The sequence below is a fragment of the Tardiphaga robiniae genome (assembly GCF_001618955.1).
Classification (GTDB): domain Bacteria; phylum Pseudomonadota; class Alphaproteobacteria; order Rhizobiales; family Xanthobacteraceae; genus Tardiphaga; species Tardiphaga robiniae_A.
Window position 1 is genome coordinate 1 of the sequence record NZ_LVYV01000015.1, and the last position, 56654, is coordinate 56654.

Genomic DNA, 56654 nt, shown 5'->3' on the forward strand with positions numbered 1-56654 from the left:
GGACGACCAGGTCAAAACGCGTTCGGCTTACTCGCTTGAGGCACCCTGTCCCTTCGCCTTGGGACTGTAATTTTGGTGATCGGATCGTTCGCCATGGCGAAGCGCAAGCAACCGAAAAAACACCGCAGGCGGAACGCTGGGCAATCGCTCGGCGCCTCCGAAAGCCCTGATGCACTCAATTGCGGAAGACCGCATCAGCATCAGGCCCAAGGGTGCAACGGGCACCCGGCGTTCCGCACGCCCTCTCACAAGGGGGCGGGAATGCAAGCGACGACGGCGCCCCCGCGCCGCAAACAATGGGGGCGATGACGCATGTCTGATGGGCAGTGGCTGTTTGAAATTTACATAGGTGATGGCGCCCAAGCGCCAAAGGAATCCCTCCCCCTAGCGTAGCGCAGTGGGGAGGGTCGGCCAAACGAGACGATGCGTAGCATCGACGAAGTGGAGGCCGGGGTGGGGTGTCTCCGCGAACTCGACGCGTGCGGCACCACCCCCACCCGACCGGCCTATCGGCCGGCCACCCTCCCCACGCAAACGCGGGGGAGGGATAAGGACCGCCCCTACTGCACGCTCAATGCAACGAAGCGCAGCTCGCCTTCGGCATTCGACACCAGCAGCAGGACCGACTTCTTGCCGTCCTTCTTCAAGGCATCGACGCGCTTCTTGACGTCGGCGGCATTGGTGACCGCTTCCTGCGCGACCTCGACGATGACGTCGCCGGCAGTCAGGCGCTTCTCGGCGGCGTCAGAGCCGGCATCGACGCCGGTTACGATGACACCCTTCACGCTGTCCTTGATCTTGTACTTGGTGCGCAGGTCCTTGCTGAGGCCGGTGAGGTCGAGGCCCAGCGCCTTCTGCGTCGCCGGCTTCTCGGCTTCCGGCGTGGCCTTGATCGAGGCCTGCACCGGCTTGTCATCCTCGAGACGTCCGAGGGTGACCTGCTTGGTCTCTTCCTTGCCCTTGCGAATGATCAGCACATTGACCGCCTTTCCGACGGCGGTGCCGGCAACGATGCGCGACAGGTCCTTCGGCTCCTTGACGTCGCGGCCATCGAACTTGATCACCACGTCGCCGGGCTCGAGACCGGCAGGCTTGGCCGGTCCCTTGTCGTCGACGCCAGCGATCAGCGCACCGCGGGCGGGCTTGATGTTCAGGCTCTCGGCGATCTCGTCGGTGACCGGCTGGATCCGCACGCCGAGCCAGCCGCGGCGGACTTCCTTGTATTCGCGGAGCTGCTCGATGACGCCGACCACAGTCTTCGACGGCACGGCGAAGCCGAGTCCGATGGAGCCGCCGGTGGGCGAGATGATCAGCGTGTTCACGCCAACCACTTCGCCCTCGAGGTTGAACAGCGGACCGCCCGAATTACCGCGATTGATCGAGGCGTCGGTCTGGATGTAGCTGTCATAGGGGCTGTTGTTGCTGATCTCGCGGTTACGCGCCGAGACAATGCCCGCAGTAACGCTGCCGCCGAGCGAGAACGGATTGCCGATGGCGATTACCCATTCGCCGAGGCGCAGCTTTTCACTGTCGCCGAACTTCACGGCAACCACCGGCTTCACCGGGGTGAACTTCAGCACGGCCAGATCGGTCTTCTTGTCGACGCCGACCAGCTCCGCCTTGATCTTGGTACCGTCATTCATGATGACGGTGATCTCGTCGGCACCATCGATGACATGGTTGTTCGTGACCACGACACCCGAGGTGTCGATGATGAAACCGGAGCCCAGCGAATTGGTCTTGCGCGGCTGCAGGCCGCCATTCTTGTCGCCGCCAGGGCGCCCGCCCCGGTTCTTGAAGAAGTCGTCGAAGAACTCCTCGAACGGCGAGCCTGGCGGCAGTTGCGGCATTGCCCCGCGGCCACCGCCCTCCCCCTTGTCGCTGTTCTTCGCCTCGACAGTCGAGGTGGTCGAGATATTGACCACGGAATCGATCACCTTCTCGGCAACGTCGGCGATGCCATCCGGTCCGCGGGCCGAGGCCGGCGCGGAAAATGTGGCGACCGCGGCGCCAAAACAAAGCGCCGTCAGCAGCGGACGCAGGCCGCTATACGATGCGCGGCGCGAAACGGAGCTCAGAGAGGGATGAGCGATGGACATGTCGGAAACGTCTCCAAAAGAGAGTCGGCAAATTTGACTGAGAGTGCGCCCGAACGGCGACATCGCGCAAGCCTTCGCGCGGGCCATCCGGCTGGCCCATCTGGGACGTGGATTGCGGCGGAATGCGGACGCAGGGGTGCACGATCGCGTTGATCGGGAAGAGCTTTTTCGGACGCCCGGAGAGATTACGAGCCGCCGCTAGCGCCGGATCGCCCAGATCAGGATCAGGCCGCCGACGGCCGAGACCAGACCGGCAATGCGCAGGATGTTGTCAGGGCTTTGCAGCGCGCTCTTCATCGCGCGGCGCATCCATCCGGGAAATGCCAGGAACAGGATGCCTTCGAATACGAACAGGATTCCGATGCCGATGAGGAAGTCGGCAAACGCTATGGACCTCATCCGACTTCAACTCCCGAACCTTCGCACCCTGGCCGCAGTTTCTTGGCAGTTTTCTTGGCGCTTTTCTGAAAACAAATGAGGCGCACCACGATGGCGCGCCTCATCCTTAGATCAGAGTGGCAGCGAACGCAAAACAGGTATCCGCGTAAGCTTAATTGACGACGCCGTTACTGCGGCTTTGCCGCGGGGGGCTTTCCCGACGGATTGGCGAAGAAGCGGAAGAACTCCGAATCCGGCCGCAGCAGGAAGCGGGTATCGTTGCTCTTCAATCCGTTCTCGTAAGCCGTCATCGAGCGATAGAACGCGAAGAACTCCGGATCCTGGCCGTAAGATTCGGCGAACAGACGGTTGCGCTCGCCGTCACCGGCACCGCGCGTCTGTTCAGCCGTCGAGTTCGCATCGGCGATAATGACTGTTGCTTCACGATCGGCCTTGGAGCGAATCTCCTGCGCCTTCTGGCCACCGCCCGCGCGGAATTCAGCAGCTTCCCGCTGACGCTCGGTCTGCATCCGCTGATACACCGCCTGGCTGTTCGCCTCCGGCAGATCGGCGCGGCGGATACGAACATCGACGACGGAGATGCCGTAACCATCGGCTTCCTTGTCGAGCTGATCGCGGATCTTGTTCATCAGGCCTTCACGGTCGTCGCGAACGATCTGGATGAAGGTGACCTCGCCGAGCACACGGCGCATGGCCGCGTTGAGCAGCGTGGTCAACTGGATGTTCGCCGCCTGGATCGACCCGATGCTCTGGTAGAAGCGCAACGCGTTCTTGATCTTGTAGCGGGCGAAGGCATCGACCACCAGACGACGCTGGTCGTTGGCGATGATTTCCTGAGCCGGGTTTTCCAGATCGAGGATACGCTTGTCGATCGAGATAACACTGTCGATGAACGGAATCTTGAAGTTCAGACCCGGTTCGGTGACCACGCGGACGGGCTCGCCGAGTCGCACCACGAGGGCCTGTTCAGTCTGGCGCACCGTATAGATCGAGCCAAAGCCCACGATGACCAGCACCAGCACTACAATCAGTGCAACGATACCTGAGATGCCGGTTTTCATCGGGTGCTCCCGCTCTGCTGAGGCTGACCAGATGGCGCCGGAGGCTGACGCCGCGGCGTCAGTTCATTCAAGGGAAGATAAGGCACGACGCCTTGCGAAGCACCCGCGCCCTGGCCGCTGTCATAGACCAGCTTCTCGGCACCGCCGAGGATCCGCTCCATGGTTTCGAGATAGATACGCTGACGGGTTACGTCAGGCGCCTTCTTGTACTCGTCATAGACTTTCAGGAAGCGCGCGCTCTGGCCCTTGGCTTCGGCGATCGCCTGTTCGCGATAGCCTTCGGCGACCTGCAGGATCTGCGCAGCGCGACCGCGCGCATCGGGCACGACACGGTTGGTGTAGGTCTGGGCTTCGTTCTGCAGACGCTGGGCGTCGGCCTGTGCCGCCTGCACGTCACGGAACGCATCGATCACCTGGGCAGGCGGATCGACCTTCTGCAACTGGACCTGCTGGATCAGGACGCCGGCGCTATAGCCGTCGAGCGTCTTCTGCATCAGTTCCTGCACCTGGGTTTCGGTGGTGGTGCGTGCGCCGGTGAGGATCGGCTGAATGTTGGCGCGGCCAACGACTTCACGCATCACGCTCTCGGCCACCGCTTTCACGGTGCCTTCGGGGTTCTGGATGTTGAACAGGAAGTTGCCGACACCGTCGGGCTTGATGCGCCACAACACGGTGAAGTCGACATCGACGATGTTTTCGTCGCCGGTGAGCATCAGGCTTTCTTCCGGCACATCGCGGATGCTGCGGCCGCGGCGACCGGTGTCTTCCATGATCGACATGCCGACCGACAGCGTCGATACGCGCAGCGCCTTCGGCAACAGCACGGTCTCGATCGGATATGGCAGATGATAGTTCAGGCCGGGCTGCACGGTACGCACATGCTTGCCAAACCGAAGGACGACACCGAGCTCTTCGGACTGCACGCGGAAGAAACCGGACAGACCCCAGATCACGAGCGCCACGACGAGCACCAGCGCGATGCCCATGCCGCTGACGAAGCCGCCGGGCAACATCGACTGCAAGCGGTCCTGCCCCTTGCGCAGCAAATCCTCAAGATCAGGCGGCTTCGGTCCGGACGATTGCGGACCAGAACCCCAAGGTCCCTTCGGACCAGAGCCCCATGGGCCTCCGCCTTGATTCTTCCACGGCATTCAACACTCTCCTCTGCGCGGCCGGACATACCGGTCTCGCCACGTCTGCGTGGCTTTATAGGGGACGACCCCAGCTCTTACAACGCGGGGTTCTTGATCGCTGGAGCTATGCCCGAGGCCGCGAAAGTCAATGTTAACGGGCGGAAAACGCAGTTAACGAGGCGCTCTCCGGCAATATGTCACATAGGAGAAATCGACGCTGTCCTCGCCCGCCGCGGCATTCCTGACGCGTGCCACTTCTTCCCACACAGTGAGATCGACTGGCGGCATAAAGGTATCGCCGGTTGGCTGCGCGTGAACTTCGGTGACTTCGAGGCGGTCGGCGATCCCCATCCATTGGGCATAGATCTCGGCGCCGCCGATCACGGCAATCTCAGTGACCAAACGCCGCAGCGCATCGCCAGTCGCCACCGCGCGTGCATCGGCCAGCGACGTGGTGACTACGGCTCCCGCGGCCTGATAGCCCGCATTGCGTGTGATGACGATATTGGTGCGTCCCGGCAGCGGTTTGAGCAATGACTCGAACGTCTTCCGGCCCATCACAATCGGCTTGCCCATCGTCAGCGCCTTGAGGCGCTGCATGTCCGACTTCAGCCGCCATGGAATAGCACTGCCCTGCCCGATCACGCCGTTCTCGGCGACGGCATAGACGAGCACGATCTGAGGGACAGCCGTCGTTGAGCTCACACCGCAACCTCGGCCTTGATATGCGGATGCGGATCGTAGCCTTCGAGGGTGAAGTCCTCGTAGCGGAACGCGAAAATGTCCTTCACGTTCGGATTGATCTTCATCACCGGCAGCGCGCGTGTCGGCCGCGTCAGTTGCAGCCGCGCCTGTTCCAGATGGTTGGAATAGAGATGCGCGTCGCCGAGCGTATGGATGAAATCGCCGGCCTTCAGGCCCGTCACCTGCGCGATCATCATCGTCAGCAGCGCGTAAGACGCAATATTGAAAGGCACGCCCAGAAAGACATCCGCAGAGCGCTGATAGAGCTGGCAGGACAGCTTGCCGTTGGCGACGTAGAACTGGAACAGGCAATGGCACGGCGGCAGCGCCATCTTGTCGATCTCGGCGGGATTCCACGCCGTCACGATCAGCCGGCGCGAGTTCGGATTGCGCTTGATCATGTCAATCACATTGGCGATCTGGTCGATGCTGCGTCCGTCGGGCGCCGGCCATGAGCGCCACTGCGATCCATAGACCGGACCGAGATCGCCATTGGCGTCCGCCCATTCATCCCAGATCGAGACGCCGTGGTCCTTGAGATATTTGATATTGGTATCGCCTGCCAAAAACCACAACAGCTCGTGGATGATCGCCTTGAGCGACAACTTCTTGGTGGTCAGGACGGGGAAGCCATCGCCGAGCTTGAAGCGCATCTGATGGCCGAACACCGACAGCGTGCCTGTGCCGGTGCGGTCGTGCTTCTCGGCACCGTCGCTCAGGATTCGCTCTAGCAGGTCGTGATACTGGTTCATGGTCGGTCTTGCGGGCTCGTGAGCGGGCGAACTTATCGCCTCGGCCGATGGTCGGACACGCCGATTCCCGGATTATACCCGGAAAAGTGTGTCCCTGCCCGGCAAACGACAAGGGCCGGATCCCCTGGGGATCCAGCCCTTGAAATCAACCGGTTAGCCGGTTCCCGATCACATCGCCGGCTTCAATACCGCCGACCACTTGGCAACCTCGCTCTTCACCAGCTCACCGAGCGCAGCCTGGGTCCGGGCTTCCGGCTTCGGAATGTCCGAGCCGAGATCGAGCAGACGCTTCTTGACGTTCTCGTCGTCCAGCGCCTTGGCGGCGGCGGCGTTCAGCTTGGCAGTGATCGCCGCAGGCGTGCCCTTGGGCGCGAAGATCGCGTTCCAGGCAGAGGCCTGATACTTCGGCAGACCGGCTTCGGTGGTGGTCGGGACGTCTGGCAGCGACGGGTTACGATCGGGCGTCGCGATCGCATACGCCTTGATGGTGCCGCCCTTGATCTGCGGAACGGCATTGACGATCTGGTCGCACATATAGTCGACCTGACCACCGACCAGCGCGTTCATCGCCGGACCAGTGCCATTGAACGGCACACCGGTCGGCTTGATATCCAGAACCGAGCTCAGCAATTCGCAGGACGAATACGACACAGAACCGACGCCGGCATGGGCCATGTTCAACTTGTCGCTGTTGGCCTTCACATAGGTGACGAATTCCTTGAGATCCTTCGGCGCGAAATCCTTCCTCGCCAGGATCAGAATTGGCGTGCCGGCCAGCAGCGCGACGGGCTCGAAATCCTTCTCAGGGTGATAAGCGAGCTTCGGATAGAGCGGCACGGCCGCAGCATGGGTGCCCATGTGGCCGGTGATGATGGTGTAACCATCATTGGCCGCACGCGCCGCACGCGTCGCGCCGGTCGTGCCACCAGCGCCGACGACGTTCTCGATGATGATCTGCTGGCCGAGCGTCTTCGACATATCGGCAGCGACGATGCGCGCGATGACGTCGGTGGGGCCACCGGCCGCGAACGGCACGATCATGGTGATGTTGCGCGTCGGGTATTCCTGCGCCTGAACAGTGGTTGCCAGTGCGCCGAAGCCGGCGACGGCCGCCAGGCCACTGATCGCAACTCTGCGATTGAACAGCTTCATTTGGTTTCCTCCGAAAATGTTTTTGCCGCGAAAATAACGACAGTCGCGGGACTGAATACAAGCCACGGCCCGAAGTCTATTCGACTTCGGGCCGTGGCGTAACGACGCAGACGCGTGGAGAGATTCGTCAGCTCTCAGATTCGACGAAGACTTCGTCGCGTTTCTTTCGCAGTGCGGGAAGCAGAGCGAGGACCAGCAGGAACGCCGAGATTGCCATCAGGCTGGCCGACAACGGACGGGTGAAAAATACCGTCGCGTCGCCACGCGAGATCAACAGCGCACGACGCAGGTTCTCTTCCATCAGCGGCCCGAGCACCATGCCGAGCAGCAATGGAGCCGGTTCGAAGTCGTGCTTAATCAGCCAGTAGCCGAGCAAACCGAACACGCCTGCGAGCACCACGTCCATCGGCGCGTTGTTCACCGAATAGATACCGATGCTGCAGAACACCACGATCGACGGGAACATGAGCCGATACGGCACGCGCAGCAGTCGGACCCAGATGCCGACCAGCGGCAGGTTGATCACGAGCAGCATCAGGTTGCCGATCCACATCGAGGCGATCATACCCCAGACCAGTTCGGGCTGCTTCTGCATGACCTGCGGACCGGGCACGATGCCATGAATGGTCATCGCGCCGACCATCAGCGCCATCACCGCATTGGGCGGAATGCCGAGCGTCAGCAGCGGAATGAACGATGTCTGCGCTGCAGCATTGTTCGCGCTTTCCGGTGCGGCAACGCCTTCGATGGCACCACGGCCAAACCGCTGCGGATGCTTGGACAGCTTTTTCTCAAGCGTATAAGCGGCGAAGGACGCGATAACCGCGCCGCCACCCGGCAGAATGCCGAGAATGGAGCCGAGCACCGTGCCGCGCAGAATTGCCGGCGCGGAGTCCTTCAAGTCCTTCTTGGTCGGCATCAGGCCCGTGACCTTCTGCTGCACCAGGTCGCGATCTTCTTCGCCACCGGCATCCAGATTGCGGATGATTTCAGCAAAGCCGAACAGGCCCATAGCGACCGTGGCAAAGCCCAGACCGTCGGCGAGTTCGGGAATGTTGAACGACATACGCGATGCGCCGGTCTCGATGTCGGAGCCGACCATGGACAGCAGCAGACCGAACACGATCATCGCGATCGCCTTCAGCACCGAGCCCTTCGCGAGCACGACAGCGAAGATCAGGCCGAGCACCATCAGCGAGAAGTATTCGGCCGGGCCGAAGGCCAGAGCGAGCTTGGTGAGCGGCGCGCCGAGCACGGCGATCAGCACTGTTGCAACGCAACCTGCGAAGAACGAACCGATCGCAGCAATGGCAAGCGCCGGACCTGCGCGGCCCTGCTTGGCCATCTGGAAACCGTCGAGCGCAGTGACAACGGAACCGGCTTCACCGGGAATATTAACGAGGATCGACGTAGTCGAACCACCGTACTGCGCGCCGTAATAGATGCCGGCGAGCATAATCAGCGCGCCGACCGGCGGCAGACCGAAAGTGATCGGCAGCAGCATGGCCACCGTGGCAATAGTGCCGATGCCCGGCAATACGCCAACCAGCGTACCAACCAGTGCGCCGATCAGACACAGCAGGATGTTGATCGGAATCGGAATCGACAATCCGCCCAAGAAAGGCGGCGCCCATTGCACGAACTGGAAAACGGTCGAGAAGCCAAGACCGAGATTTGAAAACAGATCACCCATAGCGCCCTCGCCCTCAGCGGATCAGAAACGTCGGCCACATCTGCAGCGGCAGACCAAGCGCGTACGGAAATAGCAAAGCGCAGAACGCCGTGAGGCAAGCGCCGACGATGATCGTTTCCTTCCACTGCGTCTCGGCCGTGCCGAGCGCAGCGATCAGGAACGATGCCATTGCAGAGAAGACCATGCCCATCGGACGAATGCAGAGCGCGAAGCACAGAATCGCCAGCGATACGAACAGCGGTCCGCGCCAAGCATAGACGGCGAGCCTTGGACCTTCCGTGAGCACACCGACGACCGTTACCGCTGCGCCGAGGGCCAGCAACAGAATACCGAACATCCGTGGCGCAGTGCCTGCGCCGAAGGAGAAGCCATGCATGCCCTGAAGATCACTGGAAGCCCACAGCGCGAAGGCTGCGATGGCCATCAATGCGATGCCGCCGATAAAGTCCTGAGGGCCTTTGACCCAGCTCGGTAAGATGGATTTCTCCGGCGCATGGCTCGGCGCATCACTCATTGGTACGTTCCCCTGTCACGAGCTTGTAGCCCAAACATCATCGTTCGGAGACCGCCCAACGGCTCCGTGGTCAAGCTTGCTAGCGATTTTCGTCAGAGAACGCCAGCGAAACCAATAAGGCCTCCGGCAACTAACAACCATAGCGGGTTAAGCCGCGTGGCAAACGCCAAAACGGCGGCACTCCCCGTTACCAGAAACGCCGCCCAGGTGGTGTCGGAAGCGAACAGCAGAACCAGCCCGCTGGCGCTCATGAGACCTATTGATAGGGGCACCAGCGCTGCCTGCACGATTCCCGGCCATTGGGCGTGGCTCGACCGCGCAAGCAATTGGCTGACAAAATAAGCAAACACGGCCGTCGGCCCACACATGGCCAGCGTTGCAACCATCGCGCCGAGGATGCCGGCGACCTGATAGCCGATCAACGTTACAATGAGAACGTTCGGCCCCGGCGACAGCTGCGAGATCGCAAACACATCCGCGAACTGCTTGTCGGACATCCAATGGTTGACATCGACCGCGAGCCGATGAATTTCGGGAATGGCCGAATTGGCGCCGCCCACGGCAAAAAGCGACATCAGCCCGAACGACCAGGCCAGCGTGACAAGCGATCCGGAGTTCGTGTCGCTCATGCGGCCGCCCGCCGTCGCATCAACATGGTCAGGCCGATGCTGACGGGAATCGACACCAGAAGAACGGCCGGCAATGGCCATCGCATCACGCCAACTGCGACGAAAACGGCGACCAGCAGCGCCAGGCTGACCGGCTCACGCTTCTTCAGAAGCGGCAGCATCATTCGGAAAATCACAGCGAACAACAGTCCGACCGCAGCGCAAGATACGCCGGCTAGTGTGCGCCGCAGCGCGTCGATATCCCCAAAGCGTGCATACAGGATCGCCAGAATGGTCACGATGACCACGGGCGGCCCCAGCAATCCCGCAAAGGCTGCAATGGCGCCAGGCACACCGCGAAACCGCGATCCGAATACAACCGACAGATTGACGATATTCGGCCCCGGCAAGAAATGGCAAAGTGCGAAAGTCTCATTGAATTCCTCGGGCGTCATCCAGCCGTGCTGCTCGACGATCGCCCGGCGCGCCCAGACCAGAACGCCTCCGAAACCGGCCAGGGACATCTTTGCAAAGGCAAGGAATAGCGTCAGCAGTCCCGGCGGCGAGGCCGACGCGAGTTCCGCAACTGGGGCGTCAGCCTGTGGTGAACTTGGACGCATGGTCCAGACCTAGGGCCATCCGCCCATCGGGCCAATCGATTTTTGCCTGTTTTCACGCCAATCGGCGGTTGAAATGACCGCCCGGCTGTATCGCGTCCAATTTGCGTCATATATAGAGGGCGCCAGCTTTTCCGGCTGCTGACCTCGGGTCAAGACCGGGATAGAATAGATAGAACAGTATGTGACGCGAGTCGGCCTCCGGCCTCGCCTTCACTCCATATATGGCCATGACCAAGACAAGCGACGGGACCGACCGATGGCAACCGATCATATTCGATACGATGTGCTGGCGCGCGACGCCCTCCGTGGCGTTCTGCGCCGCGTGCTGATCGACGCTGCCGAACATGGCCTGCCGGGCGAGCATCACTTCTTCATCACCTTCGTTTCAACGGCCGACGGCGTCAAACTGTCGCCGCGCCTGCTGGCCCAGTATCCAGAGGAAATGACGGTGATCCTGCAGCATCAGTTCTGGGATCTCGTGGTCACCGAAGATCGCTTCGAGGTCGGCCTGTCCTTTAACGGCATCCCCGAGCGCCTCGTCGTGCCGTTCAACGCCATCAAGAGCTTCTACGACCCCTCGGTGCAGTTCGGCCTTCAGTTCGAAACCGAAACCGCTGTAGAGACCCCGGCTGCCGGTGCGACATCCGCAGCCACTGCGGCATCTGCTCTCGCCGCCCCTCCAGCTCCGCCCGCGCCTGCTTTAGAGGAAGAACCGCCAAAATCGGGCGAAGGTGCAGAAGTCGTTCGTTTAGACCGCTTCCGGAAAAAATAATCGCAAGACGTTGTAAGGTGTCGGGGCCGCGTTCACGCGGCCCCATTCTTATGCGCCGCACCCGCCAGAAGTCTCTGCAGGGAGCGCGGCATCGCAAGGACCGTACCCATGGCCAAATCCTCGAAGACCTCCGCCACCACCCGCACCGAAACCGACAGCTTCGGTCCGATCGAGGTCGCAGCGGATCGTTATTGGGGAGCGCAAACGGAACGGTCGCGACAGAATTTCAAGATCGGTCACGATCGCATGCCGATGCCGATCATTCGCGCGCTCGGCATCGTCAAGCTGGCAGCGGCCGAAACCAATCGCGAACTCAAACTTCTCGAGCCCAAGCTTGCAAAAGCCATTGTGAGCGCAGCACGCGAAGTCATCGACGGGAAGCTGGATGATCACTTCCCACTGGTCGTCTGGCAAACCGGCTCCGGCACGCAGACCAACATGAATCTCAACGAGGTCATTGCCAATCGTGCGAATGAGCTTCTTGGCGGTGAACGCGGCGCCAAGAAGCCCGTGCATCCCAATGACCATGTCAACATGAGTCAATCGTCCAACGATTCGTTTCCGACTGCGATGCACATTGCGGCAACGCAGGGTATTGTTGAGTACCTCATCCCCGCACTAAGCGAACTACATGCTGCGTTGCGCAAGAAGGAAAAAGCCTTCGCAAAGATCGTGAAGATCGGACGCACGCATACACAAGACGCGACGCCGCTCACGCTCGGGCAGGAGTTTTCAGGCTACGCCGCACAGATCGACAGCGGCATCAAACGCTTGCGAAGCGTAGTGAAGGATCTCTACCCGCTCGCCCAAGGTGGAACTGCAGTCGGGACCGGCCTCAACTCCAAGCCTCGTTTTGCGAAGTTGTTCGCGAAGCACGCAGCAACAATTACCAAGCTCCCTTTCATCACTGCACCGAACAAATTCGAAGCACTCGCATCAAACGACGCCTATGTGTTTGCACACGGAGCGATCAACTCGGTTGCAACTAGTCTATTTAAGATTGCAAATGATATCCGGCTGCTCGGATCTGGCCCGCGTTCCGGGCTTGGCGAATTGATCCTTCCGGAGAACGAGCCTGGCTCATCGATCATGCCCGGGAAGGTAAATCCGACACAATGTGAAGCAATGACAATGGTATGCTGTCAGGTATTCGGTAACCACACGGCAATTACGGTGGCCGGCAGTCAGGGGCACTTCGAGCTCAATGTCTACAAGCCGGTGATGGCCCATTGCATGATGCAGTCCATCCAATTGATGGCGGACGTTGCGCGATCCTTCACAGAGCACTGCATCGACGGAATTCGCGCCGATGAAAAACGAATTCATGAGTTGATGGAACGATCACTGATGCTCGTGACTGCACTCGCACCGAAAATCGGTTACGATAACGCGGCGAAAGTAGCTAAGGTTGCTCATGCAAACGGAACGACATTGAAGGAGGAAGCGCTGCGGCTCGGTTTTGTTAGTGCAGCAGAGTTCGATCTTCTTGTTCAGCCGGCCAAAATGATACATCCTGGGTAAGCAAGAATATTTGCTCACAGCTTGTTGAGAATAACTCCAGAAGGAAATAGTTATAATTCATATCTGCTAAATGGTTAGAATGGTCGCATATCAGACGCGTTTTTCCTTGTGATGCAACAGAAGGTGATCTGGTTACGCTTCGTAGATGACTTCATTTTTCTGCGGAGCTTGTTTGGAACTACGGAGAATATTTTAGGATGGATACCGAAACCGAATTCACCCTCGTCTCGTACAACTACCGGATGGTGAAGACGTTTCCCACCCCATCATTTTTTAAAGACAGGAGCGATCATGGGTGACCTGATCAATCTCAATCGCTTCAAGAAGCGCACTGCACGAGAGGAATCGGCAAAACAGGCCGATATAAATCGTGCGCGCTTCGGACGAACTAAGTCAGAACGAACATTGCAGGAGCAGCGCACAGTCCGTGCGAACAACGTGCTGGATCAGCATCACATCGATGGCGAGGACGCATCATGAAATCGCCCGTAGTTAAGAGATCGATCGTTGTTGCGGGTCACAAGACCAGCGTGAGTCTCGAAGAGGCGTTCTGGAACGGCATGAAGGAGATTTCGAATCTTCGCGACATGACGCTTTCTGAGCTGGTTGGTGAGATCGACACAAACCGTCAACAGGGCAATTTGTCGTCCGCGATTCGGCTGTTCGTGCTCGATTACTTCCGTACACGTGCCGTTCCGCAACAGCGGATGCCGGAGCACAATCTCTCGGCGTAAACACAGCCGACCTTCAGCGAATCGCTTCGCCGTCGGTCGTGTTTGCTGAGTCATCGTCAGAACGTCGGCCGCGCTGAACTCGCGGTCGGCGGTGTCAGCACAAGTGGAGGTGCGGGCCTCGGCCTTGGTGCGCGCGCAGCACCGGGTGCCGGACGAATTTCAATGGGTGCAGGCAGCGGCGCAACCTGCTGACTTGCAACAGGCGGCGTCGCAGGACGAGGCGTAGCAGCCTTCGGTGCCGGACGGCGCGGATCGCGACCGGGAAGAAGCACATCGGAGGGCGCAGAGGCCGTCGGTGGATCACTCGCGGGCGCCTGCGTGTCGACGGGCAGCGAGGCGGACGGCGGAGGAACGGCAACGGGCACAGCCGTCGGTGGCAACTCACCGCGTTCAAGCGAATCAAGCCGGCGCGTCTCGCGATCGATTGCGCGCACTGCGAGCCAGGATGATAACGCCGCCACATCAAGCGTGCGATCGAGCTTATCAGGCGTTCCCGCCGCGAAGATCTGAACTTCCGGTCGAACGCTCGACGTCCCCGCGCTCGTGCCGGTCAATGTCGCGCGCGTATCCACCTGGTCGGCAACGATATCGTAACCTCCGGACACAATCGCACGCCCTCCTTCGCCATCGAGCGTCGTCGCACCAACGCGCAGGCGGCTATCCTTGATACTGAACGGAACCTGCACCGAAGTTAGGGACAATGCACCGCCGGTGATCGCGGTATCGACGATCTGACGCAACTTGGCGTCATTCGTGGCCTGCCCGGAATCGCTGGCGCGAATGGCAATGTCGAACGCACGTGGGTCGAGGCCATTGATGCGCGCCCCGTCGATCGTCAGCAATCCACTGCCGGACAATGCGCCTTCCAGAGCCGAAGCACTGCGCCCCTGACTGGCCAGCGTCATCCGCAGCGATGTCTTGCCCGCGGGCATTGCCAGTGAGCGATAGCGCAAGGCGGCTCCGTCTACGCCAGAGAATTGCACGCGAGCCCCAAGTGCATATCCGGTGATCGATGGCTTGAGATCGACATTAGCCGTGATCTCGCCGCCACCGACAGACCCTTTGATCGTATCGATCGTCAGGGCCTGGCCATCACTCTTCACAGTGCCACTGACGGGGCGCAATTCAATGCCGCCGGGCAATGTCCCGCGCAGCGCCTGAAAGGCCAACTGCCCGCGCCATCCCTGCAGCACACCATGCCCGAGCGGATCCGTGGCGTCGCGACCTCTCATGCCTATAGCAAAGCCGAAGGCCGGCCCGAGTTCGATCGCATCCATGCCGATCTGACCATCGATGGCTTTCTCGGCACCAAGCGTCAGCGCAATACGGCCGCGCACGCGTGAACCAGCCAACGTGCTGTCGATATCTTCCAACGTAACTTTGTCGCCGTTCAATGTGAGCCGCGATGACAGGCTGACATTCTGCGCGACCGCATCAGACGGCTTGAGAGCGACCAGCGGCGCCAGATTGGCGCGACGTATCGCAAGCGTGAGCGATGCTTTCGGTGATCCCGCCCAAGGCTCCGCACTGCCCTGAACATCGGCATCGACATCCGTGCCAGACAGTTTTGCCGTGACGCGCAGCGGCGCGCGCCATTGCCCTTTTGCCGATCCTTCGAAATTCACAATGGCGTCACTTGCGGCGATCGCATTACTCAAACCCAACAATGCGAGAAGTTGCCCGCCCTGCCCGGCCAATTTGGACTCGAGTGCCACATCGCTGCGCGACAGCTCATTGAGGTCGACGCCGCGCATCGCCGCTATGGGAGGAGATGCGGTCAACGTCGTCGTCCCCTTCACTTGCGGTGCATCGATATCGAACACGGCGCGCGCATTTGTCCGATCGGCGCGTTGTTGATCCTTTGCCAGATCGAGCGACAGTTTGACGCGAACCGCGCCGGGCGTCGCGGTCATGGCGCTGAGCCGCGACGCAACAGACGGCGCCAGCGGCGCGAGCATGTTGCTGATCAGACTCATCGATACGGATGTGGCGTTGAGTGTCAGTCCGCCCGTGGCCTCCATGCGATCGAACGAAGCGCGGCCGTCGAGCATCAGGCCGGTGGCTTCACCGACTTTGAAGCGATCGACCGAGATCATCTTTGGAGTGTAGGCCAGTTGCACCACGAACGGGCGCATCTCCTGCCCGGCTGATACAGCACGGCCGATATCGAGTGACACTTGCCCTCCATCGGGCCACTCGGCCTGCGGCTCGCCAAGCGATCGGATCAAAGCTACCGCTGCGTCGAGATCGAGCCGGTCGGCCTTCAGGTCGGCATCGAAGCGGGAGCCGCCAGCGGCCGAGGGATACGAATATGCAGCACGACCTTCGACCGTTCCACCGTCGATCTCCGCCTTGAGTGCCTCGATGGCCAGGCGATTGGACATCGAAGTAATATTGCCGCGAATGCGTAGCGGCTTCTGATTGCGCAAGCCAATGTCTGTTCGGCCCTTGAGCCACGCAGCAAGCGTATCCGGATCGGACGACTCGACCGCGATGGCCCCCTTGAAGCCATCCGATGCACCTGGCTGTGCTGCGCCGCCGCTCAACGTGACGCGGGTCGCGCCTGGCGCACGAAACTCGAGACGATCGACCGTCCATGTTGCTGCATCGCTACGCAGGTCAGCGCCGATATTCTGCACAGGCTTTCCGCCGAGCATGATCTGCTCCACGCCAATCTCGATCTGCGTCGCCAAGGGCGCCATCGGCATGTTCAACAACAGTCTGCGCAACGCCGGGAATGGCGTCACCGCATCGTTGGTCGCATTATCTCTGGAAAGCAGGCGGTCGGCATCGAGCTGCTTGGCCGACAGCACCGCATGCAGCAGTGGCGATGTGCCAAAGCGCATGTCAGCAAGACCAGCGAACCTGAAAGCGGTCTCTTCCGCGCCATAGCTGGCTTCAAGCGCTTCCATATGCGCAGCGGCCGGATCGGCCTTGACCTTGGCGAAGACGCGCCACGGCGTTGGCAGTTGATCGCCCACGCCATTCGCCTTCAGGCCGGCCGGGCTTGCGAGAGTCAGTGCGCCGTCGAAGCGTGGCGTGCGATTGTCGAAGTTGAGCACGCCATCGAGATCGACGGACAAGGGCTTCTCGCCGGGGTCGACAGTGAAACGAACGCGCGTGCCGTTGCCGTCACCGGTCGGCCCGGAGGACAAACGGAACGGATAACGAGCGCCCGACAACAGGAAATTGCCATCACCGCGCATGGCGCCGGCCGCCAATGAGCGAACATCGCCGCTGAAGGCGACGTCGTAGAGTTCGAGCGTGCTCTTGCTCGCAGCATCATGGAGTGCGGCACGACCGGTGACGTTCAACCGGTCTATCGCCAGCGCGCCAAGATTGAATGACCCTGTGGAAGCCGGAAGTTCGATACGCCCCTGCGCATTGAGGCCGAGATCGACCGCAGCGCCGCCGATGGTGAGTTCTGTCGCGCGCCATTCGCCGCGCATCAACGAACTCAGGCTGAATTCCACATCGAGATTGTCTGCACGGATCCTGCCGAGATCGTTGGGACTGCCCACCGTGATCGACTGCAGCCGCAGCGACGGCGCCGGCAGCAGCCGCGCCTCCAGCCCGCCGCTGACGCGAACGGGCGCACCGACCACGCGCGTGGCTTCAGTCTCGAATTGCGGGCGGAACTGATTCCAGTCGACGAAATAGGGCCCGACCAGAGCAGCAACCAGCGCCAGGATAAATGCAATTGCCAGGCCGAGCAGTGTCGTCTGCACTGAATCTCCCCTCAAGCGTTCCGGCAGAATGTCCGCCTGCCTGCCAAGCAAAGTGCTTTGCAGCACGTCACCCGGCAATACGCCTTACAGACGTTGCACGGCCACGCAGAAATACGCGGGAACGCATCTATTTATAGAACCAACTGTGGCGAAGTCACAGCACGCAATACATGGCCAGATCAGCCATCCCTCGCCATCCGCTTGCGGCAAATCGCCCGGCTTCGATCAAGTCGAAGCACCCTGCTCCAGCGGTTTCGCGGCGCCATGGGCGCGGTGCAAACGTCCGGCCACCGCCCTCACCTTGCCCGGCGACGCCATCCAGACCGCGAAGGTCGCGAGGAAGCTGACTGCGATTCCAAGCGCAAATGCAGGCGTATAGGTACCAAAGTGGTCGTGCAGGACACCCGTCACCAAGGGACCGGCGGCGCCGCCGGCCAGCGCCGCCAGCATGAGCGTGCCGAAAATGCTGCCGAAATGCTCGCCTTGAAAAATCTCGGAAACCACGGCGCCCATAATGGACGTCACGCCATAGCCCAGCAGGCCCTGCGAGATCACCATGACATAGACGAGCGCCAGGCTCGGTACGGACTCCAGCGCAATCAGGGACGCAAAGCAGATTGCGAAACCGACACCGCTGACGGTCCAGATCCATTCGCGGCCGATGCGATCGGACAGATGACCCAGAAATATCTGGCCGGGCACACCGAACAGACTGACCATACCAAGCGCCCAGGCGGCGACACCCGGCGTGAAGCCGATGTCGAGCAGATACTTGGTTTGATGGACCTGGACGGCATACCAAGCATACAGCCCACCGAACAGGCCGAGCGCGAGCCACCAGAACCGCGCCGTTCGTATGGCGCGTGCCAGCGTCCAGTCGATACTGGCCCAAACCGGGTCAACCACATTGGATACATGTTTCGCCGACGAGGTCGGCGCCTGATCGCCGTCTGGCAGCAGTCCCATATCCTGCGGGCGTTTGCGCAGCAGCAAATTGATCGGCACGAGCACGACCAGCACCACGAGCCCGACGGCTGTGCAGGCGGTGCGCCAACCGGTCTGCTCGATCATCACCTGCACCCAGGGAAGCACCGTCACCGATCCGATGCCGACGCCTGCGAATGCGAGGCCGACCGCGAGGCCGCGCTTGCGGCTGAACCAGTTCGGCAGAAACAGCGATTGTCCGGAATAGCCGAGGCAGACGCTGCCTGCGCCGACCAGAACGCCGATGGTCATGTACAAATGCCACGGTTGCGTCGTCAGCGGCGCCAGCAACAGGCCAGCAGCCATCAGCACGGTGCCAAGTTCCATGACGACTCGCGGGCCGCCGCGGTCCATCAGCCTGCCCATCAGCGGGCTCATGATCGCGGAAATCAGGAAGCCGAATGAAAAGGCACCGGCGGTGACGCCACGGTCCCAGCCGAACTCCTGGAGAATTGGCGGGAAGAACAGCGAGAACGATGTCCGCGCATTGACCCCGATGGCCATGGAAACGAACGTGACGGCGACGATGACCCAACCATAGAAAAACGGTAGCCGCATCGGATGATGCCTTTTTTATTGGACGCATTCTGCGTCAAAGCTTTTTGATCGCACCTTCCGTAACCGAAAAGCGCAATCCATGCTGGTATATAATTATATCTACAACTTTAAACTTTTTAAGAATAGTTAAGCATTATCGCTGCTGCCGAGTTTTCCCGCCCGCATTCGGCCTGACCGGATGCGGCAACCTGGCGTCACGCCTGCGGCAGGATCTTCCCCGGATTGAAGATATTGTCGGGATCGAGCGCCTTCTTGAGCGCCCGCATGGCGTCGAGCGCCTCACTGCCCAGTTCGGCCTGCATATACTTTTGCTTGCCTTGCCCGATGCCATGTTCACCCGTGCAGGTGCCCCCCATCGCCTGCGCCCGTTGAGCGAGGCGGTGCATGAAGTCCTCCGCGCGGGCGACCTCATTGGCATCGTTGCGATCGCAGACCATCGAGCAATGAAAGTTGCCATCGCCGACGTGGCCGACGATGGGCGCCAACAGGCCGAGCCGCGCGAGATCCTCTTCCGTCGCAGCGACACATTCCGCGAGTTTGGAAATCGGCACGCAGACGTCGGTGGCCGCGACATCGGAGCCCGGCCGCATGCTCTTCACCGACCAGTAGGCATCGTGACGGGCCTGCCAGAGCTTGGTGCGATCCTCCGGCTTCGTCGTCCAGGAGAAATCACCGCCGCCACATTCCAGTGCGATCTCGTGAAAATTTCGCGACTGCTCGGCCACTTCGGCCTCGCTGCCATGAAATTCCAACAGCAGCAGCGGCGTTTCCGGCAGCGTCAGCTTGGAATAGGCATTACAGGCACGCACCTGCGCCTCATTCAGCAGCTCGATCCGAGCAACGGGAATGCCGGTCTGAATCGCAAGAATCGTCGCCTGACAAGCGCCCGCAACCGTGGCGAACGAACATGATGCGGCAGCCATGTTTTCGGGAATGCCACGCAGCTTGATGGTCAGCTCGCTAATGATACCCAGTGTGCCCTCGGCGCCGACAAACAGATGCGTCAGGTCGTAGCCAGCCGAAGACTTCTTCGCGCGGGTGCCGGTCTTGATGATCTCACCATCGGCGCGCACGACCTTGAGCGCGAGCACGTTGTCGCGCATCGTCCCGTAACGCACTGCGTTGGTGCCGGAGGCACGGGTCGAGGCCATGCCGCCAAGCGACGCATCGGCACCGGGATCGATCGGGAAAAACAGGCCTTGATCGCGCAGGTTTTCATTGAGCGCCTTGCGGGTGACGCCGGGCTGGATCACGCAGTCGAGGTCTTCGCTGTGTACTTCCAGAATCTGGTTCATGTCGCGCATGTCGATGCAAATGCCGCCTGCCGGCGCATTGACCTGACCTTCCAGCGACGTGCCGGTGCCGAATGCGATCACCGGAACTTTGTTCGCTGCACAAATCCGGACCACGTCCTGGATATCCGCGGTTTCCTGCGCGAACACGACGCCATCCGGCGGCTGGTTGGCAAGCCATGTCGTGGTATGGCCATGCTGCTCGCGAACCGCCTGCGACGTCACCAGCCGATTGCCAAAACGCGCCGTCAGCGCTTCAAGCGCCGTGGCCAGGGCCTTCGGCTCCGGTCGTTTCAAATTGTTCGCAATGCTAGCCACAGCAGTCCCTCCGACGCGGCGGGACCGTGGCAAAGGTTGTATAACGGGTCAAGAGACGTGAGAGCGGAACAGGAATTACCGATGATTGAGCCAACCGACGATCTGCTGCAACCCGTCCCTTTCCGGGCGCATGTCATGCAGATCGAACCGCAATGGATCGACTATAATGGCCATCTCAACATGGCCTATTACAACGTGCTGTTCGACCGGGCGATCGACGACCTTTGGCTCAAGATCGGGATCGGTCCCGAATATATGAGGGCGCGCAACAACTCGACCTTCACGGCCGAATGCCATGTTCGCTATGTCAGGGAAATCCATCTCGGTGATCCCGCGCAGGTGTCGATCCTGGTTGTCGCTGCGGACGACAAGCGCATTCACACCTTCAAGGAGTTGCGCCACGCCACCGAGGGATGGCTGTCGGCGACGTCGGAAAACATGACGCTCCACATGGACATGACGGCCCGGAAGGTTGCGCCGTTTCCGCCTGATATCAGCGCCCGCGTGCAGGCGCTGGCCAATGCGCACCGATCCGTAGATCGCCCCGAGGGCATCGGCCGATCGATCGGGATGCCCTCAAAGAAGTAACCGTCAGACCCGGGTTCGGCCGCGGACGAGGCCCACAACAGCAGAGATCAGGAACAGGATGATGGCGATGAAGAAGATCGCCTTGGCGATTTCGATGGAGGCGCCGGCGATACCACCGAAGCCGAGAACGCCAGCAATGAGAGCAATGACGAGGAAGGTAACGACCCAGCTGAACATGGCACAAACCTCAGTTTTTGGTTTTTGACGCGGCATTCGCCGTCGCGCTTGATGCTGAAACAAGCCGGAGCGAAAACGAAAGTTCCCGACCCACGTACCAGCCAACATCACTGAAACGAGAGCGCTCCTGCGTGCCAACGGGCGTCAGAGGAGCCCCATGCGGGGATAAGTCTGTCGCCAGAAGCCTCTAGCTCCTATATGCCCTCCTATCCTGCTAAGAAGGCTCCCCTTTAAGGCCCCGCGGTGCCAACGTGGGCGAAATACGATTCGCATGAGTGACGCACGCAAAATGCCCGCCAACGATCTCCCTGCCTACCAACCGGCGGCGGGCGGCATTGGCGCGCGTGCGCGCGCTGCTGCGGCGCCAGCGGCACAGTATCTGAGCGGGCTCAATCCGGAGCAGCGCGACGCCGTCGAGACGCTCGACGGCCCTGTCCTCGTGCTCGCGGGTGCCGGCACCGGCAAGACCAAGGTTTTGACCTCGCGGATTGCCCACATCCTGAGTATGGGCCGTGCGCGACCCGGCGAAATCCTGTCGGTGACCTTCACCAACAAGGCCGCGCGCGAGATGAAGCACCGGCTCGGCATCATGCTCGGCCAAGCGGTTGAAGGCATGCCGTGGCTCGGCACCTTCCACTCGATCGGTGGCCGCATCCTGCGCACCCATGCCGAACTGGTGCAGTTGAAATCCAACTTCACGGTGCTCGACACCGATGACCAGATCCGGCTTCTCAAGCAGCTCCTGCAGGCCGACAATATCGACGACAAGCGCTGGCCGGCGCGAATGTTGGCCAATCTGATCGACGGCTGGAAGAACCGCGGCTTGACGCCATCGCAGGTACCGTCAGGCGAAGCCGCCGTGTTCGGCAATGGCAAAGGCGGCAAGCTCTATGCCGCCTATCAGGATCGGTTGAAGACACTCAACGCCGCGGATTTCGGCGACCTCCTGCTGGAATGTATCCGGCTGTTCCGTGAGCATCCGGATGTGCTGAAGCAGTATCAGCAACGCTTCAAATATATTCTGGTCGACGAATATCAGGACACCAATGTCGCACAGTACCTGTGGCTGCGGCTGCTGTCGCAGGCGCCGGGGCAGCGTGTGCTGCCGGAAGCGGACGCGCCATCGGCAGACAGCAAACCGACCGCACCGCTCAAGAACATCTGCTGCGTCGGCGATGACGATCAGTCGATTTACGGCTGGCGCGGCGCCGAAGTCGACAACATCCTTCGCTTCGAACATGATTTTCCCGGCGCCAAGGTCGTTCGGCTGGAGCGCAACTATCGCTCGACCGGCCACATCCTCGCCGCCGCATCGCATCTGATTGCGCATAACGAAGGCCGCCTCGGCAAGACGCTGCGCACGGAGGACGTCGACGGCGAGAAGGTCACCGTCACCGGCTCATGGGATTCCGAGGAAGAAGCGCGCGCTATCGGCGAAGAGATCGAACAGTTGCAGCGCGAGGGCAACAAGCTCAACGACATCGCCATTTTGGTGCGCGCGTCGTTCCAGATGCGCGAGTTTGAAGACCGCTTCGTTACGCTCGGCCTGCCCTATCGGGTCATCGGCGGCCCGCGCTTCTACGAGCGCGCCGAAATCCGTGACGCACTGGCCTATCTTCGGGTGATCAACTCACCCGCCGACGATCTCGCTTTCGAGCGTATCGTCAATGTGCCCAAGCGCGGCCTCGGCGATGCCACCGTGCAGATGCTGCACGATCATGCCCGCCGGCGTCGCATTCCGCTCTCTGAGGCTGCCCGTCAGGTCGTCGAGACCGACGAGATGAAGCCGAAAGCGCGCGGCAGTCTCCGCGACCTGATGATGAGCTTTGAGCGCTGGCGCACGCAAAGCGAAGTGATGCCGCATACCGAGCTTGCCGAAGTCGTGCTCGACGAAAGCGGCTACACCGATATGTGGCAGAAGGATCGCTCCGCCGACGCTGCAGGCCGCCTTGAGAACCTCAAGGAACTCGTGCGCTCGATGGAAGAATTCGAGAACCTGCAGGGCTTCCTCGAACACATCTCGCTGGTGATGGACCGCGAAGGCGGCGCCGATGAGGATGCCGTGTCTGTGATGACACTGCATTCCGCCAAGGGCCTTGAGTTCGACAACGTCTTTCTCCCGGGCTGGGAAGAAGGCCTGTTCCCGCATCAGCGCGCGCTCGACGATCAGGGACGCGCCGGGCTCGAGGAAGAACGCCGTCTCGCCCATGTCGGCATCACCCGCGCACGCCGCCGCGCGAAACTCTATTTTGCCACTAACCGGCGCATTCACGGCACCTGGAACACGACGATGCCGTCGCGCTTCCTCGATGAATTGCCGGCGGCCAATGTCGAGATCACGGAATCAAAGGGCGGTTCAGGCTGGGGCGGCGCAGGCGGCTACGGCGCATCGCGCTTCGACAATGTGGAGTCCTTCGGCTCGAGCTACTCAACACCAGGCTGGCAGCGTGCGCAGGCCAATCGTTCGCGCGGCGGGGGACAGGGCGGCAGCGGCTTCAGCGAAGGCCAGTCGCCCTTCGGCGGCTCCTCTTCATCGCGGAACAAGCGCCCGATGACCATCGAAGGCGAGTTGATCGCGAAGTCCACCGGCACAGAGTCCGACTTCACGCTGCAGGACCGCGTCTTCCATCAGAAATTCGGCTACGGCAATGTGACCAAGATCGACGGCAATAAGCTCACCATCGTGTTCGAGAAGGCCGGTGAGAAGAAGGTCGTTGATAGTTTCGTGGAACGCGTCTGACAATGCCGACCTATATCGCGCTCATCCAGAAAGATGCCAGCGGCACCTTCAACGTCTCGTTTCCCGATCTTCCCGGCGTCGTCACCGCCGGTGACACGCTCGATGAAGCCATCGCGGAAGCCGAGGAGACGCTCGAATATGCTGCCGAGGACTGGCGCAATCCGGACGGCTCGACAGGCCTTCCGACGCCGCGCACTATCGAGCAATTGACCAGCGACCCCACATTTTCCGATGCAGCCGACGGTGGCACCATTGTCGAGATCGACTACGAAGCCGCAGAACAGCCTTAAAATCGCCTATTCCGCGATTGCGCTTGCGCATCTTCATTCCTATGTACGCACCCCGCGCCCGACAAAGCCGTTTCGGCTGCGCGGTTCGTGCATCCCGGTATGACCGTCCGGTCCTCTACCTTCCCCTTTTCGAACGATCATATCGCCGATGTCTCCCATCATTTCCGTTTCCAATCTGACCAAGAGCTATGCCTCGGGCTTTACGGCCTTGAAGGGTATCGACCTCGACATCAACCGCGGCGAGATCTTCGCGCTGCTGGGGCCGAACGGCGCCGGCAAGACGACGATGATCAGCATCATCTGCGGCATCGCCAATGCTACCTCCGGCAAGGTCACGGTCGATGGCCACGACATCGCCCGGGACTATCGCGCCGCGCGGTCGCTGATCGGGCTGGTGCCGCAGGAACTGCACACCGACGCCTTCGAATCGGTTTGGGCCACGGTCAGTTTCAGCCGCGGCCTGTTCGGCAAGCCGAAGAACCCGGCGCTGATCGAGAAAATCCTGAAAGACCTCTCGCTGTGGGACAAGAAGGATAACAAAATCATCACGCTATCCGGCGGCATGAAGCGCCGCGTGATGATCGCCAAGGCGCTGTCGCACGAACCGCAGATCCTGTTTCTCGATGAGCCTACCGCCGGCGTCGACGTCGAACTGCGCAAGGGCATGTGGGAAGTCGTCCGCACGCTGCGCGCTGCCGGCGTCACAGTCATCCTCACCACGCATTACATTGAAGAAGCCGAGGAGATGGCCGACCGCATCGGCGTCATCAACAAGGGCGAGATCATCCTGATCGAGGAAAAGACCAAGCTGATGGAGCAGCTCGGCAAGAAGCAGCTCAAGCTGTATCTGCAAGGCAAGGTCACGGAGATTCCAGCCAGCCTGGCTCACTACAACCTCGAACTGGCAGCGGACGGCCATCAGTTGATCTACAGCTACGACACCAAGAGCGAGCGCACCGGGATCACCAGCCTGCTCGGCGATCTCCGCGAATCCGGCATCCGCTTCTCCGATCTCGACACCACGCAGAGCTCGCTCGAAGACATCTTCGTCAGCCTGGTGAGGAAGTAACATGAACTTCAGAGCTGTCCGCGCCATCTATCTGTTCGAAATGGCGCGCACCTGGCGCACTGTGCTGCAGAGCATCGTTTCGCCGGTGATTTCCACCTCGCTGTATTTCGTGGTGTTTGGCGCAGCCATTGGCTCGCGCATCACCTCCATCGAGGGCGTCAGCTACGGCACCTTTATCGTGCCCGGTCTAGTGATGTTGTCGGTACTCACGCAGAGCATTTCCAACGCCTCGTTCGGCATCTACTTCCCCAAGTTCACCGGTACGATCTATGAGCTGCTCTCGGCGCCGGTGTCCTATGTGGAAGTCGTGCTCGGCTATGTCGGTGCTGCTGCGACCAAGTCGATCCTGCTGGGCCTGATCATTCTGGCCACCGCCGGACTGTTCGTGCCGCTGCACATCCTGCATCCGTGGTGGATGCTGACCTTCCTGGTGCTGACAGCGGTGACATTCAGCCTGTTCGGCTTCATCATCGGCATCTGGGCTGACGGTTTCGAGAAACTGCAGGCGATCCCGCTGCTGGTGGTGACGCCGCTAACCTTCCTGGGCGGTAGCTTCTACTCCGTCAGCATGCTGCCGTCGGGTTGGCGGACTGTCACGCTGCTCAATCCGGTCGTGTATCTGATCAGCGGCTTCCGCTGGAGCTTCTACGAAATCTCCGACGTCAGCGTCGGCTGGAGCATCGGCGTCACCTGCATGTTCCTGGTGATCTGCATGTTCGTCGTCTGGTGGATTTTCAAGACCGGCTACAAACTGAAAAACTGAAATCGCTGATAACAAAAACGGCCCGGTGCGAACCGGGCCGTTTTCATTTCAAATCGATGTCTGCTTAGCGATAGCAGCGGAATTTGCCATTGCGGTTGTAATAGCCGCGGCACTGGGTCCTTCGGCCTTCGGGAATCCCCAGCACGCCCTTGACGCCGCCCACGGCCGCGCCGACGCCAAGGCCAACTGCGCCACCGACCACACCGCCGACCGGTCCGGCGGCGCGATTGCCGTCACGGTAACCTTGGTTGGCACCCTGCTCACCACCCCGGAATACGCCCTGCGCCTGCGCAAAATGCGGCATGGCGACCAGAGCAAGCACGCCCGCGGCGAATGCCAGGCGGGTCTTCATCGACGAACTGATCGGCAACACAGCGGTCTTAACGGTCATCTGGAGCTTCCCTCTGAGCGACGAGAATTCGCCGCTTGCGATTGTGGGAGGGCAACGCGCGACCTAGGAACCGGTTCCATCTGCCTCCATGAGAAGCTTCCTATCGCGCATCCTCGGGTCGGGCCGAGCCCTCTTTCGGCCCGGTCGCCGCCTTGGTGCCGCCTAGCCCAACATTAAGGATGCACGAAACTGTCACTGGCACCCGGGCCGCCCCATATGCATATTGGAGGCGGGACGGTAGGCGGTACAACAGGTTACGGCCCGGAGGCCAAGGTAAGATGCGTTCGTTTTATATGACCCTTGCAGGTCTCGCTGTTTTCGCCGCCACCAGCACTGCGCAGGCCAAGATTGCCATTACCGTCGACAAGGACGCCCAGCAGCTGACCGTCGTTCAGGACGGCGTCGAGAAATATCGCTGGCCGGTCTCGTCAGGTATTCCGTCCTACGAAACCCCGAATGGTAGCTTCCAGACATTCCGCATGGAGGAGGATCACTTCTCCAAGGAATTCGACGACGCGCCAATGCCCCATGCCATCTTCTTCACCAAAAAGGGCCATGCCATCCACGGCACCGATTCCGTGAGCCGCCTGGGCTCGCCGGCGTCCCATGGCTGCGTGCGACTGTCGCGCGAGAACGCCGCGACATTGTTTGCCATGGTCAAGGCCGACGGGGTACTCAACACCACCGTCACGCTGACGGGCTCCTCACAGGTCGCCCTCGCCCGCAATCCGCGCCCGGCGAAGCCATCTGCCGTCGCCCGCCGCGACATCGCACCCGCCACACCGTCCTATGACGCCGCCGGCAATCCCATGGATCTCACGCCGCAGGCCGTGGCACCGAACCGCCGCGTCGCACGTCAGGTCCAGCCGGCGGATGACGATCGTTACATCTATCCGGCCGATGGCAATGACGGTCAGCGTTATCCGGCCCCTCCCGGCTATCGCCGCATGACCGAAGCCGAGACCCAGCAGTATTACGCCAATCGCGGCTATTACAGCCGGCAATACCCGCCGCAGGCCTACGCGCCGCGGCCGTATCAGCCGCGCGGCTTCTTCGGGGACAACTGAGCGAAGATGTGTGACGCGTTTTCCTGACGCGAACCGGCGTCCACTTCGCTTGAAAACGCTTCAGTTATCCCCGTCCCGTAGCCGGCGCCACACGGCGCCGAGCACGTTGGAATAATCGTCGGTCCAAACCCGCTGATCGTCGTTCGCCTCGGTCAGGGCCCATTGCGATGACGTCGCGATGGAGCCGACATCGGCGGCGTCATGGGCCGAGATGACCACGTTGGTCGAGAAGATATATTCGTTGTCGCGGCCGGAATCCTCCGAATACACCCAGCTCTTCATGTCATTGGCATCGGCGATGCCGACCACGACGCTGGCGAGTTCAAGATGCCGATTCGACACATGCATGACGACGGCGCCCTGCGGGGCGAGCTTTTCTTTGTAGATCTCCATCGCCTCCTCGGTCGCCAGATGGATCGGGATCGCGTCCGACGAATAGGCATCGACGATGATGAGATCGTAGACGCCGTCAGGCTCTTTCGCGAAAGTGAGCCGCGCATCGCCGATCACCGGCTTGACGTCGGGTTCGCACTTCTGGATGTAGCTGAAATATTTCGGATCCTTGGCGGTATCGACCATCGACTGGTCGATCTCGAAAAACTTCCAATCCTCGCCGGGCGCCGACGCACAGGTCAGCGACCCCGAACCGAGGCCGATCACCGCCACACGAAGCGGTGCCCCCTTGCGGGCGCGCACCGCCGTGATCGCCTGCCCGATTCCACCGTCCTTGTAATAATAGGAGATCGGCTCCGGACGTCCGGTCACCGGCGTACCATCGTCGTTGAGATACTTTTCGGCGCCGTGAATGGTCGTGCCGTGCATCAGCACGTGATACTGACCGTTCGGCGTCACCACGATCTTGTGCACGCCGAAGAAACTACGCACGGTTTCTACCCGGCCATCGTCCGCCGGGTAGAAACGGATCAGCGCCAGCGCGAGGACAGTGATGGCCACGAGCTTGAGCCGATCGGCGCGCAGCAGGATCGCTGCGACTATGCCGACAACGGCAACGGTGCTGACCACATAGACGCGCTGGGCTTCGATCCATGTAAACAGCTTGCCAGTCGTATAGCTCGGTGCAATCAGCGCCACCGCGGCGATGACCAGTGCGATCCAGTACCAGCGCGCCCAGCCGGAATAGCGCTCCGGCAATGACGGCCTGCACAGCACGGCAAATGCGATCAGGATCGGGTATTCCGCGATCCATGAAAATGTGAATGGCGCGATCAGGCCAGCAAACAGACCACCGACCATGCCGCCGAATGAGAGTGCGACGTAGTAGCCCGTGAGATACCGGGCAGCCGGACGCTGCCGGGCCAATTCACCATGGCACGCCATGGCAATAATGAAGAAGCACAACAGATGACCACCGAGGGTCAGCAGCAGATTCTGTTCGCCGCCAACTGCGAGCAGGACAACCACGCCGGCAATCGCGAGAGGCTGCAACATCAAGACCCATGAGTGCGGCAGCAGCGGGCGCGACTGGAACACCAGCACCCAGGTCAGCAGATAAAGCGACAGCGGCAGCACCCAGAGCAGCGGCGCCGCAGCGACGTCTGTCGAGATATGCGCGGTAACCGCGATCAGCAGGCCGGATGGGACAGCCGCGAGGAAGATCCAGCGTGCACGCAGCGCCCAGCTCGGCGCCGGCGCGTCAATGGCATCAGCCCCCGGTTCAATGACCGCAATCGGCGGCGACTTCAGTAGCAAGACGCCGCAGCCAGCGATCAGCAGGATCAGTAGCCCATAGCCGGACGTCCAGATCAGATTCTGCGTACGCAGCGAAAACATCGGCTCCAGCAGCACCGGATAGGTCAGCAGCGCAAGAAAGCTTCCGATATTCGACGACGCATAGAGGAAATACGGATCGTGACCATTGGGATGGCCGGTGCGCACGAACCATGCCTGCAGCAGCGGATTGTTCGCAGCGAGCGCAAAGAACGGCAGACCGATCGACACCGCGAACAGGCCGAGCAGCCAGAACGCATAGCCACTCTCCGGCGGCGTGCCCCAGCCCGATGCGATGGACAGCGGCAGCGTCAGCAGCGCAACGATCAGCAGCAGGAGATGAACGACGATCGGCACCAGTCGGCTGCGCAATTGCATCAGGTAGTGGGCATAGGCGTAGCCGCCGAGCAGCAGCGACTGGAAGAACACCATCGCCACCGACCACACCGCCGGTGACCCGCCGAGCCGCGGCAGCACCATCTTGGTGAACAGGGGCTGCACCGAGAATAACAGGAGCGCGCTGGTGAAGATCGCCGCGGTGTAAACCACCAGAAGGAGCCGATTGCGGGAAGCCGAATTTGGGGCGGCGACGGGCTGCGACGAACTCATGAAGGCTCCAGCATATTGCACGGCAGAAAGGCGAGAATCCGGCCGGTAACCGGCGGGCGGGAATGGAGCATATGGCACCGTTTCGGGCAATGTGCGCTAACTATGGAACCACAATCGTGATGGGCGGCCTTGTGCCGCGCGCGCACCTCTTCGATAAAGAGGGCCCTATTTTCTTATGACGCGTTTTCTTCATGCAACCCGGTCGCCACTTCGCGGGAAAACGCTCTAGCAGGCCTTGTTGAAGCAGACATGTCAGACACCGACGTTTTGATCATCGGCGCCGGCCATAACGGCCTCACTTGCGCGGCCTATCTCGCCATGAGCGGATTGCGCGTGAAGGTGGTCGAACGACGTTCCGTGGTCGGCGGTGCCGCGGTGACGCAGGAGTTTCATCCCGGCTTCCGCAATTCGGTCGCGGCCTACACTGTCAGCCTGCTCAACCCGCAGATCGCCTCTGATCTGAAGCTCGCCGAAAACGGCCTGCGGATCGTCGAGCGTAAGGCGCAGAATTTCATTCCCGCACCGGACGGCAGCTATCTCCTCACCGGCGAAGGTCGCACGCAACAGTCGGTTGCCAAGCTCAACGCGCGCGATGCCGAGCGGATCGGCACGTTCTCGCATGAGCTCGAAGTCATCGCCGACGTGCTCAGGGACTTCGTGCTGCGTTCACCGCCGAACGTCGTGCAAGGTTTCGGTGTCGGCGCGATCAGCGAAGCCATCAATGCGCTCGGCACCGCGAAGATTCTCAACGCACTGACCATCGAACAGCAGCGCGTATTGCTCGATCTGTTTACCTGCTCCGCCGGCGAGATGCTGGACGATGTGTTCGAGCATGATCTGGTGAAGGCATTGTTCGGCTTCGATGCCGTGGTCGGCAACTATGCGAGCCCCTATGCCGCCGGTTCGGCCTATGTGATGCTGCATCACGCCTTCGGCGAAGTGAACGGCAAGAAGGGCGTCTGGGGTCACGCCATCGGCGGCATGGGCGCGATCACGCAGGCCATGGCCGCCGCGGCACGTTCGCACGGCGTGCAGATCGAACTCGACAACGGCGTGCGCGAAGTGCTCGTGGAGAACGACAGGGTCGTCGGCGTCATCCTCGACAATGGCGAGAGTATCCGCGCGAAATATGTCGCCTCCAACGTCAATCCGAAGCTGCTCTATACACAGCTGATGCCGGCGGATGCGCTGCCCAAGCCGTTCCTCGATCGCATCCGCAATTGGCGCAACGGCTCCGGCACGTTCCGCATGAATGTCGCGCTGAACGCGCTGCCCTCATTCACCGCGCTGCCCGGCAATGGCGATCATCTCTCGGCCGGCATTATCATCGCGCCAAGTCTCGCCTACATGGATCGCGCCTGGCTCGATGCGAAGCAGCACGGCTGGAGCCGCCAGCCGATTGTCGAAGTACTGATCCCCTCCACTCTTGATGACAGCCTCAGCCTACCAGGCCAGCACGTCGCCAGTCTCTTTTGCCAGCATGTTGCACCGACACTCCCGAACGGCGCATCCTGGGATGACCATCGTAACGAGGTCGCGGACCTGATGATCAAGACGGTGGACGACTACGCGCCCGGCTTTGCCGCCAGTGTGATCGGCCGGCAGGCGCTGTCACCGCTCGATCTGGAGCGCGACTTCGGCCTGCTCGGCGGCGACATCTTCCATGGCGCGCTCTCGCTGAACCAGCTGTTCTCGGCCCGCCCGATGCTCGGCCATGCCGATTATCGCGGGCCGCTGAAGGGGCTCTATCACTGCGGCTCCGGTGCACATCCCGGCGGCGGCGTGACGGGCGCGCCTGGCCACAATGCGGCCAGGGCGATCCTCAGGGACCACCGGGCGCTGTTCGGCTGAGGACATCCTGTGGATAAGCCTGTGCATAGACAGTGGATGGGTCCTGAACAAGCCTGTGCGGAAGCTCGGGAGTATAACGGTATAATCAGCTTATAACCCTGTGCATCGCCACTGTATCGCCCCTGTATCCCCGCCGGTATAAACCCTGTACCAAGCGCGCCTAAGCTGTGCAGACCCTGTTCACGACGCCACCCGGACCCGCGATGACCACGCCCCAAGGAACCAGCCGCGCCACCTTCGCCGTCGGCGACGAATTCAGCGCCAAGCGCATCGTCGATCTCCTCACCGAGAGTTTCGAGGAAGGCCAGGCCGCGATTGCTGCTTTCGAGAGCCCCGAGGGCCGCTGGGACGTCACCGTGCATTTCGCCGATCCGCCGGACGAAGCCTCGATCCGCGAGCTCGTCAGCCTTGCCTCGGATGACACCGTGGCGGCGAGCATCGTGTTCGACAGCATCGAGGCCAAGGACTGGGTCAAGGAGAGCCTCAAGGGTCTGGTGCCAGTGCGCGCCGGCCGCTTCATCGTCCATGGCCAGCATGACCGGGACCAAGTACGGCCCAATCAACTCGGGATCGAGATCGAAGCCGCACTCGCTTTCGGCACCGGCCATCACGGCACCACGCGCGGCTGCCTCATCTATCTCGATTATGTGTTGCGCGCGAAGGCACCGAAACGGATGCTCGATCTGGGTACCGGCACAGGCGTGCTGGCCATCGCTGCAGCCAAGGCCACGAAACGGCGCGTGCTGGCGACCGATATCGATCCGATGTCTGTGAAGGTGGCGCGCGAGAATATGCGGCTCAACGGCGTCGGTAATCTCGTCGATACCGTTTGCGCAACGGGCTTCTCGTCGCCGGCCTTCGGCGATCGCGCACCGTTCGATCTGATCCTCGCAAACATCCTCGCCAATCCACTGCGCGCGATGTCGACCGACATGGCACGACACCTCACGCGCAATGGAATGGTGATCTTGTCCGGGCTGTTGCCGCATCAGGCGATGAGCGTGATCGCCGCGTATCGCGCCCGCGGGCTTGTGCTCCGCAAGCATCAGATCATCGAAGGCTGGAGCAGCCTGTTGATGCAACGCGCAGGCTGACACGCCTTTCGCCATTTTCCGAACTCCGGAATAACGACGGGCGATCTGGCTAAAGCTGCCGGCTGATTTTGCTACTTCGGGGGCGGTACGTCGCGGCGACGAAGCGTTGCATTTTCCAGCCGCTCGACGCGCGTCACGCGGGCTTCGACGAAACGGCCCAGAATCTGGATGATACCGCTGCGTTGATTTGGCTGACTGGGCGGAGTTTGGGTGGACTGCACCTGGGTAGGCTGGGAATGGCCAAGCGTGGCGGGTGGCGAAATTTTCTCGAACGTAAAAGCAGGCATTGTGTATCCCCTCTTCGTTGAGTTGAGACACTCTGAATGGCCAAGCATCGCACCGACAACACAAGCCGGGGGACGTTGTTCCATCCGGTTGAACACAACCATCAGATTTCAAGCATAACTTGTGCCAAATCTGCGCAACCCTGCCCCTCGATTGCAGGCCTGACAGCGCACCCATAGGATGATCCCGCGATGTTCGAAGCCCATTTCCAGACGTTCGAAGAGCCCGAAAGCGGCGTGGCGCTGACTGCGCGGCTGGCCGCATTTCGCGAGGAATTGCTGCGCCGGAAACTGACAGGCTTCGTGATTCCCCGCGCCGATCAGCAGCAGAACGAATATGTGCCGCCCTCCGACGAGCGGCTGGCCTGGCTCACCGGCTTCACCGGATCGGCCGGCATGGCCGTGGTGCTACTGCAGGAAGCCGCTGTCTTCGTCGACGGCCGCTATACGCTGCAGGCCGCCAAACAAGTTGATGTGAATGCGTGGAGCATCCAGTCGCTGGTCGAGCCGCCGCCGGAGACCTGGCTCGCCGACCACCTCAAGCCCGAAGATCGCCTCGGATTTGATCCATGGCTGCACACTTCTGCGGCAGCCGAGAGGCTGGCAGCGGCCTGCGCCAAGGCCGGCGCCGAACTGGTGGCGGTCGACAGCAATCCGCTCGATTCGGTGTGGGCCGAGCGTCCGGCGCCGCCGCTCGGCGCGGTATCGATTCACCCGCTCAACTATGCCGGCGTTTCCGAGGCCGACAAGCTCGCCCAGATCCGCGGCGAGATGGAGCGGCTTCGTGTCGATGCGCTGGTGCTGTCGGATTCCCATGCGGTCGCCTGGACCTTCAACATCCGCGGCGCGGATGTCTCCCATACGCCGCTGCCGCTGTCCTATGCGCTGGTACCGAAACACGGCCGCCCGCAGATCTTCATCGACCACCGCAAGCTCTCCAACAGCACGCGCAACCATCTTGAAGTCTCGGCCGATGTGCAGGAGCCGGATGCGCTGACGTCGGCGCTCGCAAACCTCGCCGCCTCGGGTGCTTCGATTGCGCTCGACAATGCCACCGCCGCCGATGCGCTGAGCCGGTTGATCACGGCTGCCGGCGGCAAGCCCGTGCGCGGTGCCGATCCCGTTGCGCTGCTGAAGGCCGTGAAGAATCCCGTCGAGATCAAGGGCACACAGACCGCGCATCGCCGCGATGCTGTGGCACTGGCGCGCTTTCTCGCCTGGATCGACCGCGAGGCGCCGAAGGGCAAGCTCACCGAGATCGACACCGTCGAGGCGCTGGAGACATTCCGCCGCCAGACCGGCGCGCTGAAGGATGTCTCGTTTCCGACCATCGCCGGCACCGGCCCGAACGGCGCCATCGTGCATTACCGCGTCACCCGCAAGACCAATCGCCGTATCGCGCTCGGCGATCTCCTGCTGATCGATTCCGGCGCGCAATATGAGGACGGCACCACCGACGTCACCCGCACCATCGCCATCGGCGAGCCGACCGACGAAATGCGCGATCGTTTTACGCGCGTGCTGCGCGGCCATATCGCCATTGCCCGCGCGGCGTTTCCCGATGGCACGACGGGCGCGCAGCTCGATACGCTGGCACGCCAGTTCCTCTGGCATGCCGGCCTCGATTTCGCCCATGGCACCGGCCACGGCGTTGGCAGCTATCTGTCGGTGCATGAAGGCCCGGCGCGGATCTCCAAGCTCGGCACTACGCCGCTCAAGCGTGGCATGATCCTCTCCAATGAGCCCGGCTACTACAAGACCGACGCCTTCGGCATTCGCATCGAGAATCTCGAACTGGTTGTCGAAGCCCATATCGAGGGCGCCGAACAGCCGATGAATGAATTCGAAACGCTGACGCTGGCGCCGATCGACCGCCGGCTGATCAATACGCATCGCATCAGCAAGCGCGAGCTGAAATGGATCAACGACTATCACGCCCGCGTTCGCCGCGAGGTGATGCCGCTGCTCGACGATGAAGCGACGCGCGTCTGGCTCGAAGCGGCGACCGAGCCGCTGACGCAGCCGCAATAGCGAGAGAACAGCCACCACGTGAATTACAGCCCGCCCATTCCCAAAGTCGACGTCGTCGACCTCTCCAAATCGCGGGTGATGCTGCTGTTGCTGGTGGTGATGACCGGCATCGCGCCGATCTCGCTCTATATGCTGGTGCCGGCGCTGCCCGAACTCGCCCGCACTTTCGACGCCGACATCTCGATCGCGCAGATGACCGTGTCGCTCTACATGGTCGGCCTCGCTTTCTCGCAGCTCATCATGGGACCGCTGTCCGACAAGTTCGGCCGAAGGCCTGTGCTGCTTGCCGGTCTCGGCCTGATGGTGATCGCCGGCATCGGCAGCAGCTTTGCGCTCACATTGCCGCAACTCATCGCCGCGCGGTTCTTTCAGGCGCTCGGCGGCGCCACGGGCATGGTGATGAGCCGCGCCATCATCAGGGATCTTTATCCGCGCGAGCGCGTCGGCGCGATGATCAGCCTCGTCATCGCCGTGATGATGATCGCGCAGATGCTGAGCCCGCTGGCCGGCGGTTTGCTCGAGACCGGCTTCGGCTGGCGCGCGATCTTCTATGTAGTCACCGCGTCTTCGCTGGTCGTGACGCTCGCGATCGCATTTTTTCTACCCGAGACGAGACGGCGAGCCGCCAGTGACGTGAGTGGCGGCGGCTTCATCGCCGACTCCCGCGTCCTGCTGCGCAGCCGCACGTTTATCGGCTATCTCCTCTGTTACGTCGTGGCCTCCTGGATCATCTTCACGTTCGCCGGCGGCGGCCCTTATGTGGTGGTCACGCAGATGGGCCGTACCTCGGCCGAATATGGCGCATGGTTCGCGACATCGGGTCTGGCCTATCTCGTCGGCAATCTGTGTTGCGTGCGCTTCGCTCCGCGCCGGACCATCGAACAACTGATCTGGTTCGGCCTCGCGCTGCAATTCGGCGGTGCCATGCTCAACGTGGTCTGGGGTCTCACCGGGCTGAACCAGAATCCGGCCTGGCTGTTCCTCACCCATATGATCGTGATGTTCGGCAATGCCTTCGTGATGTCGAACGGCGCTGCCGGTGCGCTCAGCATTCGGCCGCAGGCCGCGGGCACGGCATCCGGCATGATGGGCTTCCTGCAGATGGGATTGGGCTCGCTGTGTTCGCAATTCGGCGCCTGGCTCGGCGGCCATTTCGCAACGCCGGTGCCGCTCAATATCGCACTCGTCGTGCTGTCCTGCGGCTGCGCAGCCGCGATGATCTTTCTGGTCCCCCGCCGCAAGGTGGTCGTGACGGAAGAGATGATCGAGAAGGCCGAAGGTGAGGAGACGGGATTGTTGTGATCGCGTAGGATGGGTAGAGCGTCTTCGCGAAACCCATCGCTTTCCTGGCTTGCAATTGATGGGTTTCGCTTCGGCGCAAACGCGCCTGCGCTCTACCCATCCTACACATCACTCTCTCGTTCGTCATGGCCGGACTTGTTCCGGCCATCCACGTCTTCTTTTGTGGCCAAGGCGTGGATACCCGGCATGCGCCGGGCATGACGGCGTTTGGTTTTGGCGTTCGCGCGTCACGCTAGTTCAGATTCAACTGTCAAACAGCCACTGCTCTTCAGACATGCGTCATCGCCCCCATTGTTTGCGGCGCGGGGGCGCCGTCGTCCTTTGCATTCCCACCCTCTTGTGAGAGGGCGTGCGGAACGCCGGGTGCCCGTTGCACCCTTGGGCCTGATGCGAATGCGGTCTTCCGCAATCTGGAGTGCATCAGGACTTTCGGAGGCGTCAGGCAAATGCCCGACGTTCCGCCTGCGGTGTTTTTTCGGTTGCTTGCGCTTCGCCATGGCGACGATCCGATCACCAAAATTACAGTCCCAAGGCGGAGGGACAGGGTGCCTCAAGCGAGTAAGCCGGACACGTTTTGACTTGGTCGTCCGTCACACCGTCCAGGATTCTTTCCATCCCAAGGTCGGCCGTCTCCTTGCCAGTGGCAGTGCTGGCGCAGATCCGTCCTGCCCGAAGACAGACGTCATCCATGAACCGCGTGACGCCGCATCTCCGGCGTCCACCGCATCCCACCCCGCGAACGTGACGATCGCGATCGCCCCTCTCGGTGGGGCAGGACAGAGGGGAATATAAACCTGACGAGGATGGTGTCAATGAGGAATAGGAAAAAATGTTTAGGGGCTTTGCGCCCGCCCACCACTCGTCATTCCGGGGCGGCTGCGCGCCTTCGCGCAGGCGAACCCGGAATCTCGACATGTTCAGCAAAACACTTCGGGATTCCGGGTTCGCATTGCAGCGGCTCCGCCGCTTTCATGCGCCCCGGAATGACGAGTGTGGATCGAGGTTCGTGCTCTGCCGGCTTTGCCGGCGGCGCACGCCCCGGAATGACCGTGCGGGTCTTTACCCCCCGATCAGCGCCAGCCACTCGTCTTCCGTCAATACCGCCACGCCGAGGTCGCGTGCCTTGGTGAGTTTCGAACCGGCGTCCTCACCCGCGACGACATAGTCCGTCTTCTTCGACACCGAGCCTGCCACCTTGGCACCGAGACGCTCGGCACCCGCCTTCGCTTCATCACGCGTGAACTTGGTCAGTGAGCCCGTGAACACCACGGTCTTGCCGGCCACCGGCGTATCGGTCTTGGCCTGCGCGACATCGAGCACCTCGATCTCGCTCAGCAATTCATCGAGCGCCTTCACATTACGTTTCTCGGCAAAGAACTCGACGACCGCGTCGGCGACGATTTCACCGACGCCGTCGATGGCGTTGAGATCGGCATAGGCTTCAGACGTGTTCTCCTCGCTGCCCTGCCCCGCAGCCGCCGCCAGCATCGCTTCGCGGAACGCGGTGAATGATCCATAGTGCCGTGCCAACAGCTTGGCATTGCCTTCGCCGATGTGGCGGATGCCGAGCGCGAAGATCAGGCGATTGAGCTCGATCTTGCGGCGGTCATCGATGGCGGCAAACAGGTTGCGCACCGAGGTCTCGCCATAGCCTTCGCGGTCACGCAGTTTCTTGGTGTTGCGCTCGTCGCGTTTGGCCAGCGTGAAGATATCGACGGGGTGCATGATGATGCCCTCGTCGTAGAATTCCTGGATCTGCTTGTCGCCGAGCCCATCGATGTCGAAGGCGAGGCGCGAGACGAAATGCTTGAGCTTCTCGACCGCCTGCGCCGGGCAGACCAGCGCGCCGGTGCAGCGCGTGACGACTTCGTCATTCTCGCGGATCGCATGACTGCCGCAGACCGGACACTTGGTGGGAAATTCATACGGCTTTGCGCTCTTCGGGCGCTTGTCGAGGGCGACATTGACGACCTGCGGGATGACGTCGCCGGCGCGCTGCACGATGACCGTGTCGCCTTCGCGGATATCGACGCCGTCGCGCAGCGGCTGGCCGTCATTGCCGATGCCCGCGATATAGTCGGCATTATGCAGCGTCGCATTCGACACTACGACGCCGCCGACCGTAATCGGCGTCAGCCGCGCCACCGGCGTCAGCGCGCCGGTGCGGCCGACCTGGATGTCGATCTTCTCCAGCACCGTGGTCGCCTGCTCGGCCGCGAATTTATGCGCGATCGCCCAGCGCGGCGCGCGGCCGGCAAAACCCAATCGCGCCTGCCAGTCGATGCGGTCGACCTTGTAGACGACGCCGTCGATGTCATAACCGAGCTTGGCCCTGATCTCGCCGATGCGGCGATAGAAGGCCAGCGCGTCATCAACGCTCTTGCACGAGGTGATCTCGGGATTGACGGTGAAACCGACCTTGCCCAGCCACGCGATCATCGCGTGCTGGGTGGGCTCCGCCATCGGATAGTCCGACATCTCGCCCCAGGCATAGGCGAAGAATTTCAATGGACGTGACGCAGTGATCGCCACGTCCTTCTGGCGCAATGAGCCCGCTGCCGAGTTGCGCGGATTTGCGAACACAGTGTCGCCGGCCTCTTCCTGCTTCTTGTTGAGCGCGAGGAAGTCGCTCTTGAGCATGTAGACCTCGCCGCGCAGCTCGCAGGCGGCAGGGATGTGCTTGCCTTTCAGCGTCGTTGGAATGTCCTTGATGGTGCGAACATTGGCGGTGACGTCCTCGCCCGTAAAACCGTCGCCCCGCGTGGCGGCGCGGATCAACTCACCGTTCTCGTAGCGCAGCGACAGCGACAGACCGTCGATCTTCGGCTCGGCGACGATGGCCGGGATTTCATCGAGCTTGAGGAAGCGCTGGATGCGCTCCACGAATTCGGTCACTTCCTCATCGCTGAACGCATTGCCCAGCGACAGCATCGGCACCACATGCTGCACCTTGGTGAAGCCGCGCGCGGGCGCTGCGCCGACCGTCTGTGTCGGCGACGCGCCGGTGACGAGATCGGGAAACTTCGCCTCGATCGCCTCGACCCGGCGACGCAGCGCGTCGTAGTCCGCATCCGACACCGTCGGTGCGTCGTCCTGATAGTAGCGCTTGTTGTGCGCTTCCATCTCCAGCGACAGCCGCATCAGCTCGATCTTCGCTTTGGGCTTCGTGAGCGTGGAGATGTCGGGGGGATTTTTTGCGGGTTTTGCCATACGCGGTCACCGATGTTCGTCATGGCCGGGCTTGTCCCGGCCATCCACGCCTTGAAGCGCTGTTGTAAAGACGTGGATGCCCGGCACAAGGCCGGGCATGACGGAGTACAATGGTGAAACAAGGTGCACGTCGCGGTTCCGGGTTCGCTCGCAAGCGCGAGCACCCCGGAATGACAGTTCAAATCAGGCCGCGCCCTTGAGCAACCGCTCCGCTGCGGCCCGCGCTTCGGCGGTGATCTCCGCACCCGCGAGCATCCGCGCGATTTCCTCGCGGCGGTGATCCTCGGCCAGCGTGTTGACGCGCGTCGCGACGCGCTTGCCCTTGTCGAGGGCGTCCTTGGAGATCAGCAGATGCTGGTCGGCCCTCGCGGCGACCTGCGGCGCATGGGTGACGGCCATCACCTGGACCTTGCCGGCGAGCCGCGCCAGGCGTGCGCCGATGGCGTCGGCGACGGCACCGCCGACCCCCGTGTCGATTTCGTCGAACACCAGAGTCGGTGCCGAGCCCTTGTCCGACAGCACCACCTTGAGCGCCAGCAGGAAGCGCGAGAGTTCGCCGCCGGAGGCGACCTTCATCATTGGGCCCGGGCGGGTGCCGGGATTGGTCTGAACCCAGAATTCGACGCGGTCGATGCCGTGTGGCCCCGGCGCCTGCGCATCGCTATCGACCTGGGTGATGAACTTGGCGCGTTCCAGCTTCAGCGGCCCGAGTTCGGCGATCACGGCCTTGTTGAGCTTCTCGGCGGACTTGATGCGCGCGGCCGAAAGCTTGGTCGCCGCAGCGCTGTACTTCTTGTCGGCCTCCGACGCCGCGCTCTCCAGCCCCTTGAGCTGGCCGGCGCCGGCATCGATGGTGGCGACATCGGCAAAATATTTTGCGGCCAGCGCGGCGAGCCCGTCGACCGGTGTCGAATATTTCCGCGCGGCGCCGCGCAGCGCGAACAGCCGTTCCTCGATGCGCTCGAGTTCCGTAGGATCGAAATCGGCGGCGATGAGCGCGGCGGCAAGATGCTGGTCGGCCTCCTCCAGCGCGTTGATGGCGACGTCGATCGCTTTCACCGCGGGCTCGACCAGCGACGGCGATGAACCGGCGCGGCGCTCCAGCCGGCGCACGGCGGCGGCCAGCGACGAGATCGGCGAATGATGGCCGGACACGGCCTCCTGCGCCTCGCGCAAATCGGCCGCTATCTTCTCGCCGTGCATCATGCCGGTGCGGCGCTCCGCAAGCTTGCTCTCCTCGCCGTCCTTCGGATTGAGCTTCTTCAGCTCATCCGCGGCGTGGCGCAGATAATCGGCATCGCGGGCGGCGCGCTCCATATTGGCGCGATGGCTTTCAAGGGCCGCATAAGCGGACTTGCGGGCGTCCCAGAGCGTCTCCAGCGCGGTAACGTCCTTCTCCAGTCCGGCAAAGGCATCAAGCAGCCGGCGATGCGTGGCGGCGTCCACCAGGGCGCGCTCGTCGTGCTGGCCGTGGATCTCGACCAAAGCGGCGCCGACCGCCTTCATGGTCTGCACGGAGATCGCCTGATCGTTGATGAAGGCACGGGTGCGGCCGTCGGCGAGCTGCACGCGGCGCAGAATCATCTCGCCGGAATCGTCGTCGAAGCCGTTGTCCTTGAGAATCGCCAGCGCCGGATGGCCCTTGGCCAGGTCGAACACGGCCGTCACCTGGCCCTGCTCGACGCCGTGGCGCACGAGCCCGGCATCGCCGCGGCCGCCAAGGGCCAGCGCAAACGCATCGAGAAGAATGGATTTGCCGGCGCCGGTTTCACCGGTCAGCACTGCAAGACCGCGGGAAAACTCGATATCGAGCCGTTCGATCAGGACGATGTCACGGATCGACAGACGGGCCAGCATGGGAGGTCAGTTCCTAACCGAGGCCAAATCTCTTGAAGGCCTTGCTCAGGTAAGACCCCTTGTTCTCGCTCGGCTCGAGACCGCCGGACTTTACAAGATTGTAGGCGTCTTTGTACCACTTGCTGTCAGGAAAGTTGTGGCCAAGCACGGCGGCAGCGGTCTGCGCCTCGCCGACCACGCCGATCGCCATATACGCCTCTGTCAGGCGCATCAGCGCCTCCTCGACGTGACGCGTGGTCTGGTACTGCGTCACGACGGTCTTGAAGCGGTTGATGGCGCCGGTGTAGTTGCGCTTGTCGAGATTGTAGCGGCCGATTTCCATTTCCTTGCCGGCAATCTGGTCGCGTGCGCCTTCCAGCTTCTTCTTGGCCGAGGTCGCATATTCCGAGGTCGGATATTTGCGGACCACTTCCTCGAGCGCCGCCATCGCCTTTTCGGTGCGGCCCTGGTCGCGCGAGATGTCCGGGATCTGGTCGTAATGCGAGGCGGCGATCAGATACTGCGCATAGGCCGCATCCGGGCTACCGGGATGCAGGGTGACATAGCGCGTCGCCGAACCGATGCAGGTGTCGTAATCGGCGGATTCATAGGCAGCATAGGCCGACATCAGCAGCGACTTGCGCGCCCATTCCGAATACGGATGCTGACGATCGACTTCCTCGAATTTCTTCGCGGCGGCCTTCGGATCCTTGTTCTGGTTCATGAGGTACAAGCCCTCATTATAGAGCTTGTCGGCGGGCTCCTCGACGAAGGTGTCGTCCTTGGTGCCGAACTTGTCCCAGATCGCGCCGGTGCCGCAGCCGCTCAGCGGCACGGCCAGCACGATGAGGCCCGACGCCAACCGCACATGGCGGCCGAAGCGGGTGAGCAGGGAATCACGGGATTCGAGCGTAATGCGCTGTGCCGACATATATCTGAGACCTGACGCCTTCATGCGGTGTCTGCGCGGTACGCGCACAATCACGGACCAACCGGATACGCGCCCGCAGCTTCGCTTGACCGCGTGCTCTATCTACCCGAATGACATCCGTTAACCAACCGGATACGGAGCCATTTCGCCCGGATTAAGGCGAAGGATGTGGAGATACAGGCGGTTATGGTTACCGGGGATGTCCCGGCAACAAATGACATTCGCTCCAGCAATAACGGCAAACACCTGAACTCTCGCCAAACGGGTGTTGATGATCTATTTTACCTCTGGGAGAACATCCACAGGCACCTGTTCCCATGAGTGGTCAAAAACGAAACCATCAAGCTGATCGCGAATTGGTGCAATGCCGCATCGGTAACGCTGGGCGGCACGGGTGTCGTGGTTCCTATCCTGTCGCGATATTTTCACTTCGGACCCCAGGTGCAAAACGCTGATGGATTGTGGGGCCTCATTCTCCTTTGCGGAGCGCTTTGCGTCGGCTTACATTTGCTCGGACAGCTAGTCTTGGGAGGGCTTGATGAACAGCCTTGAAATTCTACCCTACGCGGCTCCCGTGTTATTCGCGGCCGCCGTTTCTGTAACGGCTTGGCTGAGCTATCGACGGATCACCCACAAATATCCGACCATCACGGCAGAACAGCCGCGCAACTATAAACCACCGAAGCTCAACGATTCGAAGCGACCGGCTTAAGACGACGGATGCTCAGAATATCGGGATGAGGTACGCTCCAACGCTCGGCGTCAGGAGCTGACAATCTTCAGCAGTCGATCTCAGGAAACGTCCGGGCCGAAAGCCGGGGCGATCATGCCGCCAAGCATGCCCGAGGTGACATCGGCGCTGGCGCGGCCGCGGCGGACGGGGACGGCATCGGCTTCGACGATCTTCCAGGCCGAACGATCGGCCATCAGGGCGCAGAGCACGGCATTGTTGAGCTTGTGGCCGCCGCGCACCGAGCGGTAGGCGCCGAGGATCGGCAGACCGGCCAGCGCGAGGTCGCCGACGGCGTCCAGCACCTTGTGGCGGGCGCATTCATCGCTGTAGCGCAGGCCTTCGGTGTTGAGCAGCTTGTCATCGTCGAACACGACGGAATTCTCGAAGGACGCGCCGAGCGCGAAACCGGCGCTCCAGAGGCGGGCCACGTCGTTCATGCAACCGAAGGTGCGTGCACGGGCGATATCGCGGCGGAAGGATTCGGGATTGAGATCGAGCACGTAGCTCTGGCGGCCAATCACCGGATTGGCGAAGCTGATTTCGACTTCAGCGCGGAAGCCCGCAGCGTGAGGGCGGATTTCGCCGAACGAGTCACCGATGGCAACCTGCACCGGTTTGAGAACCTGAATGAAGCGGCGACGGGCGCCCTGCTCCACAACGCCGGCCTGATCGATGGCGGCGACGAAGGCGGCTGCGGAGCCGTCCATGATCGGCACTTCCGGTCCATCGACTTCGATGGTGGCGTTGTCGATGCCCATGCCGCGCAGCGCAGCAAGAACATGTTCGGCGGTGGAAACGATTGGGCCTTCACGATCGCCGAGCACGGTGGCAAACTCGGTGGCGATAACGGATTTGGCGTCGGCCTGGATTTCGCGATCGACACCTTCAAGACCGGTGCGAACAAAAATATAACCTGCATCGACGGGCGCAGGTCCAAGCGTGAGACTGACAGGCTTTCCGGAATGGACGCCGACACCGGTAACGGTGGCTTGCGATCCAAGCGTTGTCTGTCGGCTGAAAGTCATAAGGTACCCACCCAAGTAGCCTCTCGTCATGAGAGGGACTCTCTCTCAGTCGAACCTTGCGGCCTCCTGAGTCCCCGAGTCGCAGTCACATTAACCCCTGCCACAAAGTGCGCCAACTCACGCTTTTTTACCGATTGTTACCCCACCTTTGCCGCAATCAGGCCAGGGGTTAACCAAAATTTCTGCCGGTTCCACGTCCGTTTCGAGCCTTGGCAGAGCGTGACGGTAAAGATTAATGACTTACTATCAATAGGTTAAGAAATCCTGCCGCTTTTGGGCACCCGTCGCAAACGAAAGCCCCGGCTGATCCAGCCGGGGCTTCTGTCGTCGTCACGATTGTAACAAATGTCAGCTTGTCTGGCGGCGCAGGAAGGCCGGGATATCCAGATGATCGTCGCCCTGTGGCGCCGGCGCAACAGGCGCAGGGCGACCATGCGAATCGAGACCCTGGGGTGCCGGACGACGGGCGTATTCGGACACCGGCGGCTCGTTGCCCATCTGCTGGGCGACGCTGCGCTGTGGCTTACGCTCGGGCAGCGGCGGCATCGGAGCCATCGGCGGGGCCGACGGACGACCGGAGACCGGCGCTTCCGTTTCCTCGTCGCGGCGACCGAGACCGACATTGGCCAGACGCTGCAGCAGCGACAGGCGAGCCTTCTGCGGTTCCTCTTCCGATTCGCCACGTGCCTGACGGATCTCATTCTGGGCCGGCATCGGCAGTTCTTCGAATTTCGGCATCCGCGGAGCGCGCAGCGGAGCACGTTCGGCCGATGGCGGAATGAACTGTTCGGGGATCGGCGCTTCGACAGGGGCTTCCTGGCGCGGCGCTTCCGGGAACAGCGAGGGCTTCTGCGCGATCGGACGTACCATCACGTCGCCATACTGCTGCGGCGCAGCGGCTTCCGGAGCCACGGCAGCGGCGATGGCGGCGAGCGCGGCACGCTCATGGCTGGTGGCCGGGGCGCGGGGTGCGGCAGCGGGCGCCGGAGCGCCGGCAGACTTGGCGGCCGCTGCGGCAGCGAGACGCTGGTTGTCCGCGCGGAGACGCGCGGTCAGATCGGCCAGGCGGGCATCCGGAGCACCGTTGCCAGCAGGAGCAGCAACGGCCGAGGTCACGGTGGTGACCGGAGCCGAGGAATTGCGGGCCAGCATGGCCTGCTCGATGCCGGTGGCGACGACCGACACGCGGATCACGCCGTCGAGGCTCTCGTCGAAGGTGGCGCCGACAATGATGTTGGCGTCGGCATCGACTTCTTCGCGAATACGGGTCGCGGCTTCGTCGACTTCGAACAGGGTCAGGTCCTTGCCGCCGGTGATCGAGATCAGCAGGCCGCGGGCACCCTTCATCGAGCTATCGTCGATCAGCGGGTTGGCGATCGCAGCTTCCGCCGCGGTCAGCGCGCGCTTCTCACCGGTGGCTTCGCCGGTGCCCATCATCGCCTTGCCCATCTCCTTCATGACTGCGCGCACGTCGGCGAAGTCGAGGTTGATGAGGCCTTCCTTGACCATCAGGTCGGTGATGCAGGCAACGCCCGAATAGAGAACCTGGTCGGCCATCGCGAAAGCGTCGGCGAAGGTGGTCTTCTCGTTGGCGACCCGGAACAGATTCTGGTTCGGGATGATCAGCAGCGTGTCGACCACCTTGTGGAGCTCGGCAATGCCGGCTTCGGCGGTGCGCATGCGGCGCTGGCCTTCGAAGTGGAACGGCTTGGTGATCACGCCGACGGTGAGAATGCCCATGTCGCGCGCGGTCTTGGCGATAACCGGCGCTGCACCGGTGCCGGTGCCGCCGCCCATGCCGGCGGTGACGAACACCATGTTGGCGCCGGTCAGGTGATCACGGATTTCGTCGATAACTTCCTGCGCGGCGGCAGCGCCGACGTCGGGCTGCGAACCGGCACCGAGGCCCTGGGTGACCTGCGTGCCCATCTGCACGATGCGCTGGGCCTTCGACATGGTCAGCGCCTGTGCATCCGTGTTGGCGACGACGAAATCGACGCCCTGCAGACCGGCGGTGATCATGTTGTTGACGGCGTTGCCGCCAGCGCCACCGACACCGAACACGGTAATGCGGGGCTTCAGCTCGCTGATATCAGGAACGTTGAGATTGATGGTCATGAGGTTGCCTCTCGATTACGCGCGCGTTGTGTGGTCATGCCATGGGCCGGTGGCCGATGGCGTCGGAGATGGAAAAAACACTGGCCGGAAAAATTTCATCAGAAGCCCTCTCGAAGCCATCGTCCGACCTTTCCGAAATAACCGTCACTGGTCCCTGTCTTGAGCTGCCGCGTATGCCGCGGTTCGACATGTTCAAGATGAGCGAATTGCGGATAGACCAGCAGGCCCGACGGCACCGCGAACGAAGCACTCTTGGCTTCATTGGGCAGCCGGCCGAAGCCGAGTGGTCGTGCAATGCGAACGGACCGTCCGAGAATCTGGCTGCCGAGTTCGGCAAGGCCCGTGAGCTGCGACGCGCCGCCTGACAGCACCACGCGTGCGCGCGGTTCTGCAGCGAAGGGCGAATCCGCCAACCGGTCCCTGACCATTTCAAAAATCTCCTCGGCACGCTGACGCACGATGTTCGCGATCGTGGCGCGGGATACGACCTGCGGAAAATCGCGATCGTTATCACCAGCCGTCGGCACGTTCATGAGTTCGCGCGCATCGGAGCCACCCGTCAGCACCGTGCCATATAACGTCTTGATTCGCTCGGCATCCGCGATGCAAGCACCGAGTCCGCGCGCAAGATCCATGGTGATGTGTTGCCCGCCGACCGCAAATCCCGAGGCGTGCACGAAGCGTCCGCCGGAATAGGTCGCGATCGTTGTCGTACCTGCACCCATCTCGACGACGGCAGCACCGAGATCGGTCTCGTCGTCGGTGAGAACAGAGAGACCTGCGACATAAGGCGCCGCAGCCATGGCTTCGACATTGAGATGGCAGCGCTCGACGACCAGCATCAGGTTACGTGCGACCGTCGCATCGGCGGTGACGACATTCATATCAACGCCGAACTGCGAGGCGACCATGCCCTTGGGATCGCGAATGCCCTTCACGCCATCGAGCGAATAGCCGACCGGCAATGCATGGAGCACCGTGCGGCCCGGCGGCGTCGCGTGGCGCATGCCGGTCGAGGTGACGCGTGCGATGTCGGAGGCCGTGACGGCGCCGCCCTTGATATCGGCTGACGCTTCAATCAGTTGGCCCTGCAGGCGACCGGCCGACACCGACAGCAGCACGGATTCGACCCGAACCTTGGCCATGCGTTCGGCCAGCGCCACCGCCTGACGGACGGCCTGCTCGGCCTCGCCCATATCGACGATCGCGCCGGACTTGACGCCGCGCGACTGGATCTGGCTGTAGCCGATCAGCTCGACCGCATGGCTGCGACCGCGCAGGGCTTCGTTTGGCGCGGATGGCCGCAGACGCGCGATCATGCACGCGATCTTGCTGGTGCCGACGTCCAGCGACGCCACCAGCGCGGTGCGGTTGGCCGCCATCTGACGCGTTTTCGGCGCCTGGTTGCGATCGAGACCGGTCATGCCGCGCCAGCCTTCTTCTTGGACTTGTCTTGTGCCTTGAACAGATCTTCGCGCGCCTTCGCAGCATCTTCCGACAGCCGCACGGTCAGCCGATCCGACAGCCGCATGTCGATGGCGACGATGTCGCGCGAGAACAGGCGGTCTTCCTTGTCGAGCTTGCTGAGCATGGCCAGCGCGTTACCGACGTCGTTTTCCGGGAGGCGAATGTCGAGGCCATCTTTCAGGCGCAGATTCCAGCGGCGCTCGCCGACGAAGATCGCGGCCTTGGTGACCGAGCGGACCTGCGGATAGCGATCGAGTAGTGCCAGGAAATCCCTGGCGCCACTGTCGGCGCCCTTGCCCACCACCAGCGGCAGCGACATGAAGCGGCGCGACACGTAGTTTTCGAGAACGGCACCGTCATCGGCGATCACCGAGAGACGACCGTCCTCCTGCCACAGCGCAAAGGCCGTGCGCTCGGTGACATCGATCTGCAGACGGTTCGGATACAGCTTCAGCACATTGGCGTCGGCAATCCACGGATTGGCCTTGAGCTTGTCGCGAACAGCCGCGGCATCGAGGAAGAACAGCGAGGAGCGACCATTGACGCCGCCGATGGCCAGGATCTCGTCCTGGGTCAGCTGCTTGCGGCCGTTGAGAATGACGGAAGCAATGCGGAAGCCGGCAGCATTGGCCGCAGCGTTACGCGTATCGCTGAAAGCTTCGACCATTTCGTCGACGTGATTGCCCTTGACCACGCCAAGCGCGAGGCTGCCCGTCAGCATCAGCACGGTGGCCGCAATGCCGACGCGGCGCGGCGCGTAACGCTCGAGCGTCGCAATGAAGCGGTTGGAGCTCTGTTCGCGGACGGCAGGCTTGGCGGCACGAAATCGGGCCCAGAAGCGGGCGAGCGGGCTCAGCTGCTCACGCAGCAGAATGCCTGCCCCAAGGGCAGCCATTTTAAGATCAGCTTGGGGCCTCAAGGGTCGCACCGACCGAGAGAGGCGTCCTCCACCATCCATACCACGAGCTCGTCACAGGTTACGTCCGCATTGGCGCGGGACTTGAGGCGCGAGTGACGTCTCGGTCATGCCGGAATGGATTCAAGCCTTTGAAAAAGGCCGGTTTTCCATCGATACGCGTCGTCACGGAATCCCCGCAAAGTTCACGCCTCGGCAGCCAAGCGCTACACGCGCCGCCAGCGTTAACCTTCGGGCTTCCTGGTAAACAAAGTGTAAAGGGGATGGGCGCAGAGCGCGATTTGATGCGGCTGTGGAAGACTTTAGCCAAGGTGTGGCTGACCTGCCCGAGGGAACTGCGGCGGCTTCGTGGCCGGCATCGCCGGGTTGCCGGAATTAACGGGGGTGATCGGGTGTTGCGACGGCCAGCGATTAAACTCCGTCATGCCCGGCCTCGTGCCGGGCATCCACGCCTTGGCGGAAAGCAAAGACGTGGATGGCCGGGACAAGCCCGGCCATGACGGAGTGAGATAACTGGATGGCTAGCCGCCTGCCCGCTTCACCGCCAGATCGATCTGCCCGTTCAGGAAATCGACGAAACTGATCCCCTGCGCGTTCAACGCCTTGGGATAGAGCGAGGCTTTGGTCAGACCCGGGAGCGTGTTGGTCTCCAGATAGACTGGGCCTTTGGCCGACACGATGAAGTCCGACCGCGAATAGCCGCGGCACGACATCGCGCGGTGCGCCTTCACCGCGAAATCCATGATCGCCGCTGAAACCTCCGGCGTGAAACGCCCGGGGCAGATCTCCTGCGTCGATTTGGCGAGATATTTCGCCTCGTAGTCGAAACCGCCATCGGCCGGGATGATCTCGATCGGCGGCAATGCGATCAGCGAGCCATCGGCCTGCTCCAGCACGGCGCAGGTCGCCTCAACGCCAGCGACGAACGGCTCAATCACATAGTCCTCGGTCTTGGCCGCATTGCGCACGGCGACGAGATCCTGTTTCGCATTGACGAACATCAGGCCGTAGCTCGATCCATCACGCGCGGGCTTGGCGATCAGCTTGCCGTATTCGGCGAGCGCCGCTTCCATGTCGCTCAATGCGACACCCGCCGCGATGGGCACGCCTGCGATGGCTGCGAAGCGCTTTGCGCCGACCTTGTCGAAAGACAGATTGGATGACGCTGAGCCGGAACCTGTGAACGGGATGCCGCGCATCTCGCACATCACCTGCAGCTCGCCATTCTCCGCAGCGCCGCCATGCATGCCGAGCACCAGCACACGGTTCTCGGCTTGGGCCTTGTCGAGCGCCTGCGTCAGCACGCCGATGCTGCTGCCGCCGGGCTTGAACGGATCCTCGAACGGACGATCATGCGAGAGCAGCGCCGTGCCCGACGTCTCGTAGACGCGGTCATCGGCATCCCAGAACCAGAGATCCGCATCGGGCAACGCGCTGTGCAGGGCCTGTGCGGAGGCCACCGACACCAGACGCTCCTTGTTCAGGCCACCAAACATGATGGTGATCCGCTGAGGTCTCGCCTGCTCCGTCATCGTGTCGTCTCCGAACCCATCCGCGAATCGCGCCTTTGCCGACAAGGCAATAGCATCACGCTAGCCGAGTCATATAATGCCTTGTCGGAGGCGGTTTTGCGAGCCCGCCCCGCGGTGACATGGAAGCGACCTGATGATCAGAGCCTGGCTCGAACTCTCTACCTTCGGCATCTTCGCGACGCTGGGCACCATCTATTACGGAGTCGCACTGATCCTCGTGGGGCTGAGCTCCAGCCGGCTGCTGTCGATGCGGCTGAGGTCCATCCACGGCATCGTTGCGCCTTTCTTTTCCTCGGTGGCCATCCTGTTCGGCCTGCTCACGGGCTTCCTTGCCAGCGACGTCGGCGACCGCAACCGCCAGGCCGTCCGCGCCGTTCAGATCGAAGCCGGCGAGTTGCGCAACATCCATACGCTGAGCGTGGCATCAGTCTCCGACATGTCCAACATACGCGCCGCGCTGAAGGCCTATGTGACATCGGAAGTGACGGAGGAATGGCCAGCAATGCTTCTCGGCCTGAAGTCGCCGCGCACCGATGTGGCCTATGACAGCCTGCTGCGCGAAATCAGCGATCCCGCCATCACGCGCGACGCCAGCAACACGGTGCATGGGGCGCTGATGGGCGCCTCGATCCGCGCCGGGACCGCGCGCAATGACCGGCTCAGCCTGTCGACCGACCACACCAACGATCTGAAATGGACGTCGGTCCTGCTGCTCGGGCTGATCACGCAACTGGCGCTGGCGCTGGTGCATCTGGAACGTCCGCGGGCCATGCTCGCGGCACTCACGGTGTTCGCCAGCGGCGCCATCGTCGCTCTCGGCATTATCGCGCTGCAGGAGCATCCGTTCGATGGCGCCTTCCGCGTCGCCCCTGCGCCGCTGGAAAATCTGCTGAGCATCAGCGAGGCCGGGCCGGCGTCGGCACTACCGCCACCGCCGAAATAGCAGCCAAAGCGTTTCCGAGCGAAGTGGTGCCGGTTCGCGTTAAGGAAACGCGTCAGACATATCGTGTTACGGCGCGACGCCGATCCGCTTGATTTCCCAGTGCAGGTCGATGCCCGACTGCGCCAGCACGCGCGCGCGCACTGTCTCGCCGAGCGTTTCGATATCGGTGGCCGTGGCATCGCCGGTGTTGATCAGGAAATTGCAGTGCATTTCCGACACCTGCGCGCCGCCGACACGCAAACCGCGGCAGCCCGCAGCATCGACTAGCTTCCACGCGCTGTGCCCTGGCGGATTCTTAAAGGTGGAGCCACCGGTCTTTTCGCGGATCGGCTGCGCGGTTTCGCGATGCGCCTGCACTTCTTCCATCCGCGCGCGGATCGCGGCGGAATCGGTGATCGTTCCGCGGAATCTCGCCGAGGTGAAGATGATCGACGGATCGACGCCAGAATTGCGATAGACGAACGCCATGCCGGCATTGTCGTAGACGTGTTTCGTGCCGTCACGGCCAATGCCGGTGGCTTCGATCAGTACATCCTTGGTCTCGTCGCCATTGGCGCCGGCATTCATCCGCAGCGCGCCGCCGATGGAGCCGGGAATGCCGAAATAGAATTCCAGCCCGCCGACATCCGCCGCTGCTGCCGTCTCCGCCACGCGCTTATCGAGCGCAGCCGTGCCGGCGCTGACAATGTCGCCATCGGCTGACGTTGCGCCGAAGCCGCGCGGGCTCAGGCGAATTACGACGCCGTTGAGCCCGCCATCGCGCACGATGAGATTGGAGCCGACGCCGACGACGGTGACGGGAATGTCGCTGGGCAGCTTCGACAGGAAGTAAGCGAGATCGTCTTCATCGGCTGGCGTGAACAACACCTGCGCCGGACCGCCCACACGAAACCATGTCAGCGGCGCGAGGGATTCGTTTGCAAGCAGACGCCCGCGCAAATCGGGCATCGCGGATTTTAGTGAGGGGGTGATGTCGGGGAAGGTCATGTTTCAAGTCTGCGCAGGACGACGTGTAGTGTCCCCTCTCCCCCGCGCGAAGCGAAGCTTCGCTGGGCGGGAGAGGGTGGCGCGTAGCGCCGGGAGAGGGGGGCACCAAGAGCACCGGCGTATGTGGCGCCCCCTCTCCCCAACCCTCTCCCACCTAGCGCAGCTTCGCTGCGCCTGGGGGAGAGGGAGCGCCGCGGCGCGTGTAGAGAGAGAAGCGCGTGACATCAACTACCCCAGCGCCTTCAATTCACCGGGCAATGCATAAGCCCACTGCGTGATGTTGCCGGCGCCGAGACACACGACCGTATCACCTGATTTCGCAACACCCGCGACAAGACCCGCAAGCGCCGCCGATTCCTGCAGCGGGATCACCTCGCGATGGCCGTGGGCGCGCAGGCCGAGCACGAAATTGTCGCGGTCGATGCCCTCGATGGGCGCTTCGCCGGCGGGATAGACGTCGGCGACGATCACGGTGTCGGCGTCGTTGAAGCAGGTGCAGAATTCCTCGAACAGCGACTGCAGGCGCGTGTAGCGATGCGGCTGCACCACGGCGATCACCTTGCCCGCAGTGCTTTCACGCGCGGCGCGCAGCACGGCGGAAATCTCCACGGGGTGATGACCGTAATCGTCGATGATGGTGACGCCGTTCCACTCGCCGGTCTTGGTGAAGCGGCGCTTGACGCCGCCGAAGCCCGCGATGGCCTTGCGGATCGCCTCATCGGACATGCCGAGTTCATGCGCCACGGCAATCGCAGCCGTGGCATTGAGTGCGTTGTGACGACCCGGCATCGGCAGCAGCAGATTGTCGATCTCATGCGCGGTGCCGGCCTTGCGATCGCGGAACGCGACCTTGAAGCTTGAGCCACCATTGGCGGGCTTTAGATCGACCAGCCGCGCATCGGCCTGCGGGTTCTGTCCGTAAGTGATGATGCGGCGATCCTCGATCTTGCCGACGATGCTCTGCACCACGGGGTGATCGATGCACATGACAGCGAAGCCGTAGAAAGGCACGTTCTCGACGAAGTGGCGGAACGCGTCCTGCACGGCGTCGAAAGTCTTAAAGTGATCGAGATGTTCGGGATCGACATTGGTGACGATGGCCACGTCGGCCGGCAACTTCAGGAAGGTGCCGTCGCTTTCGTCGGCTTCCACCACCATCCACTCGCCGGCGCCGAGGCGCGCATTGGTGCCATAGGCATTGATGATGCCGCCATTGATGACGGTTGGGTCAAGTTCGCCAGCATCGAGCAATGCGGCAACCATCGACGTCGTCGTGGTCTTGCCATGGGTGCCGGCGATGGCGACACAGGACTTGAGGCGCATCAATTCGGCGAGCATCTCGGCGCGGCGCACCACGGGAATGCGCTGGGCGCGCGCGGCCATCAGTTCCGGATTGTCGCGCTTGATCGCGGTGGAGACGACGAGCACGTCGGCGCCGGACACGTTATCGGCCTTGTGGCCAACATGGATGGTGATGCCTTTTTCTCTGAGACGATTGACGTTGGCGCTCTCGGAGGCGTCGGAGCCCTGCACGGTGTAGCCGAGATTGCACAGCACCTCGGCGATGCCGCTCATGCCGATGCCGCCGATACCGACAAAGTGAATGGGTCCGATTTCGCGCGGCAGTCTCATGGGGCGTCTCTATGTTCCATCATGCCCGGGCAGCGCGAAGCGAGCTTCGCTGGACGTCCGGGCATCCAAGGCTTATCTAACAGATGACTCCTTCAAACAGACGTGGATGGCCGGGACAAGCCCGGCCATGACGAAAAAGACGGAAATTTGGCTTGCGGATCAGACGAATCCGCCACCTTCGCTGCTGCTGTACCCTACTCCGCCGGCGCGGGAACCGGCACCCGCGCTCTGTCGAGACGGATTGCGCAAAGCGCCACACCGAGCGCCGCCAGCGGCGCCAATGCAGCGACCCACGGCACCGAGGCGAGCCCGCCATGATCGATCACCGCACCGCCAAGCCAGGCGCCGATGGCGTTGCCGAGATTGAACGCCGCGATGTTGAAGCTCGAGGCGAGGCTCTGGCCAGCGCCATGGGCCTTTTCCAGCACCCACATCTGCAACGGCGGCACGGTGGCGAAGCCCACGGCGCCGAGCAGCGCCACGAATGCCACCACGGCGATCTGACTGTGAACGGCGAAGGTCATCAGGAACAGCACCACCGCCAGCGCAGCGAGGCTGCCCAGCACCGTCGGCAGCAGCCAGCGGTCGGCGAGCCGTCCGCCGACCAGATTGCCGACCACCAGCCCGCCACCGAACACCAGCAGGATCGGCGACACCGCGTTCTCCGAAAAGCCGGCCAGCCGGGTCAGGATCGGCGCGATGTAGGTGAACAGCGCGAACACACCAATCCAGCTCAGCACCGTAGTGAGCAGGCCAAGCAGCACCTGCGGACGCGCAAGCACCGCCAGATCCTGCTTCAGGTTCGACGGTGCGGGCTTTTCCTTATCTTGCGGCACGAACAGCGCGATGATTGCGAAGGCGGCGACGCCAACGGCGGTCACAGAGAAGAAGGTCGCGCGCCAGCCAAACCCCTGCCCCAGCCAGGTACCGAATGGCACGCCGAGAATATTCGCCACGGTCAGACCGGTGAACATGATGGCGATGGCCGACGCCTTTTTATCCGGCGCCACAAGCGTGGTCGCCACCACCGAGCCGACGCCGAAGAACGTGCCATGCGCGAAAGCCGTGAGCACGCGTGCCGCCATCAGGCTCCAGTAATCCGGCGCCAGGGCGCAAGCGAGATTGCCCAGGGTGAAGATGCCCATCAGCACCAGCAGCACGGTTTTGCGCGGCCAGCGGGCGGTGGCGATGGTCATGATCGGCGCGCCGAGCACGACACCCAGCGCATAGCCTGAGATCAGCAGACCCGCGGCCGGGATCGACACGCCGAGGTCGCCGCCGACCTCGATCAGGAGACCCATGATGACGAATTCGGTGACGCCAATTCCGAAGGCGCCGGCGGTAAGCGCGTAGAGTGCGAGAGGCATGATCCTATCCCGTGCGTGAAACGGGCCAGATGCCCGACAACGGGAGATGTGGACCTCCTGACATTGATGAGATAGACGTGACATAGGAACAATATTTGTGAATTGAATTCACTCAATAGATTGAAGCCAGATGTCACGACTGGACGTCAACCGCTCCGGCGAGATGGAAGTGTTCACCCGGGTGGTCGAGCTCGGCGGTTTCTCGACCGCCGCCCGTGCCTTCCGAATGACCCCCTCTGCCGTGAGCAAACTGGTGGCGCGGCTGGAAGCACGGCTCGGCGTGCGGCTCATCAACCGCTCGACGCGCAAGCTTCAGCTCACGCCGGAAGGCAGTGCTTTCTACGAGCGCGCCTTACGCATTCTCGACGAGATGAGCGCGGCAGAACGCGAAGCCGCCATTGGCGCAACACCGAGCGGCCTGCTGCGCGTCAACACCAGCGTGCCGTTCGGCCTGCGGCTCCTGCTGCCGCTGTTGCCGGATTTCGCGAAGCGCTATCCCGATATCAAGGTCGAGGTCGTTCTGACGGATCTCGTCGTCGATCTCCTGGAAGAGCGCGCCGATGTCGCCATTCGCGTCGGTTTGATGCGCGAGTCGCGCCTGCTGGCGCGCAAGCTCGGCGAGAGCCGGATGGTCGTGGTCGCTTCGCCGGACTATCTCAAAGAGCGCGGCACACCAAAGACGCCGGACGATCTCGCGCATCACAATCTGTTGCGCTTCGGCTTCGCCAAGTGGGAGAACGGCTGGCCGTTCAAAATCGGCGGCGAGACAGTCGCCGTCATGCCGTCAGGCAATGCCCTCGTCAGCGACGGCGAAGCGATGCAGCACCTCGCCGTGGCCGGCATGGGCGTCGCGCGGCTCGCTCGCTTTCATGTCGAAGCCGACATCGCAGCCGGACGTCTTGTGCCGGTGCTCGAAGCGTTCAATCCCGGCGACATCGAGCCGATCCACGCGGTGTTTGTCGGCCATGGCGGACAGTTGCCAGCGCGCGTGCGGGCGTTTCTGGATTATCTGGTGGAGACCGTGAGGCTGTAATTGCCCCGGTGTCCTCCCCGCCTAGCGCGTCGTAGGCGCGCGCGGGGCGGGGACCCATAACCACGGCAAGTGTAGTTGAAACAGCAGAGCCGTGACGACAGCGCTACAGCTATATCGCCAGCGTGTATGGGTCCGCTGAGTTCTCAAACGAAGTGCAACACCAGACTAGGGTGTTGCGATGGACCGAACCTACGCCCAGCTGTCGCTGGATGACCGCTACAGGATTGCCCAGCTTTACGCCGAAGGGCGCTCGATCCG

General features: G+C 62.1%; 46 protein-coding genes. 17 read left to right on the plus strand and 29 right to left on the minus strand.

What is annotated here, in order from left to right:
• Window positions 1–560: 560 nt before the first annotated feature.
• The 11 genes from A4A58_RS16540 to A4A58_RS16590 form a co-directional block, all read right to left on the minus strand.
• Complete coding sequence (locus A4A58_RS16540) at window positions 561–2099, minus strand: Do family serine endopeptidase (protein WP_068734019.1); 1539 nt, start codon at window positions 2097–2099, stop codon at window positions 561–563.
• A gap of 198 nt (window positions 2100–2297) precedes the next feature.
• The gene (locus A4A58_RS16545; protein WP_068734021.1) at window positions 2298–2498 is read right to left on the minus strand and encodes a DUF2065 domain-containing protein; all 201 of its coding nucleotides are present in this window, start codon (window positions 2496–2498) and stop codon (window positions 2298–2300) included.
• Between the two features lie 167 nt (window positions 2499–2665).
• Window positions 2666–3559 carry a protease modulator HflC gene (gene hflC / locus A4A58_RS16550; RefSeq protein ID WP_068734024.1) on the minus strand — a complete coding sequence of 298 codons (894 nt, stop codon included), beginning with the start codon at window positions 3557–3559 and terminating at the stop codon, window positions 2666–2668.
• Window positions 3556–4710 carry an FtsH protease activity modulator HflK gene (hflK, locus tag A4A58_RS16555; RefSeq protein WP_068734026.1) on the minus strand — a complete coding sequence of 385 codons (1155 nt, stop codon included), beginning with the start codon at window positions 4708–4710 and terminating at the stop codon, window positions 3556–3558. Before hflK ends, hflC begins: the two co-directional genes overlap by 4 nt.
• 153 nt (window positions 4711–4863) lie before the next feature.
• A complete protein-coding gene (locus A4A58_RS16560; RefSeq protein ID WP_068734028.1) occupies window positions 4864–5397 on the minus strand; it encodes a dihydrofolate reductase in 534 nt (177 codons plus the stop codon).
• The gene (locus tag A4A58_RS16565) at window positions 5394–6188 is read right to left on the minus strand and encodes a thymidylate synthase (protein WP_068734030.1); all 795 of its coding nucleotides are present in this window, start codon (window positions 6186–6188) and stop codon (window positions 5394–5396) included. Before A4A58_RS16565 ends, A4A58_RS16560 begins: the two co-directional genes overlap by 4 nt.
• 168 nt (window positions 6189–6356) lie before the next feature.
• The gene (locus tag A4A58_RS16570; protein WP_068734032.1) at window positions 6357–7340 is read right to left on the minus strand and encodes a tripartite tricarboxylate transporter substrate-binding protein; all 984 of its coding nucleotides are present in this window, start codon (window positions 7338–7340) and stop codon (window positions 6357–6359) included.
• Window positions 7341–7467: 127 nt separating this feature from the next.
• Window positions 7468–9033, minus strand: coding sequence for a tripartite tricarboxylate transporter permease (locus A4A58_RS16575; protein WP_081421909.1), 1566 nt, complete (start codon window positions 9031–9033; stop codon window positions 7468–7470).
• Window positions 9034–9046: 13 nt separating this feature from the next.
• A complete protein-coding gene (locus A4A58_RS16580) occupies window positions 9047–9547 on the minus strand; it encodes a tripartite tricarboxylate transporter TctB family protein (RefSeq protein ID WP_068734034.1) in 501 nt (166 codons plus the stop codon).
• 92 nt (window positions 9548–9639) lie between these two features.
• Entirely contained in the window at window positions 9640–10176 is a 537-nt protein-coding gene (locus A4A58_RS16585; protein WP_068734036.1) for a chromate transporter, read from the minus strand.
• Entirely contained in the window at window positions 10173–10775 is a 603-nt protein-coding gene (locus A4A58_RS16590; protein WP_068734038.1) for a chromate transporter, read from the minus strand. The genes A4A58_RS16585 and A4A58_RS16590 overlap by 4 nt, the downstream gene beginning before the upstream one ends.
• A gap of 256 nt (window positions 10776–11031) precedes the next feature.
• Between A4A58_RS16590 and A4A58_RS16595 the strand changes: the two genes are divergently transcribed.
• The 4 genes from A4A58_RS16595 (at window position 11032) to A4A58_RS16610 (ending at window position 13802) form a co-directional block, all read left to right on the plus strand.
• Window positions 11032–11547 (plus strand): SspB family protein, encoded by a 516-nt coding sequence (locus A4A58_RS16595; protein ID WP_068734040.1) that lies wholly within the window; start codon window positions 11032–11034, stop codon window positions 11545–11547.
• Window positions 11548–11655: 108 nt separating this feature from the next.
• Complete coding sequence (fumC, locus tag A4A58_RS16600; protein WP_068734042.1) at window positions 11656–13068, plus strand: class II fumarate hydratase; 1413 nt, start codon at window positions 11656–11658, stop codon at window positions 13066–13068.
• Window positions 13069–13359: 291 nt separating this feature from the next.
• Window positions 13360–13548 carry a DUF4169 family protein gene (locus A4A58_RS16605; protein ID WP_068734044.1) on the plus strand — a complete coding sequence of 63 codons (189 nt, stop codon included), beginning with the start codon at window positions 13360–13362 and terminating at the stop codon, window positions 13546–13548.
• Window positions 13545–13802, plus strand: coding sequence for a ribbon-helix-helix domain-containing protein (locus tag A4A58_RS16610; RefSeq protein ID WP_068734045.1), 258 nt, complete (start codon window positions 13545–13547; stop codon window positions 13800–13802). The genes A4A58_RS16605 and A4A58_RS16610 overlap by 4 nt, the downstream gene beginning before the upstream one ends.
• A 56-nt stretch (window positions 13803–13858) precedes the next feature.
• On the opposite strand, the gene A4A58_RS16615 is transcribed toward A4A58_RS16610, so the two are convergent.
• The 3 genes from A4A58_RS16615 to A4A58_RS16625 form a co-directional block, all read right to left on the minus strand.
• A complete protein-coding gene (locus A4A58_RS16615) occupies window positions 13859–17530 on the minus strand; it encodes an AsmA family protein (protein ID WP_068734048.1) in 3672 nt (1223 codons plus the stop codon).
• Window positions 17531–17755: 225 nt separating this feature from the next.
• A complete protein-coding gene (locus tag A4A58_RS16620; RefSeq protein ID WP_068734050.1) occupies window positions 17756–19072 on the minus strand; it encodes an MFS transporter in 1317 nt (438 codons plus the stop codon).
• A 194-nt stretch (window positions 19073–19266) separates the two neighbouring features.
• Window positions 19267–20682 carry an FAD-binding oxidoreductase gene (locus A4A58_RS16625; protein WP_068734051.1) on the minus strand — a complete coding sequence of 472 codons (1416 nt, stop codon included), beginning with the start codon at window positions 20680–20682 and terminating at the stop codon, window positions 19267–19269.
• 81 nt (window positions 20683–20763) lie between these two features.
• Here A4A58_RS16625 and A4A58_RS16630 point away from each other — a divergent pair, with 81 nt between their 5' ends.
• Window positions 20764–21270, plus strand: a complete 507-nt coding sequence (locus A4A58_RS16630) for a thioesterase family protein (RefSeq protein ID WP_068734053.1) — start codon at window positions 20764–20766, stop codon at window positions 21268–21270.
• A gap of 3 nt (window positions 21271–21273) precedes the next feature.
• Here the strand turns inward: A4A58_RS16630 and A4A58_RS29700 are convergent, their stop codons facing one another.
• Window positions 21274–21447 (minus strand): DUF1328 domain-containing protein, encoded by a 174-nt coding sequence (locus tag A4A58_RS29700; protein ID WP_081421911.1) that lies wholly within the window; start codon window positions 21445–21447, stop codon window positions 21274–21276.
• 271 nt (window positions 21448–21718) lie between these two features.
• Between A4A58_RS29700 and A4A58_RS16635 the strand changes: the two genes are divergently transcribed.
• The 4 genes from A4A58_RS16635 (at window position 21719) to A4A58_RS16650 (ending at window position 26309) form a co-directional block, all read left to right on the plus strand.
• Window positions 21719–24187 carry an ATP-dependent helicase gene (locus tag A4A58_RS16635; RefSeq protein ID WP_068734055.1) on the plus strand — a complete coding sequence of 823 codons (2469 nt, stop codon included), beginning with the start codon at window positions 21719–21721 and terminating at the stop codon, window positions 24185–24187.
• Between the two features lie 2 nt (window positions 24188–24189).
• Window positions 24190–24477, plus strand: a complete 288-nt coding sequence (locus A4A58_RS16640; protein ID WP_068734057.1) for a type II toxin-antitoxin system HicB family antitoxin — start codon at window positions 24190–24192, stop codon at window positions 24475–24477.
• Between the two features lie 148 nt (window positions 24478–24625).
• The gene (locus A4A58_RS16645) at window positions 24626–25546 is read left to right on the plus strand and encodes an ABC transporter ATP-binding protein (protein ID WP_068734059.1); all 921 of its coding nucleotides are present in this window, start codon (window positions 24626–24628) and stop codon (window positions 25544–25546) included.
• A gap of 1 nt (window position 25547) precedes the next feature.
• On the plus strand, window positions 25548–26309 hold the full coding sequence (locus tag A4A58_RS16650; protein WP_068734061.1) for an ABC transporter permease: 762 nt from the start codon (window positions 25548–25550) through the stop codon (window positions 26307–26309).
• 64 nt (window positions 26310–26373) lie between these two features.
• On the opposite strand, the gene A4A58_RS16655 is transcribed toward A4A58_RS16650, so the two are convergent.
• Window positions 26374–26700, minus strand: coding sequence for a hypothetical protein (locus A4A58_RS16655; RefSeq protein ID WP_068734063.1), 327 nt, complete (start codon window positions 26698–26700; stop codon window positions 26374–26376).
• Window positions 26701–26978: 278 nt separating this feature from the next.
• Between A4A58_RS16655 and A4A58_RS16660 the strand changes: the two genes are divergently transcribed.
• Window positions 26979–27767, plus strand: a complete 789-nt coding sequence (locus A4A58_RS16660) for a L,D-transpeptidase (protein WP_068734064.1) — start codon at window positions 26979–26981, stop codon at window positions 27765–27767.
• A 60-nt stretch (window positions 27768–27827) separates the two neighbouring features.
• On the opposite strand, the gene A4A58_RS16665 is transcribed toward A4A58_RS16660, so the two are convergent.
• A complete protein-coding gene (locus A4A58_RS16665) occupies window positions 27828–30104 on the minus strand; it encodes a spermidine synthase (RefSeq protein ID WP_068734067.1) in 2277 nt (758 codons plus the stop codon).
• 249 nt (window positions 30105–30353) lie between these two features.
• On the opposite strand from A4A58_RS16665, the gene A4A58_RS16670 reads away from it, so the two are divergent.
• Window positions 30354–31955 carry a phytoene desaturase family protein gene (locus tag A4A58_RS16670; RefSeq protein ID WP_068734069.1) on the plus strand — a complete coding sequence of 534 codons (1602 nt, stop codon included), beginning with the start codon at window positions 30354–30356 and terminating at the stop codon, window positions 31953–31955.
• A gap of 203 nt (window positions 31956–32158) precedes the next feature.
• Entirely contained in the window at window positions 32159–33049 is an 891-nt protein-coding gene (locus A4A58_RS16675) for a 50S ribosomal protein L11 methyltransferase (RefSeq protein WP_068734071.1), read from the plus strand.
• A 71-nt stretch (window positions 33050–33120) separates the two neighbouring features.
• Here the strand turns inward: A4A58_RS16675 and A4A58_RS30355 are convergent, their stop codons facing one another.
• Window positions 33121–33336: a hypothetical protein gene (locus A4A58_RS30355; protein ID WP_139069871.1), complete on the minus strand. Its 216-nt coding sequence runs from the start codon at window positions 33334–33336 to the stop codon at window positions 33121–33123.
• Between the two features lie 189 nt (window positions 33337–33525).
• Here A4A58_RS30355 and A4A58_RS16680 point away from each other — a divergent pair, with 189 nt between their 5' ends.
• Both A4A58_RS16680 and A4A58_RS16685 read left to right on the plus strand, forming a co-directional pair.
• The gene (locus A4A58_RS16680) at window positions 33526–35364 is read left to right on the plus strand and encodes an aminopeptidase P family protein (RefSeq protein WP_068734073.1); all 1839 of its coding nucleotides are present in this window, start codon (window positions 33526–33528) and stop codon (window positions 35362–35364) included.
• Between the two features lie 78 nt (window positions 35365–35442).
• Window positions 35443–36666, plus strand: coding sequence for a multidrug effflux MFS transporter (locus A4A58_RS16685; protein WP_081421912.1), 1224 nt, complete (start codon window positions 35443–35445; stop codon window positions 36664–36666).
• Between the two features lie 1059 nt (window positions 36667–37725).
• Here the strand turns inward: A4A58_RS16685 and ligA are convergent.
• From ligA to A4A58_RS16700, 3 genes are all read right to left on the minus strand, one after another.
• Entirely contained in the window at window positions 37726–39876 is a 2151-nt protein-coding gene (gene ligA / locus A4A58_RS16690) for an NAD-dependent DNA ligase LigA (RefSeq protein ID WP_068734077.1), read from the minus strand.
• A 183-nt stretch (window positions 39877–40059) separates the two neighbouring features.
• On the minus strand, window positions 40060–41733 hold the full coding sequence (recN, locus tag A4A58_RS16695; protein ID WP_068734078.1) for a DNA repair protein RecN: 1674 nt from the start codon (window positions 41731–41733) through the stop codon (window positions 40060–40062).
• A 13-nt stretch (window positions 41734–41746) separates the two neighbouring features.
• A complete protein-coding gene (locus A4A58_RS16700) occupies window positions 41747–42643 on the minus strand; it encodes an outer membrane protein assembly factor BamD (protein WP_068734100.1) in 897 nt (298 codons plus the stop codon).
• A 538-nt stretch (window positions 42644–43181) separates the two neighbouring features.
• On the opposite strand from A4A58_RS16700, the gene A4A58_RS30815 reads away from it, so the two are divergent.
• Entirely contained in the window at window positions 43182–43355 is a 174-nt protein-coding gene (locus A4A58_RS30815; protein WP_158005698.1) for a hypothetical protein, read from the plus strand.
• 80 nt (window positions 43356–43435) lie between these two features.
• On the opposite strand, the gene lpxC is transcribed toward A4A58_RS30815, so the two are convergent.
• The 5 genes from lpxC to A4A58_RS16725 form a co-directional block, all read right to left on the minus strand.
• Complete coding sequence (lpxC, locus tag A4A58_RS16705) at window positions 43436–44401, minus strand: UDP-3-O-acyl-N-acetylglucosamine deacetylase (RefSeq protein ID WP_068734081.1); 966 nt, start codon at window positions 44399–44401, stop codon at window positions 43436–43438.
• Between the two features lie 348 nt (window positions 44402–44749).
• A complete protein-coding gene (gene ftsZ / locus A4A58_RS16710; RefSeq protein WP_068734083.1) occupies window positions 44750–46519 on the minus strand; it encodes a cell division protein FtsZ in 1770 nt (589 codons plus the stop codon).
• Window positions 46520–46617: 98 nt separating this feature from the next.
• Complete coding sequence (gene ftsA, locus A4A58_RS16715; RefSeq protein WP_068734085.1) at window positions 46618–47943, minus strand: cell division protein FtsA; 1326 nt, start codon at window positions 47941–47943, stop codon at window positions 46618–46620.
• A complete protein-coding gene (locus A4A58_RS16720; RefSeq protein WP_068734087.1) occupies window positions 47940–48944 on the minus strand; it encodes a cell division protein FtsQ/DivIB in 1005 nt (334 codons plus the stop codon). Before A4A58_RS16720 ends, ftsA begins: the two co-directional genes overlap by 4 nt.
• 479 nt (window positions 48945–49423) lie before the next feature.
• On the minus strand, window positions 49424–50434 hold the full coding sequence (locus A4A58_RS16725; protein ID WP_068734102.1) for a D-alanine--D-alanine ligase family protein: 1011 nt from the start codon (window positions 50432–50434) through the stop codon (window positions 49424–49426).
• A gap of 133 nt (window positions 50435–50567) precedes the next feature.
• On the opposite strand from A4A58_RS16725, the gene A4A58_RS16730 reads away from it, so the two are divergent.
• Window positions 50568–51377: a DUF4239 domain-containing protein gene (locus A4A58_RS16730; protein ID WP_068734089.1), complete on the plus strand. Its 810-nt coding sequence runs from the start codon at window positions 50568–50570 to the stop codon at window positions 51375–51377.
• A 66-nt stretch (window positions 51378–51443) separates the two neighbouring features.
• Here A4A58_RS16730 and murB read toward each other — a convergent pair whose 3' ends face one another.
• The 3 genes from murB to A4A58_RS16745 form a co-directional block, all read right to left on the minus strand.
• The gene (gene murB, locus A4A58_RS16735; protein ID WP_068734091.1) at window positions 51444–52364 is read right to left on the minus strand and encodes a UDP-N-acetylmuramate dehydrogenase; all 921 of its coding nucleotides are present in this window, start codon (window positions 52362–52364) and stop codon (window positions 51444–51446) included.
• A 228-nt stretch (window positions 52365–52592) separates the two neighbouring features.
• On the minus strand, window positions 52593–53996 hold the full coding sequence (gene murC, locus A4A58_RS16740; protein ID WP_068734093.1) for a UDP-N-acetylmuramate--L-alanine ligase: 1404 nt from the start codon (window positions 53994–53996) through the stop codon (window positions 52593–52595).
• A 194-nt stretch (window positions 53997–54190) separates the two neighbouring features.
• Window positions 54191–55363: an MFS transporter gene (locus A4A58_RS16745; protein WP_068734095.1), complete on the minus strand. Its 1173-nt coding sequence runs from the start codon at window positions 55361–55363 to the stop codon at window positions 54191–54193.
• Window positions 55364–55493: 130 nt separating this feature from the next.
• Here A4A58_RS16745 and A4A58_RS16750 point away from each other — a divergent pair, with 130 nt between their 5' ends.
• Window positions 55494–56396 carry a LysR family transcriptional regulator gene (locus A4A58_RS16750; RefSeq protein WP_068734097.1) on the plus strand — a complete coding sequence of 301 codons (903 nt, stop codon included), beginning with the start codon at window positions 55494–55496 and terminating at the stop codon, window positions 56394–56396.
• Window positions 56397–56654: the final 258 nt, after the last annotated feature.

Coding starts and splice junctions, on each gene's coding strand:
- A4A58_RS16645 (WP_068734059.1), top strand. CDS start 24,626: ATGTCTCCCATCATTTCCGTTTCCAATCTGACCAAGAGCTATGCCTCG.
- A4A58_RS16745 (WP_068734095.1), bottom strand. CDS start 55,363: ATGCCTCTCGCACTCTACGCGCTTACCGCCGGCGCCTTCGGAATTGGC.
- ftsA (WP_068734085.1), bottom strand. CDS start 47,943: ATGACCGGTCTCGATCGCAACCAGGCGCCGAAAACGCGTCAGATGGCG.
- murC (WP_068734093.1), bottom strand. CDS start 53,996: ATGAGACTGCCGCGCGAAATCGGACCCATTCACTTTGTCGGTATCGGC.
- A4A58_RS30355 (WP_139069871.1), bottom strand. CDS start 33,336: ATGCCTGCTTTTACGTTCGAGAAAATTTCGCCACCCGCCACGCTTGGC.
- ligA (WP_068734077.1), bottom strand. CDS start 39,876: ATGGCAAAACCCGCAAAAAATCCCCCCGACATCTCCACGCTCACGAAG.
- A4A58_RS16665 (WP_068734067.1), bottom strand. CDS start 30,104: ATGAGTTCGTCGCAGCCCGTCGCCGCCCCAAATTCGGCTTCCCGCAAT.
- hflC (WP_068734024.1), bottom strand. CDS start 3,559: ATGAAAACCGGCATCTCAGGTATCGTTGCACTGATTGTAGTGCTGGTG.
- A4A58_RS16585 (WP_068734036.1), bottom strand. CDS start 10,176: ATGAGCGACACGAACTCCGGATCGCTTGTCACGCTGGCCTGGTCGTTC.
- A4A58_RS16595 (WP_068734040.1), top strand. CDS start 11,032: ATGGCAACCGATCATATTCGATACGATGTGCTGGCGCGCGACGCCCTC.
- A4A58_RS16610 (WP_068734045.1), top strand. CDS start 13,545: ATGAAATCGCCCGTAGTTAAGAGATCGATCGTTGTTGCGGGTCACAAG.
- A4A58_RS16540 (WP_068734019.1), bottom strand. CDS start 2,099: ATGTCCATCGCTCATCCCTCTCTGAGCTCCGTTTCGCGCCGCGCATCG.
- A4A58_RS16680 (WP_068734073.1), top strand. CDS start 33,526: ATGTTCGAAGCCCATTTCCAGACGTTCGAAGAGCCCGAAAGCGGCGTG.
- A4A58_RS16650 (WP_068734061.1), top strand. CDS start 25,548: ATGAACTTCAGAGCTGTCCGCGCCATCTATCTGTTCGAAATGGCGCGC.
- A4A58_RS16590 (WP_068734038.1), bottom strand. CDS start 10,775: ATGCGTCCAAGTTCACCACAGGCTGACGCCCCAGTTGCGGAACTCGCG.
- A4A58_RS16670 (WP_068734069.1), top strand. CDS start 30,354: ATGTCAGACACCGACGTTTTGATCATCGGCGCCGGCCATAACGGCCTC.
- murB (WP_068734091.1), bottom strand. CDS start 52,364: ATGACCTTCCCCGACATCACCCCCTCACTAAAATCCGCGATGCCCGAT.
- A4A58_RS16565 (WP_068734030.1), bottom strand. CDS start 6,188: ATGAACCAGTATCACGACCTGCTAGAGCGAATCCTGAGCGACGGTGCC.
- A4A58_RS16675 (WP_068734071.1), top strand. CDS start 32,159: ATGACCACGCCCCAAGGAACCAGCCGCGCCACCTTCGCCGTCGGCGAC.
- A4A58_RS16725 (WP_068734102.1), bottom strand. CDS start 50,434: ATGACGGAGCAGGCGAGACCTCAGCGGATCACCATCATGTTTGGTGGC.
- A4A58_RS16700 (WP_068734100.1), bottom strand. CDS start 42,643: ATGTCGGCACAGCGCATTACGCTCGAATCCCGTGATTCCCTGCTCACC.
- ftsZ (WP_068734083.1), bottom strand. CDS start 46,519: ATGACCATCAATCTCAACGTTCCTGATATCAGCGAGCTGAAGCCCCGC.
- A4A58_RS16630 (WP_068734053.1), top strand. CDS start 20,764: ATGATTGAGCCAACCGACGATCTGCTGCAACCCGTCCCTTTCCGGGCG.
- A4A58_RS16750 (WP_068734097.1), top strand. CDS start 55,494: ATGTCACGACTGGACGTCAACCGCTCCGGCGAGATGGAAGTGTTCACC.
- A4A58_RS16720 (WP_068734087.1), bottom strand. CDS start 48,944: ATGGATGGTGGAGGACGCCTCTCTCGGTCGGTGCGACCCTTGAGGCCC.
- A4A58_RS16640 (WP_068734057.1), top strand. CDS start 24,190: ATGCCGACCTATATCGCGCTCATCCAGAAAGATGCCAGCGGCACCTTC.
- A4A58_RS30815 (WP_158005698.1), top strand. CDS start 43,182: ATGAACAGCCTTGAAATTCTACCCTACGCGGCTCCCGTGTTATTCGCG.
- A4A58_RS16730 (WP_068734089.1), top strand. CDS start 50,568: ATGATCAGAGCCTGGCTCGAACTCTCTACCTTCGGCATCTTCGCGACG.
- A4A58_RS16620 (WP_068734050.1), bottom strand. CDS start 19,072: ATGCGGCTACCGTTTTTCTATGGTTGGGTCATCGTCGCCGTCACGTTC.
- lpxC (WP_068734081.1), bottom strand. CDS start 44,401: ATGACTTTCAGCCGACAGACAACGCTTGGATCGCAAGCCACCGTTACC.
- A4A58_RS16570 (WP_068734032.1), bottom strand. CDS start 7,340: ATGAAGCTGTTCAATCGCAGAGTTGCGATCAGTGGCCTGGCGGCCGTC.
- A4A58_RS16580 (WP_068734034.1), bottom strand. CDS start 9,547: ATGAGTGATGCGCCGAGCCATGCGCCGGAGAAATCCATCTTACCGAGC.
- A4A58_RS16660 (WP_068734064.1), top strand. CDS start 26,979: ATGCGTTCGTTTTATATGACCCTTGCAGGTCTCGCTGTTTTCGCCGCC.
- A4A58_RS16635 (WP_068734055.1), top strand. CDS start 21,719: ATGAGTGACGCACGCAAAATGCCCGCCAACGATCTCCCTGCCTACCAA.
- A4A58_RS16655 (WP_068734063.1), bottom strand. CDS start 26,700: ATGACCGTTAAGACCGCTGTGTTGCCGATCAGTTCGTCGATGAAGACC.
- A4A58_RS29700 (WP_081421911.1), bottom strand. CDS start 21,447: ATGTTCAGCTGGGTCGTTACCTTCCTCGTCATTGCTCTCATTGCTGGC.
- A4A58_RS16575 (WP_081421909.1), bottom strand. CDS start 9,033: ATGGGTGATCTGTTTTCAAATCTCGGTCTTGGCTTCTCGACCGTTTTC.
- A4A58_RS16605 (WP_068734044.1), top strand. CDS start 13,360: ATGGGTGACCTGATCAATCTCAATCGCTTCAAGAAGCGCACTGCACGA.
- A4A58_RS16685 (WP_081421912.1), top strand. CDS start 35,443: ATGCTGCTGTTGCTGGTGGTGATGACCGGCATCGCGCCGATCTCGCTC.
- A4A58_RS16545 (WP_068734021.1), bottom strand. CDS start 2,498: ATGAGGTCCATAGCGTTTGCCGACTTCCTCATCGGCATCGGAATCCTG.
- recN (WP_068734078.1), bottom strand. CDS start 41,733: ATGCTGGCCCGTCTGTCGATCCGTGACATCGTCCTGATCGAACGGCTC.
- fumC (WP_068734042.1), top strand. CDS start 11,656: ATGGCCAAATCCTCGAAGACCTCCGCCACCACCCGCACCGAAACCGAC.
- hflK (WP_068734026.1), bottom strand. CDS start 4,710: ATGCCGTGGAAGAATCAAGGCGGAGGCCCATGGGGCTCTGGTCCGAAG.